The 57,671-nt window shown below is 34.4% G+C and carries 37 protein-coding genes (2 of these 37 running past the window's edge); 5 read left to right on the top strand and 32 right to left on the bottom strand.

The features are described 5' to 3' along the window. The 4 genes from cobB to lolC all read right to left on the bottom strand — a co-directional run. Positions 1-486 carry the 5' portion of a Sir2 family NAD+-dependent deacetylase gene (gene cobB, locus QE177_RS08580; protein WP_280552249.1) on the bottom strand. 336 nt of this gene lie to the left of the window's left edge, so the window shows 486 of its 822 coding nt (coding positions 1-486); the start codon lies at positions 484-486; its stop codon lies beyond the left edge, outside the window. A gap of 90 nt (positions 487-576) precedes the next feature. Beyond that, positions 577-1,824 (bottom strand): lipoprotein-releasing ABC transporter permease subunit LolE, encoded by a 1,248-nt coding sequence (gene lolE, locus QE177_RS08585; RefSeq protein ID WP_280548753.1) that lies wholly within the window; start codon positions 1,822-1,824, stop codon positions 577-579. Between the two features lie 2 nt (positions 1,825-1,826). Then, on the bottom strand, positions 1,827-2,531 hold the full coding sequence (gene lolD / locus QE177_RS08590; RefSeq protein WP_280548755.1) for a lipoprotein-releasing ABC transporter ATP-binding protein LolD: 705 nt from the start codon (positions 2,529-2,531) through the stop codon (positions 1,827-1,829). Then, a complete protein-coding gene (gene lolC / locus QE177_RS08595; RefSeq protein ID WP_280548757.1) occupies positions 2,524-3,726 on the bottom strand; it encodes a lipoprotein-releasing ABC transporter permease subunit LolC in 1,203 nt (400 codons plus the stop codon). The genes lolD and lolC overlap by 8 nt, the downstream gene beginning before the upstream one ends. A gap of 195 nt (positions 3,727-3,921) precedes the next feature. Here lolC and mfd point away from each other — a divergent pair, with 195 nt between their 5' ends. After that, complete coding sequence (gene mfd / locus QE177_RS08600; protein WP_280548759.1) at positions 3,922-7,362, top strand: transcription-repair coupling factor; 3,441 nt, start codon at positions 3,922-3,924, stop codon at positions 7,360-7,362. 84 nt (positions 7,363-7,446) lie between these two features. Here the strand turns inward: mfd and QE177_RS08605 are convergent, their stop codons facing one another. The 25 genes from QE177_RS08605 to yceD all read right to left on the bottom strand — a co-directional run bounded on the left by QE177_RS08605 (position 7,447) and on the right by yceD (position 47,979). Continuing rightward, the gene (locus QE177_RS08605; protein ID WP_280548761.1) at positions 7,447-8,751 is read right to left on the bottom strand and encodes an NAD(P)/FAD-dependent oxidoreductase; all 1,305 of its coding nucleotides are present in this window, start codon (positions 8,749-8,751) and stop codon (positions 7,447-7,449) included. 258 nt (positions 8,752-9,009) lie between these two features. Continuing rightward, complete coding sequence (locus QE177_RS08610) at positions 9,010-17,079, bottom strand: C80 family cysteine peptidase (RefSeq protein ID WP_280548763.1); 8,070 nt, start codon at positions 17,077-17,079, stop codon at positions 9,010-9,012. Positions 17,080-17,111: 32 nt separating this feature from the next. Further along, positions 17,112-18,398 carry a calcium-binding protein gene (locus QE177_RS08615; RefSeq protein ID WP_280548765.1) on the bottom strand — a complete coding sequence of 429 codons (1,287 nt, stop codon included), beginning with the start codon at positions 18,396-18,398 and terminating at the stop codon, positions 17,112-17,114. A gap of 62 nt (positions 18,399-18,460) precedes the next feature. Beyond that, positions 18,461-19,378: a hypothetical protein gene (locus QE177_RS08620; RefSeq protein ID WP_280548767.1), complete on the bottom strand. Its 918-nt coding sequence runs from the start codon at positions 19,376-19,378 to the stop codon at positions 18,461-18,463. A gap of 108 nt (positions 19,379-19,486) precedes the next feature. Then, positions 19,487-25,201, bottom strand: a complete 5,715-nt coding sequence (locus QE177_RS08625; protein WP_280548769.1) for a C80 family cysteine peptidase — start codon at positions 25,199-25,201, stop codon at positions 19,487-19,489. 143 nt (positions 25,202-25,344) lie between these two features. Beyond that, the gene (locus QE177_RS08630; RefSeq protein ID WP_280548771.1) at positions 25,345-32,694 is read right to left on the bottom strand and encodes a C80 family cysteine peptidase; all 7,350 of its coding nucleotides are present in this window, start codon (positions 32,692-32,694) and stop codon (positions 25,345-25,347) included. Between the two features lie 53 nt (positions 32,695-32,747). Beyond that, positions 32,748-33,485 carry a hypothetical protein gene (locus tag QE177_RS08635; RefSeq protein WP_280548773.1) on the bottom strand — a complete coding sequence of 246 codons (738 nt, stop codon included), beginning with the start codon at positions 33,483-33,485 and terminating at the stop codon, positions 32,748-32,750. A gap of 262 nt (positions 33,486-33,747) precedes the next feature. Then, a complete protein-coding gene (gene ycfP / locus QE177_RS08640) occupies positions 33,748-34,284 on the bottom strand; it encodes an alpha/beta hydrolase YcfP (protein ID WP_280552250.1) in 537 nt (178 codons plus the stop codon). A 2-nt stretch (positions 34,285-34,286) separates the two neighbouring features. Then, positions 34,287-35,300 carry a beta-N-acetylhexosaminidase gene (gene nagZ, locus QE177_RS08645; protein ID WP_280548775.1) on the bottom strand — a complete coding sequence of 338 codons (1,014 nt, stop codon included), beginning with the start codon at positions 35,298-35,300 and terminating at the stop codon, positions 34,287-34,289. Between the two features lie 51 nt (positions 35,301-35,351). Then, a complete protein-coding gene (locus tag QE177_RS08650) occupies positions 35,352-36,242 on the bottom strand; it encodes a phosphotransferase (RefSeq protein ID WP_280548777.1) in 891 nt (296 codons plus the stop codon). After that, positions 36,205-36,771 (bottom strand): penicillin-binding protein activator LpoB, encoded by a 567-nt coding sequence (lpoB, locus tag QE177_RS08655; protein WP_280548779.1) that lies wholly within the window; start codon positions 36,769-36,771, stop codon positions 36,205-36,207. Before lpoB ends, QE177_RS08650 begins: the two co-directional genes overlap by 38 nt. A 154-nt stretch (positions 36,772-36,925) precedes the next feature. Beyond that, positions 36,926-37,285: a purine nucleoside phosphoramidase gene (gene hinT / locus QE177_RS08660; protein WP_280548781.1), complete on the bottom strand. Its 360-nt coding sequence runs from the start codon at positions 37,283-37,285 to the stop codon at positions 36,926-36,928. Between the two features lie 43 nt (positions 37,286-37,328). Further along, positions 37,329-38,114: a metal-dependent hydrolase gene (locus QE177_RS08665; protein ID WP_280548783.1), complete on the bottom strand. Its 786-nt coding sequence runs from the start codon at positions 38,112-38,114 to the stop codon at positions 37,329-37,331. 11 nt (positions 38,115-38,125) lie between these two features. Continuing rightward, entirely contained in the window at positions 38,126-39,115 is a 990-nt protein-coding gene (locus tag QE177_RS08670; protein WP_280548784.1) for a DNA polymerase III subunit delta' C-terminal domain-containing protein, read from the bottom strand. A gap of 1 nt (position 39,116) precedes the next feature. After that, a complete protein-coding gene (gene tmk, locus QE177_RS08675) occupies positions 39,117-39,752 on the bottom strand; it encodes a dTMP kinase (RefSeq protein ID WP_280548786.1) in 636 nt (211 codons plus the stop codon). Then, positions 39,749-40,774 (bottom strand): endolytic transglycosylase MltG, encoded by a 1,026-nt coding sequence (gene mltG, locus QE177_RS08680; protein ID WP_280548788.1) that lies wholly within the window; start codon positions 40,772-40,774, stop codon positions 39,749-39,751. Before mltG ends, tmk begins: the two co-directional genes overlap by 4 nt. A 57-nt stretch (positions 40,775-40,831) precedes the next feature. Next, positions 40,832-41,668 carry an aminodeoxychorismate lyase gene (pabC, locus tag QE177_RS08685; protein ID WP_280548790.1) on the bottom strand — a complete coding sequence of 279 codons (837 nt, stop codon included), beginning with the start codon at positions 41,666-41,668 and terminating at the stop codon, positions 40,832-40,834. 129 nt (positions 41,669-41,797) lie between these two features. Then, a complete protein-coding gene (gene fabF / locus QE177_RS08690) occupies positions 41,798-43,063 on the bottom strand; it encodes a beta-ketoacyl-ACP synthase II (protein ID WP_280548792.1) in 1,266 nt (421 codons plus the stop codon). A gap of 101 nt (positions 43,064-43,164) precedes the next feature. Then, complete coding sequence (acpP, locus tag QE177_RS08695) at positions 43,165-43,401, bottom strand: acyl carrier protein (RefSeq protein ID WP_280548794.1); 237 nt, start codon at positions 43,399-43,401, stop codon at positions 43,165-43,167. 149 nt (positions 43,402-43,550) lie between these two features. Continuing rightward, the gene (fabG, locus tag QE177_RS08700) at positions 43,551-44,285 is read right to left on the bottom strand and encodes a 3-oxoacyl-ACP reductase FabG (RefSeq protein WP_280548796.1); all 735 of its coding nucleotides are present in this window, start codon (positions 44,283-44,285) and stop codon (positions 43,551-43,553) included. Between the two features lie 7 nt (positions 44,286-44,292). Further along, positions 44,293-45,225, bottom strand: a complete 933-nt coding sequence (fabD, locus tag QE177_RS08705) for an ACP S-malonyltransferase (protein ID WP_280548798.1) — start codon at positions 45,223-45,225, stop codon at positions 44,293-44,295. A gap of 19 nt (positions 45,226-45,244) precedes the next feature. Beyond that, positions 45,245-46,198 carry a beta-ketoacyl-ACP synthase III gene (locus QE177_RS08710; RefSeq protein ID WP_280548800.1) on the bottom strand — a complete coding sequence of 318 codons (954 nt, stop codon included), beginning with the start codon at positions 46,196-46,198 and terminating at the stop codon, positions 45,245-45,247. Between the two features lie 6 nt (positions 46,199-46,204). After that, positions 46,205-47,242 (bottom strand): phosphate acyltransferase PlsX, encoded by a 1,038-nt coding sequence (gene plsX / locus QE177_RS08715; RefSeq protein ID WP_280548802.1) that lies wholly within the window; start codon positions 47,240-47,242, stop codon positions 46,205-46,207. A gap of 29 nt (positions 47,243-47,271) precedes the next feature. Beyond that, positions 47,272-47,442, bottom strand: a complete 171-nt coding sequence (rpmF, locus tag QE177_RS08720; protein WP_026822220.1) for a 50S ribosomal protein L32 — start codon at positions 47,440-47,442, stop codon at positions 47,272-47,274. A gap of 12 nt (positions 47,443-47,454) precedes the next feature. Further along, complete coding sequence (yceD, locus tag QE177_RS08725) at positions 47,455-47,979, bottom strand: 23S rRNA accumulation protein YceD (RefSeq protein WP_280548809.1); 525 nt, start codon at positions 47,977-47,979, stop codon at positions 47,455-47,457. A gap of 142 nt (positions 47,980-48,121) precedes the next feature. Between yceD and QE177_RS08730 the strand changes: the two genes are divergently transcribed. Beyond that, a complete protein-coding gene (locus QE177_RS08730; protein WP_280548811.1) occupies positions 48,122-48,703 on the top strand; it encodes a nucleoside triphosphate pyrophosphatase in 582 nt (193 codons plus the stop codon). 71 nt (positions 48,704-48,774) lie between these two features. Here QE177_RS08730 and rluC read toward each other — a convergent pair whose 3' ends face one another. Continuing rightward, on the bottom strand, positions 48,775-49,722 hold the full coding sequence (rluC, locus tag QE177_RS08735; RefSeq protein ID WP_280548812.1) for a 23S rRNA pseudouridine(955/2504/2580) synthase RluC: 948 nt from the start codon (positions 49,720-49,722) through the stop codon (positions 48,775-48,777). Between the two features lie 559 nt (positions 49,723-50,281). Between rluC and rne the strand changes: the two genes are divergently transcribed. Then, complete coding sequence (gene rne, locus QE177_RS08740) at positions 50,282-53,566, top strand: ribonuclease E (protein ID WP_280548814.1); 3,285 nt, start codon at positions 50,282-50,284, stop codon at positions 53,564-53,566. A gap of 412 nt (positions 53,567-53,978) precedes the next feature. Continuing rightward, positions 53,979-54,155 (top strand): hypothetical protein, encoded by a 177-nt coding sequence (locus QE177_RS08745; protein WP_280548816.1) that lies wholly within the window; start codon positions 53,979-53,981, stop codon positions 54,153-54,155. A gap of 210 nt (positions 54,156-54,365) precedes the next feature. On the opposite strand, the gene tmaR is transcribed toward QE177_RS08745, so the two are convergent. Continuing rightward, the gene (gene tmaR, locus QE177_RS08750) at positions 54,366-54,689 is read right to left on the bottom strand and encodes a PTS system regulator TmaR (protein ID WP_280548818.1); all 324 of its coding nucleotides are present in this window, start codon (positions 54,687-54,689) and stop codon (positions 54,366-54,368) included. Positions 54,690-55,131: 442 nt separating this feature from the next. Between tmaR and sbcB the strand changes: the two genes are divergently transcribed. Next, on the top strand, positions 55,132-56,559 hold the full coding sequence (sbcB, locus tag QE177_RS08755) for an exodeoxyribonuclease I (RefSeq protein WP_280552251.1): 1,428 nt from the start codon (positions 55,132-55,134) through the stop codon (positions 56,557-56,559). Positions 56,560-56,665: 106 nt separating this feature from the next. Here sbcB and QE177_RS08760 read toward each other — a convergent pair whose 3' ends face one another. Then, positions 56,666-57,671, bottom strand: the 3' portion of a protein-coding gene (locus tag QE177_RS08760) for an APC family permease (RefSeq protein WP_280548820.1). 374 nt of this gene lie beyond the right edge of the window; 1,006 of the gene's 1,380 nt are visible here — the last part of the coding sequence; the start codon falls outside the window, past its right edge; it ends in the stop codon at positions 56,666-56,668.

Here is a 57,671-nt window from a genome sequence, read left to right on the forward strand (position 1 = left end):
CCAATCAATAACCTGACCTGATTGACAACAACGAGCTTTTAATAATTCACCATGCATATGAATAATGCGTCTATTACCCGCTTTTTCATGTAAATTATCAATATTTTGCGTAACTAATAAAAAATTATCACCCAAAAGATGTTCTAATTTTGCCAACGCATAATGGGCTGCGTTGGGTTTTATATCTGGTTGCTGTAATTGATAACGACGCTGATTATAAAAACGTTGTACCAATTCTGGATCTCTCACAAAACCTTCAGGTGTTGCGACATCTTCAACTCGATGCTCTTCCCATAAACCATCCGTAGCACGAAAAGTACGAATGCCAGACTCAGCTGAAATGCCGGCGCCGGTTAAAATGACAATTTTTTTTCTTTTCATCTTATCAATCAACTGTTTATCACGGTAAAAAAGACAACAACGAAATCTTTGCCGATGTAAATTTTTCTTTTTGCGTAACTTTCTAAGCCGACAATGAAACCGCATCATAGACAGTATCCTTTTTCATGCTAAACGCCCATTACTTTCAATCAAACAATCGCCTCTTTTAGATAATGACAGCAAAAACAATAACGGTTATTGCCCACTTAAAATTCGCGCCGGATCTATTTTTGTTGCCCGTTTAGCTGGATACCAACTAGCGAGTAAACTTAAAATTAATGTTGTTAACATGACATAAAATACATCGGTAATATGAAGCTCAGAGGGTAAAAAATCGATAAAATAAACATCACCTGACAAAATAGAATGACCAACTATATTTTCTATATATTTAATAATAGCCGTTAAATTTAGTGATATAAAAATCCCGACTAGCATACCAATAAAACAACCAACCATTCCCGTTATTAATCCATACCATAAAAAAATAGCACGAATAAAACTATCTTTAGCACCAAGTGTTCTCAATACCGCAATATCACTGCTTTTATCTTTTACTGCCATTACAAGCGTAGATACAATATTAAAACAGGCAACACCAATGACCAATATCATGGCAAGATACATAATGCCCCGCACCATTTGAATATCGCTATACATGTAGCCATAATCCGTTATCCAACTTTTGATAGTGACATAATGGCCAGTATTTATACCCGCATCATAGACAACTTTATTGGCGGCAAAAACATCAGTCACACTGATCTGAAAACCGGTAATACCATCACCATAGGCTAAATATTGCTGAGCATCTTGCAATGGCACGATTGCTAGTTGATGATCTAACATGCCATTTAATTTGAATACACCAATAACAGTGACACTAATTCGATTCGGTTGCTGAATACGTAATTTATCATCATGATTAGGGATCATGATGGTAATATGATCGCCGGGCGAAACTTTTAATGTTTCTGCGACACCTTGACCTAAAATAATTTCGTTATTGCCTGGTTTTAATTTTTGCCATGCCTCATTCAATATAAAATCAGGTAATGAACTGACAGTTTGCTCTGATGATAAATCAACACCAGCTACTTGAATTGCTTTCAATGCACTGCCTTTTTCCAGTAATCCGGTAAAATTAATATAAGGTGATACACCTACCACACCGGGAGTTTGTCGAACTTTAGCTAAATCAGCTTGCCAATTTAAATAAGGCTGATTGACTGCCGCAATTTGGCCGTGGGGGACAACTGAAAGTATGCGATTTTTTAATTCACGTTCAAAGCCATTCATCGCACTTAAACCAATAATCAACACAGCAACGCCGAGCACAATACCCAATGTAGAGATAATTGATATCAATGAAACCAAGCCAGCCCTTTTTTTACCTCGACTAAAGCGAAGTGCAATTTTTAACGCACCAGGCAATTTCGCCATGATTATTGCACTCCCATTAAGGAACGCTCATCCTGTAAATAACCATCCCGCATTTCTAACTGATGCGTTAAACGGCCAGCAAGCCGCAAATCATGGGTTACCACTAAAAATGCCGTTCCCTTTTGCTGATTAAGTTCCAATAATAGATCAAAAATGACATCTGCATTGTGTAAATCTAAATTACCTGTTGGTTCATCGGCTAATACTAAAGCCGGTTCGTTAACGATTGCCCGGGCAATCGCAACGCGCTGACGCTCACCACCCGATAACTCAGCCGGGCGATGATTTACTCGATGCGATAAACCGACTGCTGTTAGCATTTCATTGGCTTTTTGCTGCGCTTTTACCGGTGCCATTTTGCCAATTAATAATGGCATCATCACATTTTCCAACGCGGTAAAATCCGGTAAAAGATGATGAAATTGATAAATAAATCCCAACTCTTGATTACGTAGTTCTGCTCTACCACTGGTAGAAAGCGAACTAATTTTTTTACCATTAAAAATAACATCACCACTGGTTGGCGTATCTAACCCACCCAATAAATGAAGTAGCGTACTCTTGCCAGAACCTGAGCTACCCAGAATTGCCATCATTTCACTCTTATTGATAGAAAATGAGATATTTTTAAGCACGTTGGTCGAAATTTTGCCATCTTGATAACTTTTACACAGGTCTTGGCAAACTAATAGCGGAGAATTATTCATAACGTAAAGCCTCTGCAGGTTGTACGATGGCTGCACGCCAAGCTGGATAAAGGGTAGCCAATAATGAGATAGCAATTGAAGATAAAGCAATGAATATAATACGGCCAGGATCAATAGATATTGGCAATTCGATACCTTTGGCTAATAAACCCAGCATTGGCATTATTATATTAAGCTGGCTTGCGATAAATAGACCTAATAATGTGCCAATGAGGGTACCAATAATCCCAGCTCCGGCTCCCTGTAGCATAAAAATAGCCATAATTTGGCCTCGCTTTAAACCTAATGTCTGCAAAATAGCCACTTCGGACTGTTTTTCCATGACTAATAATGAAAGTGAAGTAACAATATTAAACGCTGCCACGGCAATAATGAGACTCAATAATAAGCCCATCATATTTTTTTCCATTCTAACCGCCTGAAAAAACTCACCTTTTCGTTCTCGCCAATCCTTCCATATCATACCTACCGGTAACGTTTGTTCACTCAAGCTATCAACAGTTAATGGTGAGTCAAGATAAAGACGCCAACCCGTAATATTACCGATCGGAAAACGCATTAATCGTGCTGCGTCCTGCTGATTAACCAATAATTCACTATTATCGGCTTCACCTTGGGTAGCAAAAACGCCGGCTACAGTGAATAAACGCTGACTGGGTATTCTGCCCATTGGGGTAAGCTGACTAACACCAGGCACTATTAATCTCAATTGATCTCCTCGCTTTACCTCCAATTGTTCAGCCAATTTTATGCCTAAAATAACATGGTAACTACCGGCGGTTAATACTGTCGGATCAACATCTTGCAAATGCTTTAACAAAGGCTCGGTCGACGCTTCATCAACGCCAATCATGACCGCAACCCCCACATTTTGCCTGCTTTGTAATACCACATCACTTTCCACAATTGGGGCAATGCGATTGATTCCCTGTAGATAGGTTACATTTTTTGCTGGATATTGACTGGGATTGAGATTTCCTTTAGGTGTCGTTAAAATAGCCTGTGGCATGTATGCTAAAATACTCTGCTGTAATGAACGTTCAAAACCATTCATAACAGCAGTAACAGTAATTAATGCCATAACGCCTAGTGCAATGCCAATCGTAGATAAACTCGATACGAACCGACCAAAGCGGTCACCTGTTCGTCCACGTATGTAACGTAGACCAATATAAAAGATAACAGACTGAGACATGAAATCCGATATACCTCTGTTGCCAAAGCAAAGTGTTTGGCGATAATAAAGGGTAGCGTCACTGAATGGAACCACCCTAAGCCAATGTTTTACGATTTTTTATATCTAACTTAACAGATTAGACTATTTTTCGTTTGTTTTAGTGTCAACAAAACAAGTATTACAATTTCTATCAATGAGAATCAATTAATCCTTATGTCGGCAAAATATTATTACCAACTACCCAAACAAAAAGGTGATACTCGCCATCTGGGGTGTCTAATTGGCGCGGCAGCCGCTGTTGAGTGTGCTGATATTGTCGAACGCCATCCGGGTCTTGTTGTTTTGATCACTCAAGATACGCATAATGCCTTAAAATTATGTGATGAAATACAACAATTTTCTCCCCATTCAGTAACAATGCTGTCGGATTGGGAAACGCTTCCTTATGATAATTTTTCACCACATCAAGAAATTATTTCAGCGCGGTTAGCCAATCTTTATCGACTGCCAACCCTAACAAAAGGTTTATTAATTCTTCCGGTTAATACCTTAATGCAAAAAGTTTGCCCTATTAATTTTCTAACCAGTAATGCCCTGGTTATGCATAAGGGAGATAAACTTTCACGTGAAAAATTACGTAATAATCTTGATAAAGCCGGTTACCGACATGTTGAACAAGTGCTCGAGCATGGTGAATATGCTACTCGTGGAGCGTTACTTGATCTCTTTCCAATGGGCAGCGACTACCCTTATCGGATTGACTTTTTTGATGAAGAAATCGATAGCTTAAGAACTTTTGATGTTGACAGCCAACTTACTATAAGCGAAGTTGAGCAGATAAATTTACTACCTGCTCACGAATTCCCCACAGATGATAAAGCCATTGAGTTATTCCGTAGCCAATGGCGAGAACATTTCGATATACGTCGCGATCCTGAGCATATTTATCAACAAATCAGTAAAAAAATATTACCCGCAGGAATTGAATACTGGCAACCCCTTTTTTTCAATCAATCGTTATCTGCGCTATTTGACTATTTTCCCGCTAATACTTTGCTGATTACCCAAGATTTAGCCGCAGCTGTTGATAAATTTTGGGCTGACACTTATCAGCGCTATAAGAGTCGCCGTGTTGATCCCATGCGTCCTCTACTATCCCCTGAAACACTTTGGCTAAATAGCGAACAACTTAATCGAGGCCTTAAGGCATGGCCACGTATCAAAATTTCCGTTGCATCAGTTAGCCAAAAAGCAGGCCATATTAACCTGCCCTATATCGCTTTACCTGATTTAAATATCAGTCAGCAAAATACAGCGCCACTTGATAAGCTCGATCAGTTCAGCAGAAATTTTACCGGGCGGATTATTTTTTCTGCACAAAGTGCTGGACGTCGTGAAACAGTACAAGAGCTACTGGCACGGATAAAAATTAATCCTAATAGAATTAAAACCCTGAATGAAACTCATAAACCAGGTTTTTATATCACAGTGGGTGCTGCTGAACAGGGGTTTATTAATCAGGATCAACAAATTGCCTTTATTTGCGAAAGCGATATTTTAGGTGAACGGGTTATTCAACGTCATACTGAACAACGTAAAGCCATCAATACTGACCTATTGATACGTAATTTGGCAGAATTATGTCCAGGACAACCCGTTGTTCACCTTGAACATGGTGTTGGACGTTATCAGGGGTTAACCACTTTAGCTGCAGGCGGTATTCAAGCTGAGTATTTAATGCTGACATATGCTGGCAATGATAAACTTTATGTTCCAGTTTCATCGCTAAATTTAATTAGTCGTTATAGTGGCGGCGATGATGAAAGTGCACCATTACATAAATTAGGTGGTGATGTTTGGACTAAAGCCAAACAAAAAGCAGCCGAAAAAATTCGTGATGTTGCCGCTGAGTTGTTAGATATTCACGCTCAGCGTAGTATAAAGCCAGGTTTTGCTTTCAAACACGATAAAATGCAATATCAACTTTTTTGTCAGGGTTTTCCCTTCGAAACAACCGTCGATCAAGAACAAGCAATTAATGCCGTGTTAAGTGATATGTGCCAACCAATTGCTATGGATCGCTTAGTCTGTGGTGATGTCGGCTTTGGTAAAACCGAAGTAGCAATGCGAGCAGCATTTCTGGCAATAACCAATAATCAACAAGTTGCCGTATTGGTGCCAACAACATTGCTAGCGCAACAACATTTTGATAATTTTCGCGACCGTTTTGCTAACTGGCCAGTGCGGATTGAAATGCTGTCACGCTTTCGCAGTACAAAAGAACAGCAACAAATTATCAACGCAGCGGCTGAAGGAAAAATAGATATCTTAATTGGTACCCATAAATTACTGCAAAATGATATTCGTTGGCATGCACTTGGATTATTAATTGTCGATGAGGAACATCGTTTCGGGGTTCGTCACAAAGAGTTAATTAAATCGATGCGAGCTAATGTTGATATTCTGACATTAACGGCAACACCTATTCCTCGAACCCTTAATATGGCAATGAGTGGCATGCGTGATCTGTCTATTATTGCTACCCCTCCTTCTCGTCGATTATCGGTTAAAACCTTTGTTCGTCAATATGATGACTTAATTGTGCGGGAAGCCATTTTGCGTGAAATATTACGTGGTGGACAAGTTTACTATCTGTTTAATGATGTAAAATATATTGAAAAAACCAAAGAGCGTTTGGAGTCGTTGGTACCTGAAGCGCGTTTTGTGATTGGCCATGGTCAAATGCGCGAAAGAGATCTGGAGCGGGTAATGACCGATTTCCACCGGCAGCGGTTTAATGTATTAATCTGCACCACTATTATTGAAACGGGAATCGATATTCCTAGCGCGAATACTATCATTATTGAACGCGCAGATCATTTTGGTTTAGCGCAATTACATCAATTACGTGGCAGAGTTGGTCGTTCTTACCATCAAGCTTATGCATATCTTTTAACACCACATCCTAAAGCGATGACTCTCGATGCGCAAAAACGGCTTGAAGCGATCGCAGCGCTAGAAGATCTTGGCGCTGGCTTTGCATTGGCAACCCATGATCTTGAAATTCGTGGTGCAGGTGAGTTGCTTGGTGCAGAACAAAGCGGGCAGATGACCACTATCGGATTTACACTTTATATGGAACTGCTAGAAAATGCTGTTGAGGCATTAAAGCAAGGCAAAGAACCTTCTTTAGAAGAGCTAACCCGCCAACAGACTGAAATTGAGTTAAGAATGCCAGTATTGCTACCGGATGATTATATCCCTGACGTCAATCTCAGATTATCCTTTTATAAAAGAATAGCCAGCGCCAAACATGACACAGAGCTGGATGAGTTAAAAATGGAACTTATCGATCGTTTTGGTAACTTGCCCGATGCAGGCAAACAGTTACTACAATCTACTGCCATCCGGATGCATGCGCAAGCATTAGGCATTAAACGCATAGAAGCGCATGAAAAAGGTGGATTTATTGAATTTAGTGAACAAAATAGAGTAAACGCCACTTTTCTTATCGCGTTACTACAAAACTCACCAGAGGTTTATCGGCTAGATGGCCCTAATAAATTAAAATTTGTTAAACCATTAATCACTTATGCTGACAGGCTCACTTTCGTTAGCCAATTAATTGCCGATTTTCAATCACATCTAGTATAAATTAATTCATTGCGTCTTATTTTAATTAAATAAGACGCAATGGTTAATATCAAATCTAACGCTATTAAGAGTGTTCAGCGTAAATTAGTGTAATTTTAATCGAGGTCGAATGATACGATTAATACTACCCACTAACATCATCAATCCGGTTTTAATATAACCGTGTAATGCTATCTGATGCATGCGATAAAGTGAAATATAGACTAGTCGAGCGATTTTCCCTTCAACCATCATATCACCGCCCACTAAATTTCCCATTAGGCTGCCAACGGTACTAAAACGAGACAATGAGACTAAAGAGCCATGGTCTTTATAAACATACTCTTTCAACTCTTTACCTTCTAGTAATGCCAGGATATTTTTATAACATAAAGTCGCCATTTGATGCGCCGCTTGTGCCCGCGGAGGCACAAATCCACCCTCTTTTTTAGGACAAGAGGCACAATCACCTATGGCAAAAATAGCACTATCGAGTGTAGTTTGTAGGGTTGGTTTAACGACCAATTGATTAATTCGATTGGTTTCTAAACCGCCAATTTGTTGCATAAAATCAGGTGCTTTAATGCCAGCCGCCCAAACCATAAGATCAGCGTTAATTTTTTCTGCCGATTTTGTGTTGAGGCCATCAGCATCTGCTCGGGTTACCATGGTCTGGGTTAAAACACGCACACCCAATTTGGTTAATTCATGATGAGCAGCAGTAGAGATCCGTATAGGCAAAGCCGGTAAGATGCGCTCTCCTGCCTCAACCAGAGTTACATTAAGTGCTTCTTTATCTAAGCCTTCAAACCCATAACTCGTTAATTGCTCGATAGCATTATAGAGTTCAGCAGACAATTCCACCCCGGTTGCGCCACCACCAACAATTGCGATATTGATCTTATCATCCGGTTTATGTCGCACCGAGTAACTGAGAAATAAATTTAACATTTCGTCATGAAAACGATGCGCTTGCTTAGGATTATCTAAGAAAATACAATGTTCTTTTACGCCAGTGGTACCAAAATCATTAGACACACTACCTAACGCCATGACTAAAATATCAAAATTTAGCTGTCGTTCAGGAACTAATAATTGCCCTTCTTTGTCATGTATCGCTGCAAGTTTAATGGTTTTATTTTCACGATCTATATCTGTCAAACAACCTAATTGAAAATGAAAATAGTGATTACGAGCATGCGCCAAATAACTCAGTGCATCAACACCATCATCTAGAGAGCCAGCCGCAACTTCATGCAGTAGTGGTTTCCACAAATGGCTTTGATTACGATCAACTAATATAATTTCAGCTTGATTCTTGCGCCCTAATTTATGCCCTAATTTAGTTGCAAGTTCTAATCCTCCTGCCCCACCACCGACAATGATAATCTTGGTTTTTGGCGTCATCATAACTACCTTATCCTAAAATAATTTTTTGTTATTTAATTAAATTTGATAATTAGCTTTAAATGGCTTAATTTTTCAAAAAAAGTTTATTTTGCCTACAGAATAACATAGTTGATTATTTGCTCATACCTAAATTAATTAAAATCAATTTGGCTGGTTATTTTTACATCATTAATTATTAATAATAAATGAAACAAAATACTTTGATTGTTGATAATAACAAAAGCTAACTATCTAATTTCTATTTATTAATAATCGTGTTTATATCGTTGTTGCTACACTAAAATCTAGATCAATATTAAAGGTAGGTAGATAAGTAATTAAATCGATGCTGCCATTTTCTCCATTAGGATCAAACGCAGCTATAAAATCAATTAAACTATCAAGTTGTCTATTATTAAGCGTTTCTCCCTGGCCGATTGCAGCGTTAATGACAACATTTTGTTGATCATAATTTTCGATCACTATACTAGATAAACCATCAGAAGAGAGATATGAAAGATTGCCATTGTGATCAATAATTTGATAGTCAGCAATCCTTTTATCCTGCAAAATAATGGTATCTTTACCCCCATTATTAATAATTTTAAGGTAACCATTAAGCTGATTAATAAAAATAATATTGTTACCTTTTCCCGCTGCTAGAGTGACATTTCCACCGTTGGAGATAAGAATATCATCGTCATCACCGCCATAAAGTGCATCATCACCCTCACCATCAAGCAGAATATTGTAACCCGCCTTCACCGTAATGATATCATTCCCTTTTCCGCCTTTTATAATATGCCCTTTTTCACTCACATCAGTGACAATATCATTACCATCGCCAGCATCCAGTAATTTGTCATTCATGCGAAAATCGAGTGGCAATACAATAATATCATCTTGCTCTGTTGCCATTTGAATAGGATCTAAGGGGGCAATAAAGTTACCCTGGTCAGATAAAATTATATTAAATTTTTGCTGATTTTTGTCCTGAATTAGAATATTTATTGAATCTAATGGTTGCCAATTTATAAATTTTATTTTAGCGATATCATTTTTTTTATCTTTGTGTACTAATTCGTTATTATCAAAGAAAAAATCATAACCACTATATTCAGCAAGATAAATAATTATTCTATCATTGTCAGTGTAATATTCACTTATTTTGCCATAATCAAAAGTAATATAAATAGAGACTAAATTTAATATAGACATATCACTAATATAATAATGGTCCACTCCTTTGGTTATATGAAAATAACTATTACTCTTTATATTATAAAAATAATTATCATGCCGATCGCCGGAAAATATCGTTTCGACCGCCTCAAAGGTAGTTTGCATAGGCCTAATATTATCGGGTAAATGATAGATCTTTTTATAAGTTTCTATGCTATTTTTAGCCAAATCAATGGCGACAAAATAGGGCCGAGCCGCGGTGACATGGTGCTCAAAACGCCTAATATACATAGCTTCATATAATATTGGTTGTTCTATATGTAGATTGACGGACTGAGGTAGGTAAGGTGCCAATATAAAGCCATCCTGCGTACGAATATTATATTGATGAGTTAAAAAATGCTTACCATTATCATGATAACCATAAGCATTTTTTAATTTAATTTCGATAGCACTTTTGGCAACTTTATTGAGTTCAGATGGCACAGCTATTTCAATTTTAAGGATTATATCACTATCTTTTAATGCAAGTAATTTTATTTCATCTAACTGATACTCCAGTTCAATAATAGTTGAGCCATTGCTACCTTCTTCATCAATAACCACGTTAGAATGGTAGTCGAACAATCGATTAAATTTAAATAGCTGCTTTTGTTGGTTTGAGTTAATAAAAATTTGCTGTTCTGCATCCCATTGATTATATAAACGATAGTCAGGTAAAATTTTTATATGATCCGTCCAGTTATAACGTTGTATAACATACCGATCAACACCGCTGCCGCCATTAGCATAGCCCTTAGCTAATAAAAGTGCATCATTACCTTCGCCACCATGTAATATTGCATGCCCGTTACCACCCGATAAAATATTATCTTTTTCATTACCGATAATAATATTATGTGCCTTATCAGGCCCACTGGCATTTTCAAAATTATCAATAGACGCAACAAGCTGGGAAGTATTACTGCTACTATTAATAAAATTTTTCATTACATTCAAGGAATACTCAAATTGCTGAAAAGGTCGTTTTAAATATTTTACAGTATTATTTTCTAAATCAATATAACTGCCAAAAAAACTAGTATTGTTATGTTTATTATATACAGAAAAATCCGGCTCTATAAGGCCTAAATCTTGTTGAATAGGTAAAGTATTAATAATAATGCTATCATTACCTTCTTTGCCATAAAGATGTTTTATTTCATTAATTTTAAATTGCCTATTATTGAGAATAAAAATATCATCTTGGTTACCGGCAATAAAAATTTTTTTACCGTCAAAAATTTCAAATCGATTGGCTAAGGTATCTAATCCAATAATAATATCATTACCATTGGCGGTATTAAAACTTACCGCGGAAATGTTTTCTTTCTGGTAAGTTTCCGCCAGATAGTTTTCAATAAAATCATAATTGTGTTCATATTGATTATTTAGCGCTGTGAAATAGAGTACTTTTGAATTTTCGCTATTAGAGGTAAATATTCTCTTTTGTTCAACAGCAATATCGCCAAAATTTGACAATATATTATCATGGTCCTGTGCCAATAAAATAATTTCATCAGTAGCTTCATAAGAAGAGGGAATATATTCTTTTATTTTTACTCGCTCAACATCATAGCGATTGGGCAATTGTTGTAGAATTAATCTCACTTCTGCTTCAGAAAAACGTCTTTTATTCTGTTCTATCGCAAAATCAATATTGTCATTGGTCCATAAAGTTGTTACTGAATTTGAAAATAAACTGATATTTTTTGCTATTAATAACTCTTCAAAATCCTGATAAGCAATATATTCATTTGTCTGTTTATCTATCAAATGAAAATAAGGCAGTTCTTCAACTTGCTGTTCTTCTTCGATATAAAAATGCAAATTATAGCCTGCCGGTTTAAGCATATCTTCAAATTGATTGCGCTGTTTTTCCAATAACGCTTGTTTAAAAGTATCTGCTATCTGATACTGCTGTAATCTATTTTGTATTGCATAAGTTAAATTCAATCCTAAAGCCACTCGTAAACCGGTTTCAAATTCTTCCTCTGAAGTTAATCCAACTTTTTGTTTAATTTTCTCGACTGCTCGCCCCGCATTATAAGTCATTCCGCCTAGCATTAATGCGGCACCAATAGCAATACTAATCGGCCCGGCCACCGATGAACCAACTAAAATAGCAAACGCCGTGCCAACGCCAATACCTGCCCCCAGCAATGAAAGTGTACCATTGACTATCAGATCCTGACGAACATCAGCATCTTGTTCTGTCGCCAGTTGATTAAAATTTTCATAGGCATAATAAACATCAAAACCTGCGACAATGGCATTTAAAAATATGACGGCTCGCCCAGTAAATGTTCCGGCTACTTGATAACTACCAGTGGCTTTATAAGCCATTTTTAATAGCAATGGTTGTAGAATATCAGTACTAAAATTGGCTCCAGTAGCACTCCAGGCAATAATAATATTTTTATCAATTTCGCTTCGTTGCTCATCACTTAATTGCGGTAACTGTCGCTCCGCTAACATCATCTGGGTTGAGTTAACCAGTTGGAATAGGCCAATAGCCTGGGTACCATAACCGATTTTATTCATCATGCGGGCATAACGAGGTAATCTGAGACTATTTTGCTGAAAACGTGGCCAAAGATTTCTATCTATATCAGTAGCCTGTTTAATATCTGATAGTCTTTCTAATAATAGAGCAGATGAAGCCAAATTTTGTTGATTGGCTAGTAACGCACTTGTTGCATTCACCTGATTTAACTGTTGCTTAATCACGTTAACTAGCTTTGAATTCTGCTGTGAACCACTAGCAAAAGTTAAATAATCATTAAGTTGTTGAACATCGAAAGTCAATTTATCTGGATGATTAGACAATAAATTAATTGACTGGGAGGTAACGAGTTTGTTATCAATCTGCGCACCTGCTTGCTGTAAAGTTGCCAATTGAATATCAATTGCGCCTACTTTTACCGTTAATGGCAGAGCTGTTGATTCAGATTTACCGGGTAATTGTGATAGCAATGAACTTATTTCATTCTTGATAACTGGATCAAGATTGAGACGATAAATATCAAACTCAAATTGATCTACCGCGTTTTTTGCTATCCCTATTTCCGCAGCTCTGGTCGTTTTATTATTGATAATAGAATTCTTAGGCAGATCTACAGTTAAGTATGCGGTCAATCCTTTACACAGTACTGTCGAAATCTTCTGTTTATCCTGCCCACTTAGTTTGATCTCGCCACTTTTAGCATCAAACAAAGCATATTGATAATTATCTGCCTGTTGAGTAATAGACAAAGTAAATACTAAATTGCCAGCTTTTAATTGATATCTGCCTGCTACTGCCGTTGATAACCATTGTTCCAGTGATTGTGTGGTAATGAATTGTGAAGTATTTCCCAGCATCTGTTTATGCTTGATATTATTGAATATATGTTCAAATTGCTGCAAAAAATGCAATTCTTCGCTAGTAAATGAATGCTTTAATCGTTGTTCATATAATTTACGATGATAGACTAATAATTGATGGAAATTTTCATTATAATCAATAGAATATGCATATATGGCGCCTAAAGTCGCTGCAATATTTGCGGCAGAAATATTGTGATCATGTAACAAAAAAGCATGGGGAAACAACCTTATTCCTCCTTCAATATCTGAACTGTGGCTCACTTGTTGCCTCAATTGAGAAAAATTGATTAATATGCGTTTATGCCAATAGCTGCTTTTTTCTAATGCCAGTTGTAGCGATAAGCCTTCAAGGCCATTGTCAGAGGAGAGGCCGATCAAATCACTTAATGCAGTCTGTAACTGTAAATATTCAGGATAGTTTGCAATTAAACGTAATATTTTAGCCTGATCAATCTCATTAGCCCCTAAAGAAAAATATTGCCTTAATATCCAGCGTGATCGGTCGCCTAAGTGATGCAACACGTTATGATCATCATATATTGCATCCAATAATAGTGATAATTCATCCGCTTGTTGCCATATTGGTAGCGAGATATTTTTAATAAAGATTTTTTGCCAATAGTCCATGGCATTAACAGAAATATGATAATTCTGTTGAAAAAAAAGATTTATTTTCTTATTAATAACCGGATCATACAATGCTTGTTTAAGTCTATTTACATCGATATTACCTCGCTTATCAGTGAAATAATTTTGTAAGTAAAACGAGCTTTCTGTCGTTGCCTGCCAAATAGAAATTTCCTTTAATGCGATACACATCAATAAAGCTTGGGTAATTGGAATTTCATTTAATAAAATCTGTTTTGTGGCTCGATCATAACGGCAATAAAAAAAACTATCGTGATAATCTAATAAATTTTGGTTGACCAAAAAACTCTTTTTATGGGTATAAAATGTTAAAATAGTATCAATATCAGCGGCAGAGAGCTGTTTTGCTAAGCCTGATACAATCCAATCAGCACGAAACGGATTACTATGTTGTCCCAGCCACGAGGTGCTTATAATAGATATTTCTTGCGGATTATGAAATGATAATTCCTCTTTTAGGGTTATTAAAGATTGTGATAATTGTAGTGAGTCTAAACCACTAAATTGTCTACCTGATGGGGAAACCTGACCTAATAACAACCAATGCTGCTCAGTTCGGCTTTGAAAATCAGTCAAATTGCCGTATTCAATAAAATATTTTTTCCGTTTTGTATCAATCTGAGCAATTAAGGTATTCTGCGGATCTTGTGCGGCGATTAATTCAGCTTGCAGACGAGCATTATTATCGCCAGCAAATCTTAAAATAATATTTTTTTTGGCTGTAATGGGTATATGACTATGATCTGCTAATATAAAATCTGAGTTGACTTTTCGCCAAATAGGGATTTCAAATATAGCGTTTTCCCTTAGTTTAGATATTAACATTTGACTATCAAATATAAGATTATTATTAATTATCTCATGATAATACGACTTAAAAATTTGATAAGCTTCATTTTCGTAACTGACCAATCTGATTAAGTCAATATCCAATTGACCATTTTTATTTACAAAATATTTTTTTAAATAATCATGATTTTCTAATATAAGAGTATCATCCAATACATGATTATGATTAATACTATCTAATAGGGCGAAAATATAATCCTGTTCATTAACAAATATCATCCCCGATTCTTGATGATACTGATATATATTTTTATATATATGGGCAGGCATATCCCGCGTTTGCTTGTCAAAATATTTTACTCTTGCCATCCTATGGCCGGAATCAGAGATATAAATATTTTCTGTATAAGCTGCCATGGTTGAACTAAACCCCTTCAACCATAATGCACGGCTAAATTTAAAGCCATTATCATTTATGATATTATTATTAGCTTGTTTACAACTTAAAAAAATAATCTTCTGCGGATCATGATTATCAAATAACTTGGACTTCAAATTTTGTAAACTCGTAGCAAAAAAATCCGGTGATAGTTCATTAAAATATGAACCATGAGCAGCAATTAACCAACGGACATTACCTTCTTTTGCTAAAGCAGTTGAGTTATGCATAACCTGGTGTTTATGACTGCGAATATCAAAAAAGATCACAGTAGTGTTTTCTGGATGCTTATTTTTTAATCTTTCAACACCATTACTAATCACACTATCATCCTGAATTTGAATAATGACGGTATGTTTATCATCTAAAACAGTATCCATTGTAAACACACTTTCATTATCCTCATTATCAACAACATAATCCTGCATAAATAAAAAATCATCATTTTTCTTAATCAAATAAGGTAACTTTTTATTATTTACAATTTCAGAAAGTTGCTGGTTAATATTAATCGCGTCATTAAACTCATAATAGATAATATTATCGCGATCATATTTTATTAATGTCATTTCTCTTTGTAAATAAAATAAGTCGCTCACCTCATCACTGAGAATATTTAATATTTCATCGATGGATAACTCTTGAATAACGACTTTTTTTATCACTGTTTTATTATCAACAGTGGCAGTTAATTTAATAATAGAAAATTTATTAATGAAATCAATATCTATAAATTCAAAGTCAACTGGATAAAGCTCATGTTCTCTAATAATATATCGAGTGGCAAATTTTTCTTGTTGTTCAAAAATAATTTTTGCTGCTGTTGTTTCTATCACTTCATTTTCAATACTTAAGTCAATCAATTGATGTTTAATATCATCATTATCTTTATAGGCGGCTATTTTTAATTGATAATTATTACTTTCATTTTTAACTATGTGATAAGATTTTTCATGTTCTTGCAAAAAAGAAATAAAAAACGATTTAAATTTTTCTTTATTAACAAAATTAAATACACCTATATTACTATCAAAAAAAGAGTAGTTAATTTTATCCTGTTCACTTTCTATTGAAAGTATCATCATATGATCACCAGCAAAAACCTCAAAATATTGAGCATTATATTTTGCTGGATCATCAAGGTATTTTTTAAAGAAATAATCAATATCAAAAAAATAATAATGACGATCATCTTTTTCACTGAATTTTATCGCTTGTACACCATTATCTAGAGTAAATCTAATACTATCAATGTAATAATCATATTTTTTTTTGCTTAATAGCTCATGATAATTATCTTTAATATTATCAATCGAATTGGTATCACTATTAAAATATCTGGCTTTTAAACTAATACAAAGCTCTGCAAACCAGGTGGCATTTTTTAAACTATTATTCAATTCCAAAGCGCGGTTTGTTACTCTATCAATATAATGATGCGCCGTCTCGGCCGGTAACATATCAAGCCACATATAGGGATCTGATACATAATTATTAATATCAATACTATTAAGATAGCGTTTTTGAATATCAATTACTGTAGCAAGCATACTATCTAATTTTTCTTTAGCATGAATTTTTTCCGCTATCAATTTTGCCTTCATTAATGATGGAGAATTATCAGAAATGGGCATTTCAATAATATTAATAACATCATTTAAATCAAGTAAAAATTTTTCTCCTTGCTTATTACCACCTTGCCGAACATGAGCCATATAATAGATTGATAATCCAATAGCAAAACTTCCCTTAATATCTTGCAATACATTTTTATCACCATGTAAAACAAATTTTTCGGCAATATAAACAAGTCTATCTTTTGCCATTAAATAGAGATAGGTATTATGAGAAAAATTAATATCCGGATTATAATTAGCAGGCATGAATATTTCCTTATTATAAATAAATCATTAATTTATAAATTACTCATTTCACTATATTGATATATTTGGTTAAGAAAATCTCTGTCACTATCCGCTAAATTAGCAAATACTGTACGATCGTTATTTTGTTTAAAAGCTGAGGCGGTACTTATTAACAAATCTACATTTTGATGATTTAATAGTATACCATTATTTAATGTGGTATCGATTTCTAGATTATTTTTATATTTATTATAATCATAAATAGTTATATTATGCTGATCATCTAAAGAAGAAATAATTAAATTATCACCTAAAAACTCATTCCGATAAATATTTCCAATTCCTTGAATAAAAATTTTATTTTCTCCTTCATTTAAAAAAACTTTAGTATCATTATTATCATAATTTATAACTATTATATTATTACCCTTACCTGCTGAAATGATATTATTACCTTGCATTGATATAATAATATCATTACCATCCCCTAGCGAAATAATATCATTACCACTTCCATCGACAATGACATTATGACCACCTTTAGCTGTAATTATGTCGTTACCTGTGCCACCAATAAGAATATTACCCAACTCAGTCATATCTGTAATAATATCATCACCGCCTAATCCATCAATTTTTCTTTGCGTGATATTACGCTTACTATAAACTATATTATCATTATTCTCAGTAGCCGTTGTTATCTCAAATGTAGACTTAATACTATATAAGCTGTTTTTATATTCGATAGTAAAACTTTCGCTATTTTGATCAATAAGATAAATTTTACCATTAAAGTCATCTATGTTGTTAATAAACTTAATTTCAGCGACATCATGATCTTTGCTATATAATAATTTATCTTCATAAAAGAAGAAATCATGACCACTATAATTTTTTAATACAATAGTAATAATATCTTGCCCAGTATAACCTGTTTTTAATTCATTAAAATCAAAAATGATATGTTTACTATTTTTACTATTTTCAACTTTAATGTCACCAATAATATAAGTATCTATACCATGCGAAAGATTAATATATGTATTATTTTTAATTGATAAAAATTGATTATTATCATTATTACCATGAAATATAACATTTTGTGCATTATGTGTAGCCAATAAGGGGTTTATCATATTTGGCAAAATATAGTTTTTCCGATAGTTTTTTATACTATTGTGTTTTAAATTAATTTCAATATCACTATTAACCATAGCGTTTTTATTTTTATCTAATTCATTAATATAAATAGCATCAAATATTTTATCTGCTGATGTCGCTATTTTTATTTTATCAGTTAAATTCATCGACAGTAAAAAACCATCAGCGGTTTGCAAGATATATTCATGGTTAGCTATTAAATTATCACTATCATAATATCTATAAGCATTTTTTAATATTAAATTAATCCTATTTTATTTAATTGCTGTTCCACATTTAAATTTTCCTGATTATCCGTAGTCAAGAAATTAATAATAATATCATTACCTGTTATTACTAAACCGACAATTTCATCTAATTGATAATTAAGGTTAACAATACTTTTAGCTTGAAATTCATTTTCATCAATAATGACCGTTACAATATTATTGTTTATTATTGTATTTACCCACTTTTCATTATCTGCATTCCAGATATAATTTTTTCCTTGCCAGGCTATGGTTTCAATATATTCATTCCAACTATAACGCTCAATAATATAAGTATCTTGTTCATCACCACCGTTTGCATAACCATTATTTAATATAATAGTATCTTTACCACCCATACCATAAATAATATCAACACCCCCATTACCATTTAATATATTATCTTTATTATTAGCTAAAATAAAATCTTGCTTATTTTTTATTCCAATAACATTTTCAAAATTGACTAAATCTGCATGAATACCCGTCTTATTCCGATTATCAATTAACAATTGCATATCGTCAAAATTAGTAAAAAATGGTTGATTAAGAAATCTTAAAGAGCCTCCCTGTTGCAGATTAATAAATGTTCCTGTTAAAGAAAGCTTTACATTAGGCCCAGTGTATTTGCCATCACTCTCTAATGATATATTATTAAAATAAAGAGGTAATTGAGCAATAATTAAAGTATCATTACCGTCATCGGCGTTAAAATATTTATATTCCTTTTCACCTATTTTTTCGCTTGATAAAATAAAAGTATCATCTTGTTTGCCACCAATAAATATTTTATGACCACTATAAGATAGAAAACGATTTCTTACCTCAGCTAAGCCAACGATAATATCGTCACCATTACCCAAATTAAAATTAACGCCGGTAATTTCTCTTTTCAAACCACCTTTCATTAAATAATCTTGTAAATTTTCATAAATAAATTCAGGTTGATTACTGCCAGCTAATGAATAAATAGCACTTGTATTTGAAAATATATAATTATCTAAATAAGGCCTATTTTATAATAACTTAATTAAATTATCATGCTCTCTGTTTAGCATAATAATTTCATTATCACCCTGTACATCAATCGGTATGTAAGTTTTAAGTTTAGCTGATTCTACTAAATAACGCTCTGGATATTGAGCAATAATTCTTCTGATCTCTTCAGCAGTAAATTCTCGCTTGCTATCTTCACTAACTTGTTCAAGGTGTTGCTGTTTCCATAAATTGATCGATAAGGAAAGAAAACTTAAGTCATTTTTTAAATATTCTAGATCATATTGAATAGATCGTTGCTTATTTTTTAATAAATAAAGATTTGTCTGTTTATCAAATAAATGGTAACAAGGTAATTCAACAATTTTATCTTCTTCTGTAACAGAAATACTAAGGTTAAAGCCAGCGGGTTTTAGCACATTAATAAATAGATCTTTTTCATTTTGTATTTTATAAGCCTTGAGCGCACTGGCTGTTTGTTGCTTTAATAGTTTATTACGCACTGAATAACCCGCTTGCAGTCCTAAGGCAGCATTCAATCCGGTTTGAAACTCTTCCATAGCTGTTAATTGAACATTAGCTTTGATCCTTTCAACAGTCCGGTATGCGTTATAAAACATACCAGTTAGCATTAAACCGGCTCCAATAGCAACCCCTATGGGACCTGCTGATGAAGCACCAGTCAGCATAGCCAATGCACTGCTAATACTAACGCCCGCACTTAGTAGCGATATTGTACCGTTAACTATTAAATCTTGCCGTATTGCCGGATCAGTTTCATAGTTTAATTGACTAAAATTTTCATAGGCGTAATAAAAATCGAAGCCACTAGCGGCAATATTAATCCCCATTGATAATTTGGCGGCAAACAGATTAGCGCTATACCTCATTCCTGTTATCTGTGATACAGATTTTAATAATAGCGGTTGTAAAATTTCAGCACCGAAATTTACGATACCAGAACTCCAGGCAATAATAAGGTTTTTTTCAATATGCTGACGTTCACTAGCAGAAAGTTGAGAATTATTTAAATAACTTAATGTTGTCTGAGTCGATGACACCAATTGGATAATATTCATCAATTGAGTAAGATTAGAAACTTTATTCAATATGTGAGAATAACGCGGTAATCCAGCTATATAGACTTTCAAATTTTGCCATAATTTTCTATTTTTTAACTGCGGTTCATCATAAGTATTGATATCGGTTAGATGAGCAATGGCAACAGAATAATCATTTAAATCACTATTTGTTAATAATATATCTTGCTGATTAGGTAATAATTTTATTTTTTGTTTAATAAATTTTATAATATCAATATGTTCCTTGGTTCCCTGAAAAAAAATCAAATAATCATTAAGCTTTTCAGCATCAAATTTTATTTTTGTTTGCCAATTAGCAATATTTCTAATAGCAAATGATGAAATAGGTCTATCTTCTATATGAGCACCGGCTTGTTGTAATGTCTGTAATGAAATATTACTGTCAGCTATTGTTATATTGGTTTGAATTGTCAATGTACTTTCATCAATAGCGACTGTATCAATTAAGTTTTTTCCTTTTGTTTTAATGAGTAAACTGTCAGTAATTTTTTGTAGTTTAAATGGCTCATTTAAAGCTGCCTCTTTTGTTAGTCCCATGAACTTATAACGTTTATAATTATTATTATCAATTACAATATCACCAGTAAGATAATTTCGAATATAAGAAATAACTTCGCTATCTATATTCGCTTGGGCGAGCTGGTTTATTTTTATTTCACCCATTCGCGGATCAAATATTTTACACTGATAATAACCATCACCATTATCTGCAATAATAATGGTAAACACCACATGATTAATACTTAACTGATATTTTCCTATCGGTTCACTTGCTAAACTGGCAGAAAAAGTTAATTTTTGTTGATCTGCTAATATGCCCTTATCATCAGCAATATAAACAGTCAAATCAACAAGTTCATTAAAATTATTTAAAAATTGCTGTTCACTAATTGATAGTTTTCTTTTACTAGAAATTTCAATTAAATCACGATGATATTGCCATACTCGATTTAGATCATTGGTATTATTAGAAGTTAATGCATAAAATAGTCCTATATACTTGCCTAAATTTATATTTTTCTCAAAATAAAAAGCATGTAACAAGGGTTTTATGGTTACATTAGGATTTTCCTGGGTTATTTTAATTAATGATAGAATATTATTAAAATAATATTGATGCCATTGTTGACTTCTTATTAATGACTCTTTTAATGGTAATTGATGAAGTTCGCTTCTTTCATCAATAGCAGTAAGTTCAGTTAATGACTTATGTAGCTGATTTAATTGCTGAGGATCATTTATCAACAGCATTAAAGCACCAATATCTAGCGAGCCATCAGTACGAGAATATAATTCCGTCAGTAGACTCTTTGAATAATCGCTAAGATAATTAACGGTTTCTGGGCGATAATAAATACTTTCTAGCAAGATATTAATATTACTTACCTTTACATTTAATGCTTCATTATCATTAATTGAAAATATTTTTTGCCATTGCTCAGAAGCATCCGGCTGCTGATCGATATTGTGTAAAAAATAATTATTAACTTTACGACTAATTATCGGATCATAGTTGATTTTTTTTATCCTATTAGTTATTAAATTACCATCTTGATCTAATAGGTATTTATTTAAATAATCTTGATAATTTTCAAAATCACTATCAATATCAATATTTTCCTTGGCTATATCCATTAACAAAGCATGTGTAATATTAAAGTTATTATAAAATAGTTGTTTATTAGCTTGATTATATCTAAACTTGGGTAATTTATTACTACTCACTAAATGAAAATATTCAGCGACACCATCAGTTGATGGTATAGGAAAAGGATCTAAGTTTATTTGGTAAGTGCTAACAGTGGTATTGATATTTTTTTGCACTAATTTTATGGCTAGCTGACTGGCAATGGCTGAAACATCATACGGATTTGATAATTTACCTAATGCCTTTTTATTAAAAAAGCTAATTTCTTTTGGTATAGTTAATAAATGTTGTTTATGGATATTATCTATTACATCAACTAAATTTTCTACTGTCATGCCTTCAAATAAGAAATTTGCATCATGCTGTTCAATATTCCCTAATAAAATCCATTTATCAGCAGCGATATTTTTAAGTTTATCCAACTGGCCATACTCTAAAATAATTGTCTTTAACTGTTTATCTACCTGAAAAATAAAGCTATCATCTGGATTTTCACTCGCTAATAATTCAGCCTGTTGGCGATATTTTTCCTGTGCTGCAAAGCGAAAAATAATTTTTTTAACAGAATTTTTATCGACTTTATATAAGTTTTGATCTATTGCTTCATGGTTGACGGTTTTCCATAAAGGCGTATCAAAAATTTTTTGGTTATATAATTTTTCTAAGAAACCATTAACATTAAAACCACCGTAAATAGCTCTTGTTTCATACATATAATCAACAAATAAATGATATGCTCGACTATCTAAAGCAACTAATTTTAATAAATCAATATCTAATTTACCATTAGGTAGGTAAAAATATTGCTTTATATAATCGCTATTTTTAATAATATCACTATCCAATGAAATATTACCTAAATTAATTTCTCTTAAAATATAATTAATTAATATTTCATTATTAATTTGTATACCCATCGGAGAAATTTCTTTATTAAAAATAGTTTTGTAATATCTGGCATCCTTACGGCTACTTTCATACTCATTTAAATAAACTATTCTTCTGCCATTACGACTAATATGTAAATCTTTAGTATAAGCAGTTATTATTGAGCTAAATCCTTCATGCCAAAGCTGTTGGCTAATATCTAAGGCAAAATTATCTTCTATCCTTACTTGGCCTAATTTACAACCCAGCAAAACTATTTTTTCAGGCTCACTATTATTAAATTCATTTTGTTTTAACTCTTTTAATTTAGCGACAATATATTGCGTAGTTTTTCTGGCAAAGGTTCTTTTTTTAGTTGTGCGATCAATTCTGCCATGACCAATAAGAAACCATCGCGTTCGTTCACCAGCTACTTTATTAATATCACCATAAGCAACTCTATAACGATCATGCTCAAGATCATATTGAATGACGGTGGTCAAATCTGGATGCTTACCAATTAAATAGGCAACTGACCTGCTAACAATTTCGTCACCTTCCAATTGAATAATCACATTATGACGATAATTTGTTTCTGCTAATCTTTTTCTTTCTGCACCAGTATGTGACGGAATTTTTTCCGGATTTATTTTTGGATCCCACCATGCATCAAAAGCAATAGCATCATCCGAACCTAAAGATTCATCATTATGCATTTGCAAAATGTCTACTGGTATACTTTCAAGCACAAATTCTGTAACAAGTTCTTTATCTCCGCCATAATTAATTTTAGAAACAAGACATTTATTATTATTTATAGTTAAATTAATATTATCATTTTTTAATTTTAAGATATTTTTATACTGCTCTGTTATAATTTCTAAAATCTGATCAGAATTTAGCGAATTGATATTTAATTTTATGGATTTATAATTTTCACTCTCATCAATCAGAATCATGTCTGTCTTGCCAATTTCTGCATTAAATTGCTTAAACAGCAATTTTATATTGGGGGAAAGATAGAAAACACTCTGCTCTTCGCAAAGTATTTTGGTCGTCGTTATACTTACTAAATCACTATCAACTATTGGAAAAACATTGCTTTTATTTATTACATCACTATTTTCTAACTCTATAACAGAACTAATATAAAAATTTTTATCATAAGTTAAAAAATTATAAATATCCGTTCTTTTTTTTACGATATATATTAAAAATTGTTTAAATTCTTCTGGTTCATTAAAGTAAATAATGCCATAATTAGGATCAAAAAAAGCATATTTTAATAATCCAGTTTCTTTATTTTTATCAATAACAATTGCCATCATATGGTTTTCAGAAGAGAATTCTAAATAAAGATTATTACTAACATCCTCTTTATCAATATACTTTTCAATAAAGTCGTCAAATTTTATATCATTTAATATACCATTTCCTTCATTTCTGTTAATTGTTAAACCTCTATCATTATAATAATTCATATATCCAGTAAGATATTTTTTCTTTAATTCTAGATAAATTTTATATATAGCTAGTTTGAAATTATCAAGATCTTTATCCTGTATATTAATTCTGCGCTGAATTTCTATTATAAATTCTTTAAACCAGAATCTTTCTAAAAATTGTGGATTTGTTTTAGCTTCAAATTCAACCATTCTGGCAAAATAATCATGCATATTTTCATTTTCATTTATTGTTGGCCATAAATGATAACTTGGCTGATAATTTGCCATTTCATATAAATCAAAAGATAATCTTTGCCTGCCAATCAAATCAATAAATAGAAGATTTAATTTTTCTTTAGCATGTAATTGTCTGGCCTTATGCCTGGCTTTAACATAAGGAGGATCATAACTTTCTACTTCTGAATCAATTGTTTTAATTAATTTCTGTATACCGATAATATATTTTTCACCTTGTTCTAAGCCACCTTCGCGAACTTGGGTTAAATAGGCTGAACTTAATGCTAAACAGATACCGGTTATTTCCTTTGCAACACTCGGATCGTTATATGAAATAAATTTATTAGCTATATGTTCAAAGCGTTCTTTAGAAGCTTCAAAAATATATTTTTGTTGTGAAAAACCAGGTTTAAATTGATATTTTTTTTTAGGCATAATAAATTCCTTATCGCTTAATTTTAAAATTTCATGAATGAAATCCATTTCAATATAATATTTATAAAAAATTTTGCTTTAAGTTTATTTAATAAAACTTTTATTTAGTGACAATATTTACTTTAAATATTTAGTTATTATATTTAATTAATTTTAGCATATTGAAACATTTGATTAATAAAATCTCTTTCATGCACAGTCAAAGAGAAAGGTTGAGATTGATTATTTTTTTGCTGAAAAGAAGATGCCATCTCAATTAATAAAGCGATATCTTTTTCATCAAATAAAATATCACTATTGGAAGTTGTATTAATTTCAAGCAGGTCTTTATATTTTTCATAATCATAAATAGTTATTTTATTATTATTATTAAGCGATGATATAACTAAATTATTATCTGGATAATTAAATACAGCACTACCACCTAAACCTTGAATAAAAATTTTATTATTCCCTTCATTGAGAAATACATTTATATCACCTGTACCATGATTTATCGCTAAAACATTATTTCCTTTACCGGCATCAATAATATTATTACCTTGAGTTGATATAATAATATCATTACCATCACCGGTTGAAATAATATCATTCCCATCGCCATCAACAACCATATTATCACCACTTTTAGCGGTAATAATATCATTGCCGTCACCTGCTATAATAATTTTTCCCGTTTCACTCATATCGGTTAATATATCATTACCTGCTGATAAGTTAACTTTTATAATTTGAGAATAACCTTTAGGATAAAAAATATTGTCATCAAATTCTGACGGTGTCTGTACTGTGGCACAAGGCGTAATTTGATATTTATTGTCTTGATAATTAATAAAAAAATATTGGTTATTTTTATCTAAAAGATATATTTTACCATAAAAATCGCCTAAATTATTAACAAATTTAATTTGTGCTAGTTGAGATGAGGCTTGATAAGATAAACAATTTCCCTCAAAAATAAAATCATAACCACTATACTCTTTCACTGCAATAATAAAAATATCTCCATTTGTAAATGAATCATTAATTTCTTTAAAATCAAAGATAATACTATCGTTTATTTTATCTGTACTAGCCAAATCATCAAGCAAATAAATATCGATACCGTGTGAAAAATAGATATAATTATTTTTTTTAATTGAAGTAAAATGATTGTTATATTTATCACCATGAAAAATAGCATGTTGATAATTATTAATTGCAATGATAGGTTTAAGGGTAGCGGGTAATAAATAATTTTTATGGTGATTTTTTATACCATTTTGCGTTAAATTAATCTCAATTTTATTAATATTGTTGTCTGTATTAAATTTATCTAGTTTATCAAAATAGATTGTTTCAAATATTTTTTCTGGCGTGTTCTGTTTGGTTAGCTTTGGTGGTAGGCATAAAGTTAATAAGAAACCATCCATTGTCTGTAATAGATATTCATGATTAAGTATAAACTCGTCATTACCTAAACTTATATAAGCATTTTTTAATCTTACATCGATAATACTTTGTTTAACTTCACCATTAATTAATTCTTTATCTGATAATATTTGTAGATAAATATCAGTATCAACTAATTTAACTTCTATAATTTCATCTAATTTATAATTAAAAGCAACGACACTTCTATTCTCTTTCTCAATTTCATCAATAACAATATTGGCATTAAAATCATAACCCAATTTTAAGCCAATTTTATTGCTATCTAAATTTTGCCATTTTTCATTATCAGGATCCCAATAATAGCTTTGTTCATTCCAGGGGAGCTCTTCTTGATAATTCAACCAATTATAACGCTCTATAATATATGTATCTGCTCCTTCACCACCATTTGCGTAACCATTATTTAATATCAATGTATCTTTTCCTGCCTGACCATAAATAATATCAACACCACCACGTCCATTTAATATGTTATCTTTTTCATTACCTAAGATTAAATCTTGACTATGTTTACTACCCATAACATTCTCTATATTAATAAAATCTACTAAAACTTCCGTTGCGTAGTTTTTTCTTATTAATGCTGGTACATTGGCAAAATCATCAATATAGTTTTCGCTTAAATACTTCAATTCACCCTGTGGTAAATTAATATACGCTCCTACTACTTTTGTCAGATTATTAACTGGCTGTGTGGGATTATCATCTGTGACTGATTGATAATAAGGTAATAGCTCAACAGATAATGTATCATTTCCTCTATTACCATCGAAATACTTATTTTCATTTACTGTTATTTTGTCAAATAATAGAATAAATAGATCATCAAGCTCACCACCAATAAATATTTTTTTACCATTACCACAAATAAACTGATTTTTAACTACCTGAGAACCAACAATCGCATCATCACCATTGGCTAAATTATAGCTAATACCAGTTATAAAATTTATTAAATTTTTCTTTGATAAAAATTTTTGCAAACTTTCATTAAAATATTGTATTTGATTATTATTTGGTATTGAATAAATAGCGTTTACTGCCTTGACACTAGCTAAATTTTGATTAAAATAAGGTTGATTAGCCAAAAGTCTAATAACATGATTATATTTGTTACTAAATAATATTATTTCGTCTGATGGCTGGTAAGAAACGGGTATATAAGTTTTTATTTTAGCTAATTCTATCTGATAACGATTAGGATGTTGCGCTATAATTTTTTCTATTTCTTGTTTAGTAAATTTGCGCTTTATCGTCTCTAGTACTTCATCAAGATGCTGTTGTTTCCACAAATTTAGCGGTAAGGAGACAATATTCAAATCATGTTTTAAATATTGAAGATCATATTGATAATGATTATATTTTTGTTCTGTCAGATAACGATTATTGTGGTTATCAAATAAATGATATAGCAGTAACTCAGCAATATTCTCTTCTTCCTGGCGGATAATACTCAAATTATAGCCGGCTGGTTGTAATACTTGTTTAAAAAAGTTTTCCTCATTTTGTTGTCGATAAAGCTTTAACTGACTGGCAGTCTGTTGCTGTAGTAACTTATTTTGGATCGAATAGATAGGTCGCAATCCTAATATTGAACCAATAGCTAACTGAAATTTCTCATGGCTAGTAAGGGCAATTTTTTCTTCTACGCGTTCAATGAGTCGGTAAGCATTATAAAACATACCACCTAACATCAATCCTGTGCCTATAAGCACCCCTAACGGTCCAGCGGTTGATGATCCTGCCATGATAGCCAAGGCTGCAGAGGCACTAACACCAGCATTAATTAATGATAAAATGCCATTAACCAGCAAATCTTGCCTGATTGCCGGATCTTGTTCATTTTCTAACTGACTAAAATTTTCATAGGCGTAGTAAAGATCAAATCCAGTTGCAGCAATTGTCAGGCCGGCATTAACCCGATTAGCAAACATGCTGGCATTACTAAATGAACCACTTACTTTATAAGCCGCTTTTAACAATACGGGTTGCAAAGCCTGAACACTAAAATTCGTTATATTGGCAGCCCAGGCTACAATTAGGTTATTCTCTAATACCTGCCGTTCATCATCAGACAAATTATCACTATTAAGTTGCATAGTGACAGATTGCGTTGCAGTAACTAATTGGATCAAACTGAATAACGGCATGGTATTAGCAAGTTTATTAACTAATAGTGCATAGCGAGGCAAATGAGATATGCCTTTTTGCAAACTTAATTGCAAATTTTTATCGGCAAATTGTTGACTATTATATTGCTCGATATAAGCAAAGCGCTGCATAATTACAGCAAGATCGTTCAAATTATCACTATTAATAAATAGATCTGTATAATTGTTGGTTGCATTAATTTTCGCTTTTAAAATTTTAATTAAGTTAATATTATTTTGACTGCCTTGATAAAAACTAAGGTAATCATTTAAAGCTACCACATCAAAACGTATTTTTTTCTGCCAATCAGTAACGTTCCTAATTGAGAATAAGGATATTTTTTTCTGATCAATATATGCGCCAGCCTGCTGTAAAATAGCAAGTGGAATAACAATGTCATCAATTTTAACTGAAACTTGGCTTTCTTGTTGATTTAGCGGTAATTGTACTATTAATCTCGCTAAATTAGCATACAAGATGTCATCATGCTTTATTTCATATAATTTAATGCGATAGTTATTGTGCTGTTCCTTTTTAATACCCAACATCTCATAACGATGATATTTTTTATTATCAATAATAATTTCATCATCAAGATAGGTTTTCATAAAATATAGAATATCTTTATATACACTATCTTTTTGAATAAAATCTAATCTTATTTCTCCCATTTTCGGATCATAAATTTTGCAACTGTAAAAATCATCATTTTTATCCTGCACTAAAATAGTAAAAATATTATTATTTATATCTAACTGATATTTACCTATTGATAATTTCACTAATTGATTAATATTTTTTTCATTCACAATTTTCTTTTGTGTAAAAAGATAATTGATACGATTAAATACAGAATTAACATTTGCTAAGAACTGTTGTTCTTCATAAGTTAACGCTCGTTTTCGAGAAAATTCTAATAAACTATGATGGTATTGTAATAACTGAGTTAACTTTTCAATATCATTTTCATTATAAGCATATAATAATGCTAGATTTCTTCCCAATTGACTATTCATTTGGTAATAAAAAGAATGAGGCATAGGATTTATAGCTATGTTAAACATGGGAAGAGATTTTTTATCAATTCTGTTAGCTAAACTTATTATATTACTTAAATAGTAATTATGCCATTGCTGGCTTTTTTTTAAGGCGTGCTGCAAACTTAATTGACTAATTTCACTTCGTTCATCGATACCAGCCAGTTCTATTAATGATATTTTTAAATTCTCTAATGATTGATGATTATGAATTAATATCATTAACTCTTTCATATCTATTATTCCATTTGGATAGGAGAATAGTTGAGATAATAGATATTTAGAGTAAGGACTAAGATAGTTAATTATTTCAGGACGATAGGCAATATTTTCTAATACTATTTTTGCATCATAGGCTTGTTGTTGTATAGTGGGTAAGTCATTATTTAAAAAAAACTTACGCCACTCAATAAGTTTCTGAGTACCAATATATTTATTCTGTTCAAAATAATTATTAATTTTTTTATTAATAATAGGATCAAATTTAATTTGATCTATTTTTTTTATATCTAATAAATCGTTTTCCTCAACCAAATAGCTGTGTAAATGATAGGCATATTTATAACTTTGATTATTAAGATCAATTTTGTCTGTCACAATATCCATTAACAAACTTTGTTCAATAGGAATATTATTGAGATATAATTGTTTTATTTCATTATTATAATTAAATCGATATAATTTTTTATGATCAGCAGCAAGCACATAATGTTCATTTATATATTGTGATGAAAACCATGGTAACTGAACATTTTCTTGCTGATAAGTTGATACAGTACTATTTATGGCTCTTTTTGCTAAATTTATTGCCGTTTCACTGGCAATACCAGTAGGATCATAAGGATTAGCAAGTTGTCCTAAGCCTTGCTGAGAAAAGAAACAAACTTCAGCCGGAATATTTAGACCAAAATACAGCTTTACTTCACTAAGGGTATCTACTAATTTAGCTGATGTCATTCCTTCGAGTAGAGATTGTTCCTCATACGTCACAATATTACCTAATAATAGCCATTTTTTAATTTCGGTATTATTTAATTTTTTTAAATCACCATATTCTAAAATTGCTTTATTTGAATCTTTATCTATTTGGAAAATAAAAGTATTTTCTGGATTATACTTAGCTATTAACTCAGCCTGTAGACGAAATTTTTTATCGCCAGAAAAACGAAAGATTATTTGTGAGCTATTTTTATTAACTATTTCTGCTGATTGACTTTTTATATTTTCAGCATTCACTTTCGGCCATAATGGCACATTAGAAATATTTTCACTATTTAACTTATCAATTAATAAACCAATATCATAGTTATTATTAATTCGATTATAGTTAGAAAAATAATCAGTGAATATTTTATATGCCTGGTTATCATAAGCAATTATTTTTAGCAAATCTAAATTTAACTTGCCATCAAAATAATGAAAATATTGACTAAGATAATTACCATAACGATTTGTTATGCTTGATAACGAAACATCGCCAGCATGTATTTGTCGTAAAAGATATAAAATTAAAGCTTCACCATTAATGATAATTTCACCACTATTGTTATCCTTTTGATACTGATTCTTATAGTATTTTGCCGGCTGTCTACTATCTGTACTCTCATCCAAATAAACTTCTTTTCTGCCGTTGTAATGAATAGCTAAATCTTTAGTATAAGCCACGATGGTAGATTTAAAATCTTTATGCCAAAATTCTTGACTTATATTGAGAGCAAAATTATCCAGTAAATTACCCTGGCCTAGTTTGCAACCTAATAAAACTATTTTGTCTGGTTCATTATTGGCTAATAACGATGTTTTTAATTTTTTTAGTTTATCAACTATGGTATAAGCACTTTGATTAGCAAATACTCGTTGTTTTTTTTGTTCATCAAAACGACCATGTCCAATTAGTAACCAGCGGCTATTGTTAGTTATGACTTTATCAATATCACCATATACTAGTCGATATTGATCATTTTCCAGATCATATTGAATTAATATGGTGTTATTTGGATGTTTACCAATTAAATTTGCCGCCGCTTTATTAATAATGTCTTCACCTTCTAACTGGATGATAACATTATAAACATTATTAGCTTGTGCTAGCTGTGGCTTTACTAATTCCATTTTATTTTGCTGAGGAATAAGTTCCGGATTAACTCTTGGATCCCACCAATTATCAAGTTTTCTTGGCGCGATATCACCCAAAATCTCATTATTATGCAGTTCAAATAATTCAACGGGGAGTTGTTCATGTGATAAAGTAGCAATTGGTTCGGAGAGATAAAATTCTAATAGTTCTCTACTATTCGGCAAACGATAAATAATGTCGCTACCATTGATTATTTTACGGATCTGATAATTTCCATTAGTTATACGTATATGAAGATTATTATCTGATAATGCTAAAATATTTTTATGTTGGCTAGTAAAGAACATTAATATTTCATCAACTGAAAGAGAATCCATCAAAATATTAATACGTTTTGGTTTATGTTTTTCACTAATTAATTCAATAAAAGTGGTTCTAGTATTATCATTAAATTTTTTAAAAATAATTTTAGTTTTTAAATCAAGAATAAATGTATACTCATTTTCACAAAGGATCTTATTGGTTGTTATATTAACTAAGTTTTCATCTAATTTAGGTAAAATTGCCTGTTCGGTAATCTGCTCATCATATTCCATTTCAGAAATAAATACATCAACATTTCCATCACGTAATTGAATAAAATTGTAAGCATCCTGTCTTGTTTTAACAATATAATTTAAAAACTCAATAAATATATCTTTATTTTCTATCTCTATTACCCCATTATTAGGGTCAAAAAAAGCATAAATTAATTTTCCTGTTTTACTATTTTTCTCTATTACAATAGCCATCATATGGTCTACAGAGCAAAATTCATAATATTTATTTTTATCTATATCATCAATGTCTATATTTTTTTGATAAACTCATCAATATTAATTTCGTTATATATATATCTTTGACTATTATTTATTGTTTTTAATCCTCTATCATTATAATACTTAATATATTTTTCAATATACTTCTTTTTAAGCGAGATAAAGGTATTTTCAGCAAAAAATTTAATTTCCTCAGTATTATAATTCTCATTATCTAATTGACGTGTTATCTCAACAAATAGTTCTTTGAACCAATATCTATCTTTACGTAAACTTTGCATTTCACTTTCATATGAAATAACTTTTTCCATATAATTGGATATAGTCTCACTTAGATCTTTGTGTGGCCAAAATGGGTATGCGGGATAATAGCTGGCCATATCCATCATATCAAAAGATTCCCGCTGCCGCTTAGCCAAATCAATTAATAAACGATTAAATTTTTCTTGCGCATGAATTTTTTTTGCCTGTAGCATGGCTTTAAAAAGAGGAGGATCGTGGGGAGAAATCTGCTCATCTAAAATTTTTGTCAAATATTTTATACTGGCCAGGTAGTTTTTACCTTGTTCTAAACCTCCCTGACGAACATGTGTTAAATATTCAGCACTAAGCGCTGCACATAAACCTGTGATGCCTTCGGTAATATTAGTATCGTTAGCTGCAACAAATTTACTAAAAATAAATAATAATTTATCTTCAAACTCATTATAGATATATTTATCTTGTGAAAAACTAATATCAAAAAAATATTTCATAATATTTGGCATAATACCTTACCTTATAAATTATTATTTTTAAAAAGTCAAAGTAGATACCATTATTAACAAGAAATAATAAAAAGTAAAAGAGAGTAATTTATTGTTAACAACGAAAAAATTAAATAGGGTTTTATAATGATATATAAGAACAAATTATTTAAATAATATATTTTTATATATCACCTTTTTTCAAAATTATAATTATAAATAAGCCATTAAATTTTTATAATTAAATGATAATGTTATTATTAAATAATATTTAATAATAAATCTAATTATAAAATGATTTAATTGTTGCTAAATGATATGACAGATCTTTAAATTTATGATTTTGTGTTTCATCCCAAATTATAGAATAATAAGGTTTTAAAATATTGGCACTTTGCTGGCTATCAATGATTTCATCATGACGAGATAATATTAACATACATTTATGTTTATTCTTTTGCCTGAAATTATCTACACATTTAGTCATAATGTCCAAATACTCTTCTGGCCGGGTAATTTTTCCTATCATGTTTTCATAAGGAAATAGATTGGGGTTGATTATTAATTGTTTTATATTACACAAAAATCCTATCCGCTCAGCCCAAAATCCCCCTAAACCAACTCCACATATTAAAATTGGCTCTTTGCTCTTAGAGTGAATATTCTTATCAACTTCCTTCAGCAAGTGTTGCATATCATGCCGGGGATAGAGTGTACTGTAACTGACAAGACGTACATCTGGATCTATAAATTGTAATTGCATTATTTTTTCGTGATTACCAGGACTAGTTGAATCAAAACCATGTAAATAAATAATCATACCTACCTCTGCCATTTTTCACACATGGACGTTAATGCTAAATTCGCCGCTTGCCAGCGTGGTGTTTTTTGCAATTCAGCTAAACTGTAAGAATGTGTTTGATGATAAAGATTTACCGTTTGGTTATATTTTTCATTTGGTAAACTATCTAATACATTTATTGCACCGACACGATTATTGCAAATAAGTAGCATATCACAGCCAGCATTAAGGGCTGCCTGTGCCCGCTCGGCATATCCTCCCATAATCGCCGCTCCGGCCATGGAAAGATCATCAGAAAATATTGTCCCACAAAATCCTAGCTGTTGGCGCAAGACTGATTTTAACCAATAAGCCGAAGCACTCGCTGGCCGTTCGTCAATTTTAGTATAGATAATATGCGCTGGCATAATGGCATCAAGTAAACGCCGTTGGATAAAATAAGTGAAGATTTTCATATCATGTGAACTGATCAGGGATAGTGTACGTTCATCAGTTGGTGTTTGTTGATGGGAATCACTGCTAACCGCGCCATGACCTGGAAAATGCTTACCTGTTGTTTTCATCCCCGCAGCATGCATACCTTTAATAAAGCCCTCAGCCATCATAATAGCGATATCAAGTTGTTGATGAAAAGAACGATCACCAATTGCAATACAATGATGCCCAATATCCAGCACTGGTGCGAAACTGAGATCAATATCCATCGCAATCATCTCTGCCGCCATTAACCAGCCAGCTTCTACCGCTAATTTAGCCGCTGTATCCTGATCGTTAAGGGCAGCAAAGGCTTGGGCGGCAGGTAGCGCAGTAAATCCTTGCCGAAATCTTTGCACACGGCCACCTTCTTGATCGACTGCAATAAGTAAACGGCTATGCGCTGCATGGCGAATTTGGCGGACAAGCTCTCTTAGTTGCTCAGGATCATGATAATTGCGGGTAAAAAGAATAATACCACCAACTAGCGGGTGGTTTAGAATTTCACGCTCTTCAGTTTCTAATTCAAATCCCTCAAGATCTAATATAATCGGTCCCATAAATTACCTACTTAATATCATACTTTATGAATACTTTTAATATCAGTATGCTCAAACTAAGCCTAACTCTGCTCTAATAGGTTGCGCCAATGCCAAGTATTGCGGATTTTTTGTCTGCATCCAGCGAACTTCATACCACATCATTCTCATATAATTAACCCATGGCAGCCATGAGGCAATTAGTTGATTTAATATATAAAAATCTTTATATGCATGTGGCTGCTGACAATAATAGTGCAAAAATTGGTGTTGGGCATTTTTATCCCAATCATTTGTCGCGAATAACGTTGCCAAAGCAAAGGCCAGATCACAGTCAGCAGCATATTCCCAGTCTAACAGTTTTAAAACTCCATTATTAGCCAATAGAACATTTCCATTATGGATATCAAGATGGGCAAGCACTTTTTTGCTAGTTTTAGGTTGGCGGGTATATTGAAAAAAATGATGTAAATTTAACCAATCAGGTGATAATCTGCGTCGGTCTATTTGATACCAGTAACTGGCTAAATGTTGTTTAAGAGGCAGTGAGTAACCCGATAATGGATATGAATGGAGTGACGCCAATATACGACCTAGCGGTTGATATAATTCCTGTAAACTAGTGTCCGTATCAATAACCACCTCGCCTGCAAGCCATTCTAATAATAACCAGTCATTATCAGCCCCCACTATCTGGGGGGCAGCAACAAACTGAGTAAGCCGGCGTAATATTTTACGCTCTCTTTGTCGATTGATACCTAATGAACGCTCATTTTTTCCTGCAAAACGGGCAATTAATTTAATATTTGGGCTTGCTTTAACGCAGAAACTTCCACCACTAGACCCTGGTAACGCTTTAATTTGCCACTTATTAGCTGTAATTGTCGGATATTTTTGTAATAACAATGCAATAAGTGTTTCCTTTTTATTCAATGGGATTTTTTCCCGACCATAGGATCTCACCCGTTTGCGCTCCCATTAACTGCATTTCAATTTCACTCTGTTGTTGATTACCGGAAATAACTGAATAAAGCACATAATCAGCTTGTACATAACGCGCTAAACCTATGGCTTTACTTCGCGTAACTAAACTGTCTTCCTGAGATAAGCCCAACGCTTTACGTGCATTTGCCACCACATCTTGCGGAACTAATTTGAATACATTTTGGTTATTAACTGCATCAATAATCGCATCAGTTGCTTGCATAGATTGAATTGCCATATTGGTATTATTTTTTATTGAATCAATCAATAACACCTTGCCTGACTCAACCCCTGGAGCTTGTACCAATTGATTGGCTAAAGGAATAACTGCTGTTGACCAATCTACTGTTTTTACTTTTGACAACTGCGGCACAGTTTCTGGCGATGTTGGTGTTGCTGGTTGTTCAATAGGTTCGATTGTAATGACCGGTGCCGGTTTTTTACCCGTTATCGATGAGCAACCGACTAATAGGAATGTCACAACCATAAGTTGAAAAATACGTCTCATTTACTCTTCTCCTGTATACCTTAAATTGCAAGGTAAACTGAATAATAAAGCCTGTGCCAAAATAGCAATATAAATTGCTTTATAATTAAAGAGGAACCAATAAAACGAGGATTATCTCTTTAATGACAAATCAACAAAATAACAATTTAAAAATTTATCTATCCTTTTTTGTTAATAGCGGTCCAAGAGGATGGCCGCCAACTAAATGCATATGAATATGGAAAACTTCCTGACCGGAATGTTGGTTGCAATTCATAATTAAACGGTAGCCATCATCAGCAATACCTTCCTGCTCAGCTATTTTTGCCGCGATCGTGATCATATGACCTAATGTTTGTTCATGCTCAGGTTTCACATCATTGATGGTGGCAATTAAAATATTAGGAATAATTAAAATATGCACCGGTGCTTGAGGTGCTATATCCCTAAACGCCGTCACTAAATCATCCTGATAAACAATATCAGCGGGAATTTCACGACGTATAATTTTACTAAAAATTGTTTCTGCTACCATAATTTCATCCTTTAAATCTATTTTTTATGAAGATGCAAGCGGTTTAATCACGTTTAATGGTTAAATGAAAAAGATCACAAAAATTTTGCGTAGTAGCTTGCGCAATTTCTTCAATATCTACGCCTTTTAATTGGGCCAAAAACTGCGCCACATTTCTTACATAAGCGGGCTGATTTTCTTGGCCGCGATGGGGAACTGGCGCCAGGTAAGGGGCATCGGTTTCAATCAAAATGCGATCTAAGGGCACTATACGTGCAGCCTGGCGGATCTGTTCGGCATTACGAAATGTCACTATACCGGAAAATGAGATATATAGCCCCAAGTCTAATAATGCTTTAGCCATCTGCTCATCTTCCGTGAAACAGTGTAAAACCCCACCGCAATCAGTAACCTGTTCTTCCTTTAATATCATTAATGTGTCTTGCTGGGCTGCTCGCGTATGAATAATAACGGGTTTATTTAATTGACAACCTATACGAATATGTTGACGAAAAGCAGTTTGTTGCAATTTAGCATTCTCACTTTGGTAGTGGTAATCCAAACCTGTTTCACCTAACGCAACAACTTCAGAGCCTGACGCTAAGCGTGCAAGCTCATCAAAATTATAACCTTTATCAAGATCAAGTGGATGTATACCGCATGAAAATGCCACATTGTCACGCTGACCAATCAGCTTTTTCATACTAATGAAGCCTGGCAGCGTGGTCGCGATAGCCAGAATATATTTTACCTCGTTTGCTGCCGCTTTTGCGATAACATCATCGATATCTTTATGCTTATTTTTATAATCTAAACAGTCGAGATGACAGTGGGAATCAACTAAAAACATAATAAACTCTTTTAATTATGGTGATATAGTGCGCGCTGCCAGTTAATTAACTGAGATGCCAATCGTAATTCCTGATTTAATCCCACCACTGACATTAATTGATAACGACAATTTCGCCATTCCGTAGCGCTTTTCAATAAGACATCAGCAGAATTGATAGCGGCCAATTTGGTAATTAATGATGGCTGATCTTGATTAACACAGTAATTACCTGCTTGCTGTTGATATTTTACTGCATCTAACAATAGACTTATCAACCAATTGATGCGTTCGACTACATCTGGCTGATCCAATTCAGGTAACCAACTGAAAAGTGTCTTAGTTGCTAAATGTTGCATTAATGATTGGCAAAATTGCTTTCTTTTTAGCCAATTTTCTGGTTGTAACAGGGTTAAAGCAGCGAGAGGGGCAGCCGCATTGAGTTTTAGAGCCGTTTCAATATCAGCTAACGCTAACGATAACTTTTGTTTTTGTAGCCAAGAAATTGCCGTTTTACGCTCTGGCACAGAAAGGTAATAATAAAAACATCGACTACGTAAAGTAGCTAGCAATAGTGCTGGATCGCGACACTCTAACAAAAAAAAGGTATTGTTGGTCGGCTCTTCTAAGGTTTTCAATAATGCATTGCTTGCTGCTTCGGTTAATGCTTCAATACGAGGAAACCAAATAACTTTAGCGCCACCTTGCTGTGCATGGCCAACTAAAACTTCGGTTAAATAACGAATACTTTCAATGCCTATTGTATTTTTACCCTTCTCGACGTCAATTTTATGCCAGTCTGGATGCGTCTGTGCTAACATCAGTTGACAACTATGACAACAACCACAGCTTTTCATATCCGCCGGCTGTTGGCACATTAGCCATCGGCTAATAGCATAAACGAGTGCCTCACTACCCATTCCAGCATTAGCATGTAACAGCAATGCATGATGGCCTTGCTTCTTTTGATGGAGAGCAATTATTTGTCTATATGCATGATTTAACCATGGATACCAGTTCATTTTACTTGCCTTGAGCTATCAACCAATTCGATAATACATCGTGAATGGTTTTTTGCACCTCTTCTAATGATTGGTTAGCATCAATTGTGATGATTGTGTCATCTTCAGCGGCTAACTCAAGGTAGCGCTGACGAGTTCGTTTAAAAAAGTCTAATGACTCTTTTTCTATCCGATCTAGTTCACCACGATCCCGCGCTCGCTGCAAGCCTAGAGCAGGTTCTATATCAAGATAGAGTGTGAGATCAGGTCGAAAATCATCCAGTATGGTATTACGTAATACTTTCATTAATTCGGCGCAAAGCCCACGTCCTCCACCTTGATAAGCTTGTGATGAGAGATCATGGCGATCACCAATAACCCATCTTCCCTTTGCAAGGGCGGGCTTAATAACATTTTCAATTAATTGGATACGCGCGGCATAAAGCATGAGTAGCTCGGCTTTGTCAGTTACTTTTTCCTCAGCAATACCATGCTTAATTAATTGACGCAATTTTTCTGCTAACGGCGTTCCTCCTGGCTCCCGGGTAAAATCAATCTCAGTTATTCCTAGCTTAGCGAGTGTTTCTACCACCGTCTTTATCGCAGTAGTTTTTCCTGCGCCTTCAAGACCTTCAATAACTATATAACGACTTTTCATTCATTTTTATCTTTTGTCTGACGATAATGTTTAACCGCTTGATTATGATCATTAATATTGGTAGTAAAAGTATGCCCACCATTACCCGTTGCAACAAAATAATAATAATTGGTTTCATCAGGATGAGCTGCTGCTTTAATTGAAGCTCTGCCGGGCATAGCTATTGGCGAAGGTGGCAAACCAACAATCAAATATGTGTTATAAGGATTTGAATTATCTAAGTCTCTACGATAAAGCACCCCGTGGTATTTATCACCTAAACCATATATAACCGTAGGATCCGTTTGCAACCGCATTTTTTTCTTTAATCGATTAATAAAAACTGATGCTACTTTAGCTCTTTCAGTATCAATACCCGTTTCTTTTTCAATAATTGAAGCCATAATTAACATTTCATATGGCGTTTTATACGGCAGATTAGCCGCCCTCCCTTGCCATTCATATTCAAGCGCCATTAACATTTTCTGATGTGCACGCTTTAATATATCAATATCACTCATTTCCGCTGTGTAATAATAAGTATCTGGATAAAACCACCCTTCTAATAAATGATCAGAGGGTAACCCTAGATCCTGCGCTAATTTATTCGTAGATCGATTGTCAATAGTCTGTTTTAAATAAGGGGCTTGCTGTAATAATTTTTTCCAGTCTTCGAAGCGAGAACCTTCAATAAATAGCAAACTAAATTGCGCCTCTTTACCAGCAGAGAATATTTCTAACATTGTCCGCAAAGACATGCCAGGATTTAATCGATATGTTCCCGCTTTAAATTGCGCTAATTGTGGCTCTAATTTCAGTAACCATTGAAAAATATCCGCCCGATTTATGATTTTCTGTTCTGTTAACAATAATTCTAATCTTGCTCGCCCTGTACCTGTAGGTAAAGTAAAAATAGTTGTTTCATCAATATTAATCGCTGTATCAGCGTAATTTTGTATCTGACGGTAGAATGTATAGAGAATACAGCCACTCAATATTAATAAAAAAATAAACAACCACAACATTCGTCTTGCATACTTCATTTAATACTCATTTCCTAATATTACACTACAAAAATTAATCTAATATTAATCGCAAAATTAATTTAACCTCAAACAATATGGCAAAAGAAAATTGAATAATTCACGAGAATAATAGTGCCATACGGGTTGTTTTGGCTGAGTTAAAATACGGTTAACCGGTAATATGGGCATTAAAGCATTAGTAATGATTACCTCATCACTATGTGCCAATATATTAGGATAGTCGCTGATATAAAAAAGTTCATAATCAGTATCAGATAAACAAGCAATAACCTGTTTACGCATTACACCTTCAACACCAGCGTGATCTAAATTTGGCGTATATATTTGTTTACCTTTACGCAAAAAAATATTTGCTGCACAACATCCAATCAGTATGCCATTAGTGTCCGTCACTATAGCTTCATCAACGTTCAATAATTCAATTTGCTGTTTTATTAATATTTGCTCTAAGCGATTAAGATGTTTAATGCCTGCCAAATAAGGATTATTATTTACTGGTATGGTACTCAATGTTAAATCAATACCCGTTTGCTGTTGATTTAGATAGATAGTTGGATAATCAGTTAACGAAATAATGACTGTTGCTTTGTTAAAGCCCGCTATGCTATACCCTCGCCCACCTTCACCACGACTAATAATAATTTTAATAACGGCTAAATCCTTTTTATTCAATTGCGCCATCCTGTTAATATCAGCAGCCAATTTTTGCCAATCTGGTGTAGGTAAAAGTAGTTGTTTAACTCCTTTTTGTAATCGATAAATGTGATGCGACAATAAGGCGGGTTGATGTCCAACCACCCGGATTGTTGTAAAACAGCCATCACCAAATTGAACAGCTCTATCCTCGACAGAAATATTATTTCGCTGCTCACCATTAATCCAACATATCATCGTGCTAACTTATTAACCAAACTGAATACCTACTATTTATCGCTACATTTTATGGGAAACTTACCATATACATCAATAAAAAGGCCTCACCTTGACTTAGGTTGAGGCCTTTTTATAAGAAAATATCAATTAATTGACTTTACGAAAAATAATCGAGCCATTTGTGCCGCCAAAGCCAAAAGAATTGCATAATGCATACTGCATATCTTCAACTCTGCGAGCCTCTTTGGGTACAAAATCTAGATGGCCGTTGTCTACTAGTTCAAGTAATTTACTATCGAGATTTTCAAGGTTAATTGTTGGAGGAATAAGTTGATCTCTTAACGACAAAATCGTAAAAATAGCTTCAATTGCACCTGCTGCTCCTAATAAATGACCGGTCATCGATTTAGTCGAACTAATCAATATTTTACTCCGTTCTGGATAAATCGATGTAACAGCACGTGCCTCAGCGATATCTCCTGCTAGTGTTGATGTACCATGAGCATTAATATAACCTACTTTTTTTGCGTCTATACCTGCATCGTTTAATGCATTTGTCATGGCCAGTGCTGCACCTTCACCATTCTCTGGTGGTGACGTCATATGATAGGCATCACTACTCATACCAAAACCAGCAAATTCAGCATAAATTTTAGCGCCTCGGGCTTTAGCATGTTCATACTCTTCCAACACCAAAATACCCGCTCCATCACCTAATACAAAACCATCTCGATCCTGATCCCAAGGGCGGCTTGCTCGCTCAGGTTCATCGTTACGTCTTGATAAGGCTTTAAGAGAGCCAAATCCAGCAATCCCTAAAGATGTGCTTGCTTTTTCTGCGCCACCTGCCAGCATAATATCAGCGTCACCATAAGCAATAATACGTGCGGCATGACCAATATTATGTACCCCCGAAGTACAAGCGGTAGCAATAGAGATAGTGGGGCCTTTAAAACCATAAATAATACTTAAGTGTCCAGCCACCATGTTGATAATGGTTGAGGGAACAAAAAAAGGACTTACTTTACGTGGGCCATCAGTCAGTAAATTATTACAGTTTTCCTGGATTAGGCCTAAACCGCCAATGCCAGAGCCAATTGCCGCTCCAATACGATGCGCATTTTTTTCTGTAATTTCTATACCTGCATCTTTGATAGCTTGTTTACCCGCAGCAAGCCCATATTGAATGAAAAGATCCATCTTGCGCGCATCTTTGGCCGAAATACCATAATCGTCATGATCAAAATCTTTAACTAGACCGGCGAACTTGGTTGTATAGTTTTCAGTTATAAAATGCTCTATAAGGCTGATACCACTCTGTCCAGCACATACAGCATTCCAAGATGATTCAACTGTGTTGCCGACAGGAGATAACATGCCGAGTCCAGTCACAACTACTCGACGTTTAGACACGTATATCCTCCAGAAAAACAAATAAGTTTTGGTGAAAATATAGGCGGTCGATCGACCGCCTGAATATGTGCATAAAAGCTCTCTATAATTAAATTTACAGCTTATCCTTTATGACTATTGATATAATCAATAGCTGCTTGCACTGTCGTGATTTTTTCTGCTTCTTCATCAGGAATTTCGGTATCAAACTCTTCTTCTAATGCCATTACTAGTTCAACAGTGTCAAGAGAATCTGCACCTAAATCCTCAACGAATGAAGCATTATTTATGACTTCCTCTTGTTTAACACCTAAATGTTCAGCAATTATTTTCTTAACACGTTCTTCTATAGTACTCATACTATTTAAATTCCTATTAAAACTCGCTTTCACGATGATTTTCGTAGTTTAGATACAGGAAAGGCACAACCCAATCCTGGCTATTCGAACCTGATTTCGCATTATTATATGCTATTTTAGCATTAATCATGCAAATGATTCATTGGTTTTTAAATCATACACATGCCACCATTGACATGTAATGTTTCACCCGTGATGTAAGCCGCCTCATCAGAAGCTAAGAATGCTACAGCACTGGCAATTTCTTTTGCATCACCGAGCCGCCCCACAGGAACATTAGCTAAAATGCCTGCTTGCTGTTCATCTGTCAATGCTCGTGTCATATCCGTTTCTATAAAACCAGGAGAAACAACATTCACCGTAATACCACGGGTAGCAACTTCACGCGCTAACGATTTACTAAAAGCGATAACACCTGCTTTAGCCGCTGCATAATTTGCCTGTCCAATATTACCCACTGTACCGATCACTGAACCAACAGAGATAATGCGACCATAACGTTTTTTCATCATTGAACGCATTATAGCTTTGGATAAACTAAAGATCGAAGTTAAGTTTGTATCAATAACGCTATTCCACTCTTCTTTTTTCATTCGCAGCAATAGATTATCACTGGTAATACCTGCATTATTGACTAAAATATCAATTTCACCAAATTCTTCACGAATTTTAGATAGAGTAGTATCAATAGATTCAGTATCTGTCACATTCAAGACATAACCTTTACCTTTATCACTAAGATAGCTACTAATCGCCTTAGCCCCTTCTTCGCTTGTAGCGGTACCAATTACTTTTGCACCACGTTCAGCCAGCAGTTCAGCTATTGATCGCCCGATACCACGACTCGCTCCAGTTACCAAGGCTATTTTTCCATCAAAACTCATGTTTTCCTCAATTATTTATCAACGCAGCGTTTAATGATGCCGTATCATTAATTGCTGCTGAATTAATCGTACTCACAATGCGCTTAGTTAAACCAGTCAATACTTTACCTGGCCCTATTTCTAATAGTTGCACGATCCCTTGCTCCGCCATGAATTCGATGGTTTCAACCCAGCGTACAGGATTATACAACTGTCTGACTAAAGCATGCCGAATGCCCTCTACCGAATTTTCGATTTTAACATCGACATTATTTACAACAGCGATGTTAGGTTTAGTAAACACAACTGCTTCTAATGCTTGTGCTAATTTCTTTGCTGCAGGCTGCATCAATGCACAATGTGAAGGTACACTGACAGCCAATGGTAAAGTACGTTTCGCCCCAGCAGCTTTACATAAGATTGCCGCTCTCTCAACAGCACTCTTTTCACCTGCAATAACAACCTGGCCAGGTGAATTAAAATTAACAGCCGAAACGACTTGACCTTCTGCAGCTTGCTGGCACGATGCTAATACCGATTCATTATCTAAACCAATAATTGCATACATAGCACCCATCCCTGCTGGCACAGACTCTTGCATCAATTGCCCGCGTAGTTCTACTAATTTGACAGCGGACTTAAAATCGATGACATCGGCACAAACTAATGCAGAATATTCACCTAAACTATGGCCTGCCATAAGTTTAGGCATTTTGCCTTTTTTTTCCTGCCATACTCGAAAAATTGCCACAGATGCGGATAAAAGTGCTGGCTGCGTTTTCCAAGTTTTATTTAACTCCTCTTGCGAGCCATTCTGAACCAAATCCCACAAATCATATCCCAAGACATTAGAAGACTCAGCAAACGTTTCCTCTACTACAGCAAACTCTTTCGCTAAATCAGCTAACATGCCTAGAGATTGAGAACCTTGGCCAGGAAAGATCATTGCAAAATTAGACATTTTTATTTTCCTGTATAACTTAAAAACGGATCAGCGCTGAACCCCAAGTAAAACCGCCACCAAATGCTTCAAGCAATACCATTTGCCCTCGCTGAATACGGCCATCTCTGACAGCTTCATCAAATGCTGTCGGTACTGAAGCCGCTGAAGTATTACCATGTCTATCCAAAGTAATAACCACTTTATCAATTGGCATAGCCAATTTTTTTGCTGTTGCTTGAATTATCCGTAAATTAGCTTGATGAGGGACTAACCAATCTAATTTTGATTTATCTAGCGCATTTTTTTCTAATGTTTCATCCACAATATTAGCTAATTCATTCACCGCTACTTTAAAAACCTCATTACCCGCCATTGTCACATAAGTTGGTTCTGAGTGTTCACTATGCTCTTGATGACGTAAAGTTAGCAAATCACCATAATTACCATTGGCATGTAAATGTGTTGACAAAATCCCTGGCTCTTGTGAACAGCCGACAACGATTGCACCCGCGGCATCACCAAATAAAATGAGTGTACTACGATCATTCGGATCTAATACTCTAGATAATACATCAGAACCGATAACTAATGCCTTCTTTGCCATTCCAGTTCTAATAAACTGATCACTAATACTTAATGCATAAGTGAAGCCAGCACATGCCGCAGCAACATCAAATGCGGCACAATTTTGAATACCTAATATTTGCTGAATTTGGCACGCTGCACTGGGAAAAGCATGAGTCGAAGAAGTCGTTGCGACAATGATTAAATCAATTTCATTAGCTGCGATGCCGGCCATTACCAACGCTTTTTGCGCAGCTTTAGCCCCCATTGTAGATACGTTATCTTCTTCTGTTGCAATGCGGCGTTCTTTAATACCTGTACGGGTAGTTATCCATTCGTCAGAGGTATCTACCATTTTTTCTAAATCAGCATTCGTACGAATCTGTACAGGCAAATAACTGCCAGTACCTAAGATTTTTGTATACATTTTGCTTTAATCACTCTTGGGTAGTAAGGTATTCAAGCGAGTCGCAATTCTATTAGGAATTTGCTTTTCTACCGCCTGAATCGCCTGTTCAATTGCAGCCTTAAATGCTTTTTGGTTTGCCGCTCCATGACTTTTAATTACAATACCCTGTAATCCTAAAAGTGAAGCACCATTATATTGATCAGGATCCAGGTGCCCAAAACGTTTTGTGATACGTTTTTGTAACCAAGGTTTAATCAACTTCATCAGCCACGATGAGATCTTATTTTCTGTAGTTGAAGACTTTACTAAAGATAAAATAACGCGTATTACACCTTCCATTGTTTTCAACGTCACATTACCTGCGAAGCCGTCACAAACGAATACATCAGCTTTACCCGTCAATAACTCATTACCTTCTACATAACCAATATAATTTATAGAAGGTGTTGCTTTTAATACTGAGGCGGCTTCGCGGATATTATCTAAGCCCTTACTTTCCTCTTCACCGATATTTAATAACGCTACGCGTGGATTGCTTATATGTGCAATCTCTTCAGCCATTACTGATCCCATCACGGCAAATTGTACTAGCATTTGACTATTGCAGTTAACATTAGCGCCTAAATCAAGTACAACAGTTTTACCTTGTTTTTGATTTGGTAAAATCGTTGTTAGCGCCGGCCTTTCAATACCATTTATTGTTTTCAATAGGAGTTTTGCTAACCCCATAAGCACACCAGTATTTCCAGCACTAATACATGCTTGAGCCTGACCCGACTTCACTAATTCTAACGCAATGCGCATTGATGAGCCTTTACTTTGTCTAATTGCTTGTAAGGGCTTGATATCATTAGCAATAGCATATTCTGCAGGTATAATTTGCAAACGATCACGCAGCTCAGCACGCTGATCTGCAAGCAGTGGGTTTAAAATTTCGGGAATACCGACCAGTAATAATCTTAACTGAGGGTTAGATGCAAGTGCCTGCAATGCAGCAGGCACAATGATATGAGGACCTTTGTCCCCACACATCGCATCTAATGCTAGGATTAAATTAGCCAAGGCATTAATCGTTTAATAATCAACAACAATTATTTATTAATAACCTTGCGACCACGGTAATAGCCATCAGCAGTCACATGATGACGCAAATGGGTTTCACCAGAAGTTTTATCTACTGACACTTCAGCAGTTGTCAATGCATCATGTGAGCGACGCATACCACGTTTAGAACGAGTGGGTTTATTTTGTTGTACGGCCATTGACCTTACTCCTTAAGTACTTTTTTTTAAACTAGCTAATACGGCAAAGGGATTTGGCTTTTCTGCCTCGTTAGGCAACTCACCAAAAACCATATCCGCGTCGGACACTTCACAGCGTTCAGAGTTATGAACCGGAATCACCGGCAAAGAGAGGATTATTTCATCTTCAATCATTGCTAGCAAATCTATTTCACCAAATTGATCAACAGTAATTGGCTCATACTCTTGGGGTAGTAACGCAATCCTCTCATCATCAATGACAGGACTAAAACAATAAGTTACATGAACATGATGGTTAAAATTTTTACCACAACGTTCGCATTTTAACGTGACATCAACATCAGAATCGCCTTTTATGACAACTAAATGTTGATTATCTATTGCAAACGATAGTTCACTAGTTACATCACTATCTATACTTACTACTGATTCTACGACACGCAGAACTTGTTCAGGTGAATAATATCCTGAATAATCCAATTTTTTTTGTGCTGCGCGAAGCGCATCAATCGTTAAGGGCAATTTTACCTTTTGCATAAGGCGCGCATATTATCTTTGTAATGAGACATAGTCAAAGGAAAAGGCTGCTTTTGCTTGTTTTTCCATCAAACATTCGCTATTTAAGCTCTATTTAGTTTAAAATGTCTTACTTCATTTAGCTACGCATTTTAGATATTTTATGAAATCAATTGTATTGGCGTCAATGTCATCTTCACGCTATCAGCTGCTAGAAAAGTTAGGCTTACCATTTACTGCCGATGCTCCAAATATTGATGAAACCCCATTAATCAATGAATCGGCAACTTCTCTCGTCACTCGTTTAGCCACTGAAAAAGCAAAATCATTAGTGATTAAATATCCGACCCATTTAATAATAGGTGCTGATCAAGTGGGTCTGCTAGAACATCAAATAATAGGAAAACCATTAACTCATACTGCGGCCATCAAACAACTTAAGCAAGCTTCTGGCAAAAAAATCACCTTCTATACCGGCCTTTGTTTATTTGATAGTGAAACTAGAAAATACGAGACCAAATGTGAACTTTTCACCGTCTATTTTCGCCATTTGAATGATACGGAAATTGAAAATTATCTGATAAAAGAACAACCTTACCAATGCGCGGGAGCCTTTATGTCAGAAGGGTTAGGCATCACACTATTTGAAAAACTTGTTGGACAGGATCCTAATACTTTAATTGGGTTACCTTTAATTAGTTTAATCAATATGCTACGCACTCACGGCATCAACCCTCTCAATTAACGATATCACTACATACAAAAAGCAAACCGGTTAATAATTCAACCTGGTTTGCGAATTTGATTGGCTATGCACTATTGCTTACGTAATATTGCCAAACAGTTTTTAAGTTGTTGATCTAAAGGGGCGTTAAAAGTTAATTTTTCCCCACTAGACGGATGGATAAGCATTAATGAACTCGCATGCAAAAAAAGTCGTTTCAAACCGGTAATCGTTAACTGTTTATCAAAATCGAGATCACCATAACGGTTGTCACAGGCAATAGGATGCTTTGCATATTGTGCATGTACCCTAATCTGATGTGTTCGTCCCGTTATTGGACTGGCTTTGACTAAAGTTGCATTATAAAAACGTTCTTCAATTTTAAAATGGGTTTCTGAATATTTACCATCGGCATCAACTTTCACTATCCGTTCGCCACTTTGTAAAATATTTTTTAATAAAGGAGCCTGAATAACTTTAATATGTGACGGCCATTGCCCTTTTACCAGCGCAAGATATTGTTTTTGCATCTGTTTCAAACGTAACTGCTGATGTAAAACCCTAAGCGCAGAGCGTTTTTTAGCTATCAGTAAAACACCCGATGTTTCGCGATCTAACCTATGTACAAGTTCCAAAAAACGTGCTTCAGGACGTAATACACGTAAAGCTTCAATAACACCAAAATTTACCCCACTACCACCATGAACAGCCATACCGGAAGGTTTATTTAAAACCAGCAAATATTCATCTTCGTGAAGTATACAATCAGTGAGTGCGGCTACCTTATCCAATTTAGCCGAAATAACATTCTGTTGTTTCTCTGCCTGCCGAACCGGTGGGATCCTAATTAAATCTCCCGCTTGAATTTTATATTCAGGTTTGATTCTACCACTATTTATTCTTACTTCACCCTTTCGAATAATTCTGTAAATCATACTCTTAGGAACGCCTTTTAAACGTGTCAATAAAAAATTATCAATACGTTGGCCTGCTTCATCATTATCGATAGTAACAAATTGAACCTGATTCTGTATTTTCATTATTTAATTATAACATTTTGTTAACATTTTAGTTTGTTAAATATTGCGACCGAATATTATGATACCTTGTTTCCGCCTTTTTTTCTTAAACTTTGTCAATTCCTTTGTCAAATGCATTTTTTTCACATTTTTCCCTATAAAAAAGCAATAAACAGCAAAAGTTATCTTGATATCTACCCATAAGCAATGGAATAATGGACAGTTGCCATAATGTTTATTAAAACAAGCGTTGGCGTAATTTGAGATCTACCTATTTTATTTTGATGACACATAAACGCAGCAATGGTGTAAGACGGTGTGTAAAATCAAAATAAATTATTGAATTGTGAACAAAGGTTTACTGGATTAGCTAAACTGTACATTGAACGAATAAATTCAGCAACAGTACTAATTTAAGAATGCAGCATTTTATTTAAACGTAGCTTCACCGAAAAATTGCGTTTCAATACAACCGACAACCGCGAGGTTGACGATTTTGTAAAAGTCACGAAACCATCGGTCAACAGTAACCATTTTTAGTCGCAACTTTTTTGACTTAGTAGAATAATGAGTATTTATAATGAAAAGAATGTTAATTAACGCAACTCAACAAGAAGAGTTGCGCGTTGCTCTTGTTGATGGGCAACGTCTTTATGACCTAGATATTGAAAATCCCGGACACGAACAAAAAAAAGCAAATATTTACAAAGGCAAAATTACCCGTATAGAACCTAGTCTGGAAGCAGCATTTGTTGACTATGGATCAGAAAGGCACGGTTTTCTCCCAATTAAAGAAATTGCACGTGAATACTTCCCTAGTCATTATCAACCTAATGGTCGTCCTAACATAAAGGATGTTTTAAAAGAAGGCCAGGAAGTTATAATCCAGGTTGATAAAGAAGAACGAGGAAATAAGGGGGCTGCGCTAACGACTTTTATTAGTTTAGCGGGTAGCTATCTTGTTTTAATGCCAAATAATCCTCGCGCAGGTGGAATATCACGCCGGATTGAGGGTGAAGATCGCACAGAACTGAAAGAAGCATTATCTTCATTGGAGATACCCGATGGGATGGGCTTAATTGTCCGTACTGCTGGTGTTGGTAAATCAGCGGAAGCGTTACAGCAAGATCTACAATATCGTCTCAAACATTGGCAAGCAATAAAAAAAGCAGCGGAAAATCGAGCCGCGCCTTTCCTGATTCATCAAGAAAGTAATGTTATTGTGCGAGCCTTTCGTGATTATCTGCGACCTGATATTGGTGAAATATTGATTGATAATGCGAAAATTGTTGACATGGCTCGCCATCATATTGAAGCGATTGGTCGTGGCGATTTTGCAAGTAAAATCAAATACTATAGTGGAGATGTTCCGCTTTTTAGCCATTATCAAATCGAGTCACAGATCGAGTCCGCTTTTCAACGTGAGGTTCGTTTACCGTCGGGTGGTGCATTGGTTATTGACACCACTGAGGCATTAACTGCTATCGATATAAATTCATCACGTTCTACCCGTGGTGGCGATATTGAAGAAACCGCATTCAACACCAATTTAGAAGCCGCGGATGAAATTGCCCGCCAATTACGGTTACGGGATTTAGGTGGACTGATTGTTATCGATTTTATTGATATGACACCCGTTCGCCATCAGCGTGAAGTTGAAAACCGCCTGCGTGAAGCCGTACGCCAAGATCGAGCACGTATCCAAATCGCTCGGATATCACGATTTGGTCTACTTGAAATGTCACGCCAACGTTTAAGTCCATCACTGGGTGAATCCAGTCATCACGTTTGCCCTCGCTGTAGCGGGACAGGAACAATCCGTGATAATGAATCACTTTCACTCTCTATTTTACGTTTAATCGAAGAAGAAGCGTTAAAAGAAAATACCCATGAAGTACACGCAATTGTACCGGTACCAATTGCTTCTTATCTACTGAATGAAAAACGCCAATCTGTCAATGAAATAGAGCGTCGGCAACATAATATACGTGTCATTATTGTTCCTAACGATCAGATGCAATCACCTCATTACAATGTGATTCGCATTCGCAAAGGTGAAGAAATTTCAGCATTAAGTTACTATCTCGCGCAATACCACGAAGCTGAAACCAATAATCTAATAGATGATGCCGCTGGTGAGAAAAAGTTACCTGAACAACCGGCTATTTCTACTTTTGCTCTCCAATCTCAAGCAGATACAAAAAATGCCGTGGTTGCTAAGAGCAAATCAAGTAAACAGAGTAAATCAACTAACAAGCAGACTTCAATAAGTCTATTTAATCGAATTACCTCTTTCTTGAAAAAATTATTTACTGAATCACAACCACCTATTGAAGAAACAGCAAAAAAATCGAAAAACACCAATGACAAACGACGTAATAGTGAACGACGTAATAATCGTCGGCCAACTCAACGCCGTGAACAGAATGACAATATAGATAACCGCCAAAATCGTGGACATACCGATGATCCACAACCGCGTAAGAGTCGTAATCAGAAAAGTCATTTTAATGAAACTCAAGATAGCGCTGTACGTGAAACTCAGCAACAGCGTCGCGAACAACGAGCTGAACGTCGGCGTCGTCAGGAAGAAAAACGACAGCAGCAACTTGAGACAAAGACCCAACCATTAGATAAGAAAGAGACTGAGACGGAAAAAACGGTCGTTGTCCCTCCCCGCCGTCAACAGCGTCAACTGATGCAATCTGTGCGGATCTCAAATAGCGTCACTGAGCAACAAAAACTACCTATTGATAAAGAATATCAGGATATTAAGTTGCCGATTACAAATGGCGAAGACGCAGTGACTACTTTGTTAACTGACGCACCTATTATGCCAACTGAATCAACAGCGAAACAAAAAACAATAGATATACCGCATGTCCCAGAACAGGCCGAATCTCAAGAAGCATCCAGCAATTATACTAATGAACGACAAGACACGATCATTCCGCGGCGATCAAGACGATCTCCCCGTCACCTACGTGTGAGCGGGCAACGACGTCGTCGCTACCGTGATGAACATCAGGACAAATCATTAGTACCATTAAAAATGGCTGTTGCTTCTCCTGAATTATCTTCAGGTAAAGTCTGGATCCAGTATCCGATTAAATTAAATCAATCCCATGAAATGTCATCAAATAGCAAAAATATGATGACAATTAGTGAAAAAACAGCACCTTCTGCTAATCCAATTGTCTGTAATGACATCATCGATAATGTTGAAGCTGATGAAAAAACAGCGTCAATTAGTGAAGTGGTTCAATCAACGGAAATAGAGCCTTTGACTGACCAATCAACGATGGCAGAGAGCTCTCTACCCTCTGCGGAAATATTGCTTATTCCCATAAAGACACAAGCTACTGAACAAAATGAAAAAGCTTGTCAACCACTTGATGAAACCAAAGTCATGCCTCAAAACAGTCCTGATATCGTGGTCGAAAATCGAGGACAAAGTGGTGGTGGTGCAGATCAGCGCCAAAATGGTCAATCAGTTAATGATGAATTTTTTATAGGCGATGAGATTAAAAAGGATGAACATTTAGTCCATGAAATTAGTCAGGAAAAAATAGCCATCCCATCGGATGAAAATTTTAGCCATGCTGAGCCAAATATATCTTCTGTGACCGATGTTATTGCAAAAAAAACCAATAATCGTAAGGAAAAAACTGCCACGCTAAAATCAGGCAAAAAAACCGGCTTTTCCTTTGCCCCTACCACAAAAGCTCCGGCGCCAGAAGTTACTGAAAGCTATTTAGAAATTAAAACTTATGTACGACCTGCAATTACTTTCCATGGCAAAAATGGTGCAGGGGGTCATGTTGCAACAAATGTTGCCACATCCAAAATGTTTAAACCTAAATAATAATCAATAAAAAATGCCCGAATTTGGGCATTTTTTATTCTGAAAATTAACTAATAACTCACTTACCCACCTTTTATATTAAAGTCCTTTTAGTAGAATAAATATTCCTATTAATTAAATCAGCAATAAATAAGTTTCAATGGATTGTTTTTGGCGCAGACAAAGGGATTGGTTATCTTATTGTACAATATGGATCTACAACAAGATCATCGAATGATTGCTTTTATTCGTAATGTAAAATATATAACACTGTAAACACAAATTGGCGCACAAGTCATGGTAGAAGATGCTTACCAATATAGTGACATAAAAAATACTTTTGCTAATATTCCTAATAACAGTATTATTTTTAGTACTCTTGGCAGTAATAACTCCCTAACAAGCAATCTTAATATTATTAGTATTAGCCAAAATGTTAAATATTAAACGGTTATTACTAGTGACTTCTGTTGACTGTGATGATAGATGGAAATATCTTTCATCGAAAGCTAAAGCGCTTTTTGATATGGCAATACGTCATAAATCAAAAGAGCTACCTAAAAATCAATTAATTAAATTATACTATCCTTCTGCCTGGCGAGTCGCTTGATTTACCTGCTACAGGTAATCACCAACTATCCACCAATAGACTTGGTTACACGGCAAGATATTGCTATAGTGCTGTCTAATTTTGCTGAAAATAAACTAACTTATCAACAAACCAGCCCATTAATAGATTCAAATTTAAATATAAAATAACCATTAACGCCCCCCAGTAGTAAAATAGTGTTACAGGGGGGTTAATCAAGTCTTGCCAGTATTATTGGTTGCTGGTATCAGATCTGGTTTTTAATTTTTGGGTTAATTCCCGCCGCTCTTTTGATAATTCTGCGTTCTTAATATTATAATCATCGATACGATCTTCATAATCACTACGCATATTAGCTATTATTGCTCTGATCTCTTCTATGGTCATGCCTTCTTTAATGTATTCATTTAAATTATCCAACAGTAAAACTCGCTTCTGATTATCACGAATTTTTTTTTCATTATCCGCCAATTCACGTTTGATTTTATTTTTACGACGAAACATACGTACGAACTCCAGTACATTTTGGAATGACTGCTTATTTTTACTTGTCATTTCTTATACCTTTCAATAAAACATATGCATTATGAATAACAAACTATACGATACGGCGATTAACTGATTGAAACAAGCCAATTGCTAGCATTTTTACTATGTTTTATTATCCTTGCGTTGATAATAAATTCACTCTTTTGCCTTTATTAATTTTCTGTTATCAACAACCCAAATTAAATTAACCCAATAATTACAAATAAGAAAAATCCTCAAGATTAACACCAATACAATAATAATTGATTGCAGAATGGTGATATTCAGCTCGATTATCCGTTGACAGATTATTTTTGCGGTTAATTTAAATGCAAAATTGATCCCAGATGGGCTCATCAATGAGTAACTAAAAATAAGTCAACGCATACAGCAAAAAAACATTCATTGTCAGATTAGAATATTTTAATATTATTAAACAATATATTGCGCTACATAAAATTGGAAAAATATTTTGGCCAGTAAGCAAAAAACCTCATTTCTGTTTCACGATTATGAAACCTTCGGGCAGCATCCTGCTCTCGATCGACCGGCACAATTTGCGGGCATTAGGACTGACTCAAATTTCAACATTATCGAAGAACCACAAATTTTTTACTGTGCTCCTGCCGATGACTATCTTCCTCAACCGCAAGCAGTTATGATCACCGGTATTACGCCCCAATATGCAATAGCTCATGGCATAAATGAAGCAGAATTTGCTAAACGAATTCATAGCATATTTAGCATAGCCAATAGTTGTATTCTTGGTTACAACAATATTCGTTTTGATGATGAAGTCACTCGCCATATTTTCTATCGTAATTTTTATGATCCTTATGCTTATAGTTGGCAGCAAGGTAATTCGCGTTGGGATTTACTGGATGTGTTACGCGCCTGCTATGCGTTACGTCCTGATGGTATTAATTGGCCGAGCAATGACGAGGGACTCCCCAGTTTTAAACTAGAACATTTAACTGTTGCAAACGGTATTGAACATGCAAATGCGCATGATGCAACAGCGGATGTTTTTGCGACTATCGAAATGGCAAAATTAATTAAGCAAGCACAGCCGAGGATGTTTGATTACTTCTTTCAATTAAGAAATAAAAATGAAGTTAAGCATTTGATTGATATCATTGCAATGACGCCGCTAGTTCATGTTTCTGGCATGTTTGGTGCAATGCGAGCCAATACCAGCCTAATTGCCCCACTCGCTTGGCATCCCGAAAACCGTAATGCGATTATTGCCTGTGATCTAGCCGCAGATATTAGTCCACTGCTAACATTAGATAGTGATACACTCAGGCAACGTTTATATACGCCTAAGGCCGAGTTAGCCGGTGAATTAGCCATTCCTATTAAACTGATACATATTAATAAATGTCCAATTCTAGCTCCGGCCAACACACTGCGAACAGCAGATGCACAGCGCATAGCACTTGATCTGGATGTTTGTCAGAATAATTTAGCCATATTGCGACAACATAGTGAAGTGCGAGATAAAGTTATTCGGCTATTTACTGAGACGCAACCTTTTTCTGGCGCAACTGATGTAGATGCTATGCTATATTCCGGTTTTTTTGGTGATAATGATCGTTCAACAATGGCCATTATCCGTCAAACTTTACCGCAAAATTTACCCGCATTAGATCTCAAATTTGACGATCCACGCATGAAGCAACTTTTCTTCCGTTACCGTGCACGAAACTATCCGGCCACACTGACAGAACAAGAACAGCTTGCCTGGTTACACCATCGCCGCGATAGATTAACTAGCGAGAAAATAAGCCAATATCTGCAAACTATCGAGCAATTATTTGCCGAACTTCAAGAAAATAAAGAGAAGTGCCAGCAACTAAAAGCGTTGGTGGATTATGCTAATCAGCTCGCCAGTTAATTTTATTGATACCATACAATACAAAACTAATTGCCCAATACAGCAAAGGCCAAATAATTGGCCTTTGCTGCATAGAAACTATCAATAGCGTTAATTTTTGTGATCACTAAGCGTCATTCATTTGTGGTAATGGTCGACGAAAACGGCGGGTGATAATTGCCATATAAAAAATACCCACCGCTGCCCATACCATCCCTAATAACATGGAGGTTTTCTCTAAATTAATCCAAAGCACAGATACGGTTAAAGCACCCATAATAGGTAAAATTAAGTAGTTAAACTTATCTCGCCAAGTATGGCAACGACGCTCTCTAAAATAAAATTGCGAAATAACCGAAAGATTAACAAAGGTAAACGCAATTAATCCACCAAAATTAATCAGCGCTGTCGCAATTTCCATATCAAACCAAATTGCCGTTAATGCCAATATGCCAACTAAAATAACATTAAAAGCTGGGGTTCGCCATGTTGGATGAACATAACCAAAAAAGCGTTCAGGGAAAACACCATCTCTACCCATAACATACATGAGTCGCGAAACACCTGCATGGGCAGCCATGCCTGATGCTAAGACGGTTGCACAAGAAAAAACCAAAATAATAGACTGAAAAAGAGCACCAGCAACATATAACATAATTTCTGGTTGTGATTCGTCAGGTTTTTTAAAATGCGAAACATCAGGAAAATACATCTGTAAAAAATAAGAAACGCCAATAAAAATCAAACCACCAATTAATGCCGCCAAAAAAATTGCTTTTGGGATCACTTTTCCTGCATTTGGTGTTTCTTCCGATAGTGAACTAATGCCATCAAAGCCGAGAAATGAAAAACATAAAATCGTCGCCCCGGTGATCATCGGAATTAAATGTGCCTGTTCAGAGGTAAAAGGTCGCCATGACCAAATCTGGCCAGAGCCTTCGCCTTTAGATAATCCATGGATCAGAACCGCTAAAAAAACGAGCATGACGGCGATTTGAATAATAACAATAATCGTATTTAAATTAGCGACTAAATTGATACCGCGTAGATTAAAAATAGTCATCAATAAAACTAATCCGACCACAAAAATCCAGGGAGCAATGCCCGGGAAAATAGCTTCAAGATAAATTTTA

This window comes from Arsenophonus sp. aPb (assembly GCF_029873475.1).
Taxonomy (GTDB): Bacteria; Pseudomonadota; Gammaproteobacteria; order Enterobacterales; family Enterobacteriaceae; genus Arsenophonus.

Coding starts and splice junctions, on each gene's coding strand:
- QE177_RS08745 (WP_280548816.1), top strand. CDS start 53,979: ATGTTAAATATTAAACGGTTATTACTAGTGACTTCTGTTGACTGTGAT.
- QE177_RS08665 (WP_280548783.1), bottom strand. CDS start 38,114: ATGTTTTTAGTTGATTCCCACTGTCATCTCGACTGTTTAGATTATAAA.
- lolE (WP_280548753.1), bottom strand. CDS start 1,824: ATGGCGAAATTGCCTGGTGCGTTAAAAATTGCACTTCGCTTTAGTCGA.
- lolC (WP_280548757.1), bottom strand. CDS start 3,726: ATGTCTCAGTCTGTTATCTTTTATATTGGTCTACGTTACATACGTGGA.
- yceD (WP_280548809.1), bottom strand. CDS start 47,979: ATGCAAAAGGTAAAATTGCCCTTAACGATTGATGCGCTTCGCGCAGCA.
- rluC (WP_280548812.1), bottom strand. CDS start 49,722: ATGAAAATACAGAATCAGGTTCAATTTGTTACTATCGATAATGATGAA.
- QE177_RS08730 (WP_280548811.1), top strand. CDS start 48,122: ATGAAATCAATTGTATTGGCGTCAATGTCATCTTCACGCTATCAGCTG.
- tmk (WP_280548786.1), bottom strand. CDS start 39,752: ATGAAAAGTCGTTATATAGTTATTGAAGGTCTTGAAGGCGCAGGAAAA.
- rpmF (WP_026822220.1), bottom strand. CDS start 47,442: ATGGCCGTACAACAAAATAAACCCACTCGTTCTAAACGTGGTATGCGT.
- rne (WP_280548814.1), top strand. CDS start 50,282: ATGAAAAGAATGTTAATTAACGCAACTCAACAAGAAGAGTTGCGCGTT.
- QE177_RS08610 (WP_280548763.1), bottom strand. CDS start 17,079: ATGCCTGCTAATTATAATCCGGATATTAATTTTTCTCATAATACCTAT.
- fabD (WP_280548798.1), bottom strand. CDS start 45,225: ATGTCTAATTTTGCAATGATCTTTCCTGGCCAAGGTTCTCAATCTCTA.
- tmaR (WP_280548818.1), bottom strand. CDS start 54,689: ATGACAAGTAAAAATAAGCAGTCATTCCAAAATGTACTGGAGTTCGTA.
- lpoB (WP_280548779.1), bottom strand. CDS start 36,771: ATGAGACGTATTTTTCAACTTATGGTTGTGACATTCCTATTAGTCGGT.
- mltG (WP_280548788.1), bottom strand. CDS start 40,774: ATGAAGTATGCAAGACGAATGTTGTGGTTGTTTATTTTTTTATTAATA.
- nagZ (WP_280548775.1), bottom strand. CDS start 35,300: ATGGGACCGATTATATTAGATCTTGAGGGATTTGAATTAGAAACTGAA.
- QE177_RS08710 (WP_280548800.1), bottom strand. CDS start 46,198: ATGTATACAAAAATCTTAGGTACTGGCAGTTATTTGCCTGTACAGATT.
- QE177_RS08630 (WP_280548771.1), bottom strand. CDS start 32,694: ATGATGGCTATTGTAATAGAGAAAAATAGTAAAACAGGAAAATTAATT.
- QE177_RS08605 (WP_280548761.1), bottom strand. CDS start 8,751: ATGATGACGCCAAAAACCAAGATTATCATTGTCGGTGGTGGGGCAGGA.
- lolD (WP_280548755.1), bottom strand. CDS start 2,531: ATGAATAATTCTCCGCTATTAGTTTGCCAAGACCTGTGTAAAAGTTAT.
- hinT (WP_280548781.1), bottom strand. CDS start 37,285: ATGGTAGCAGAAACAATTTTTAGTAAAATTATACGTCGTGAAATTCCC.
- QE177_RS08625 (WP_280548769.1), bottom strand. CDS start 25,201: ATGCCTAAAAAAAAATATCAATTTAAACCTGGTTTTTCACAACAAAAA.
- QE177_RS08620 (WP_280548767.1), bottom strand. CDS start 19,378: ATGAAAGGTGGTTTGAAAAGAGAAATTACCGGCGTTAATTTTAATTTG.
- mfd (WP_280548759.1), top strand. CDS start 3,922: ATGTCGGCAAAATATTATTACCAACTACCCAAACAAAAAGGTGATACT.
- QE177_RS08670 (WP_280548784.1), bottom strand. CDS start 39,115: ATGAACTGGTATCCATGGTTAAATCATGCATATAGACAAATAATTGCT.
- acpP (WP_280548794.1), bottom strand. CDS start 43,401: ATGAGTACTATAGAAGAACGTGTTAAGAAAATAATTGCTGAACATTTA.
- ycfP (WP_280552250.1), bottom strand. CDS start 34,284: ATGATTATTTATTTACATGGTTTTGATTCAACTAGTCCTGGTAATCAC.
- QE177_RS08635 (WP_280548773.1), bottom strand. CDS start 33,485: ATGCCAAATATTATGAAATATTTTTTTGATATTAGTTTTTCACAAGAT.
- fabG (WP_280548796.1), bottom strand. CDS start 44,285: ATGAGTTTTGATGGAAAAATAGCCTTGGTAACTGGAGCGAGTCGTGGT.
- pabC (WP_280548790.1), bottom strand. CDS start 41,668: ATGATATGTTGGATTAATGGTGAGCAGCGAAATAATATTTCTGTCGAG.